This window comes from Paractinoplanes atraurantiacus (assembly GCF_900215205.1).
Taxonomy (GTDB): Bacteria; Actinomycetota; Actinomycetes; order Mycobacteriales; family Micromonosporaceae; genus Actinoplanes; species Actinoplanes atraurantiacus.
The window spans coordinates 243524-299175 of record NZ_OBDY01000001.1 but is presented as its reverse complement, the minus strand read 5'-3'; the positions used below and the strand labels follow the sequence as shown (position 1 = coordinate 299175).

At 70.8% G+C, this 55652-nt stretch carries 58 protein-coding genes (2 of these 58 running past the window's edge); 14 read left to right on the top strand and 44 right to left on the bottom strand.

Going from position 1 to position 55652, the window contains the following annotated elements:
- On the top strand, positions 1-709 hold the final stretch of the coding sequence (locus CRP55_RS01345) for a fumarate hydratase (RefSeq protein WP_097318670.1). The gene continues 962 nt to the left of window position 1, outside the view; only the last 709 of its 1671 coding nucleotides appear in the window; its start codon lies beyond the left edge, outside the window; its stop codon occupies positions 707-709.
- A gap of 419 nt (positions 710-1128) precedes the next feature.
- On the opposite strand, the gene CRP55_RS01340 is transcribed toward CRP55_RS01345, so the two are convergent.
- From CRP55_RS01340 to CRP55_RS01320, 5 genes are read right to left on the bottom strand one after another with little or no spacing between them, the layout of a single operon-like run.
- Positions 1129-2268 carry an acyltransferase family protein gene (locus CRP55_RS01340; RefSeq protein WP_097317599.1) on the bottom strand — a complete coding sequence of 380 codons (1140 nt, stop codon included), beginning with the start codon at positions 2266-2268 and terminating at the stop codon, positions 1129-1131.
- A gap of 37 nt (positions 2269-2305) precedes the next feature.
- Positions 2306-3379 (bottom strand): outer membrane protein assembly factor BamB family protein, encoded by a 1074-nt coding sequence (locus CRP55_RS01335; RefSeq protein WP_245922726.1) that lies wholly within the window; start codon positions 3377-3379, stop codon positions 2306-2308.
- Positions 3380-3393: 14 nt separating this feature from the next.
- Positions 3394-3852 carry an SRPBCC family protein gene (locus CRP55_RS01330; protein ID WP_097317598.1) on the bottom strand — a complete coding sequence of 153 codons (459 nt, stop codon included), beginning with the start codon at positions 3850-3852 and terminating at the stop codon, positions 3394-3396.
- A gap of 30 nt (positions 3853-3882) precedes the next feature.
- On the bottom strand, positions 3883-4971 hold the full coding sequence (locus tag CRP55_RS01325) for a fumarylacetoacetate hydrolase family protein (protein ID WP_097317597.1): 1089 nt from the start codon (positions 4969-4971) through the stop codon (positions 3883-3885).
- Positions 4968-5813: a hypothetical protein gene (locus tag CRP55_RS01320; RefSeq protein WP_179854973.1), complete on the bottom strand. Its 846-nt coding sequence runs from the start codon at positions 5811-5813 to the stop codon at positions 4968-4970. The genes CRP55_RS01325 and CRP55_RS01320 overlap by 4 nt, the downstream gene beginning before the upstream one ends.
- 88 nt (positions 5814-5901) lie before the next feature.
- On the opposite strand from CRP55_RS01320, the gene CRP55_RS01315 reads away from it, so the two are divergent.
- Positions 5902-7065, top strand: a complete 1164-nt coding sequence (locus CRP55_RS01315) for a homogentisate 1,2-dioxygenase (RefSeq protein WP_097317596.1) — start codon at positions 5902-5904, stop codon at positions 7063-7065.
- Here the strand turns inward: CRP55_RS01315 and CRP55_RS01310 are convergent.
- On the bottom strand, positions 7059-7715 hold the full coding sequence (locus tag CRP55_RS01310) for a hypothetical protein (protein ID WP_097317595.1): 657 nt from the start codon (positions 7713-7715) through the stop codon (positions 7059-7061). The two genes, CRP55_RS01315 and CRP55_RS01310, sit on opposite strands and share 7 nt — an antisense overlap.
- A 54-nt stretch (positions 7716-7769) precedes the next feature.
- The gene (locus CRP55_RS55520; protein WP_097317594.1) at positions 7770-8978 is read right to left on the bottom strand and encodes a chitosanase; all 1209 of its coding nucleotides are present in this window, start codon (positions 8976-8978) and stop codon (positions 7770-7772) included.
- A 128-nt stretch (positions 8979-9106) separates the two neighbouring features.
- Between CRP55_RS55520 and CRP55_RS01300 the strand changes: the two genes are divergently transcribed.
- Positions 9107-10294: an ROK family transcriptional regulator gene (locus CRP55_RS01300; protein ID WP_097317593.1), complete on the top strand. Its 1188-nt coding sequence runs from the start codon at positions 9107-9109 to the stop codon at positions 10292-10294.
- Here the strand turns inward: CRP55_RS01300 and CRP55_RS01295 are convergent.
- From CRP55_RS01295 to CRP55_RS01275, 6 genes are all read right to left on the bottom strand, one after another.
- Complete coding sequence (locus CRP55_RS01295; RefSeq protein WP_097317592.1) at positions 10280-11371, bottom strand: tyrosine-protein phosphatase; 1092 nt, start codon at positions 11369-11371, stop codon at positions 10280-10282. The two genes, CRP55_RS01300 and CRP55_RS01295, sit on opposite strands and share 15 nt — an antisense overlap.
- A 45-nt stretch (positions 11372-11416) precedes the next feature.
- On the bottom strand, positions 11417-12565 hold the full coding sequence (locus CRP55_RS01290; RefSeq protein ID WP_097317591.1) for a tetratricopeptide repeat protein: 1149 nt from the start codon (positions 12563-12565) through the stop codon (positions 11417-11419).
- A gap of 57 nt (positions 12566-12622) precedes the next feature.
- Entirely contained in the window at positions 12623-13099 is a 477-nt protein-coding gene (gene ispF / locus CRP55_RS01285; protein WP_218853992.1) for a 2-C-methyl-D-erythritol 2,4-cyclodiphosphate synthase, read from the bottom strand.
- 643 nt (positions 13100-13742) lie between these two features.
- Complete coding sequence (locus tag CRP55_RS52720; protein ID WP_179854972.1) at positions 13743-13880, bottom strand: hypothetical protein; 138 nt, start codon at positions 13878-13880, stop codon at positions 13743-13745.
- A 41-nt stretch (positions 13881-13921) separates the two neighbouring features.
- A complete protein-coding gene (gene ispD / locus CRP55_RS01280; RefSeq protein ID WP_097317590.1) occupies positions 13922-14614 on the bottom strand; it encodes a 2-C-methyl-D-erythritol 4-phosphate cytidylyltransferase in 693 nt (230 codons plus the stop codon).
- A 47-nt stretch (positions 14615-14661) separates the two neighbouring features.
- Positions 14662-15147, bottom strand: a complete 486-nt coding sequence (locus CRP55_RS01275) for a CarD family transcriptional regulator (protein WP_026206027.1) — start codon at positions 15145-15147, stop codon at positions 14662-14664.
- A gap of 352 nt (positions 15148-15499) precedes the next feature.
- Here CRP55_RS01275 and CRP55_RS01270 point away from each other — a divergent pair, with 352 nt between their 5' ends.
- Positions 15500-16270, top strand: a complete 771-nt coding sequence (locus tag CRP55_RS01270; RefSeq protein ID WP_097317589.1) for a hypothetical protein — start codon at positions 15500-15502, stop codon at positions 16268-16270.
- Between the two features lie 7 nt (positions 16271-16277).
- Here the strand turns inward: CRP55_RS01270 and CRP55_RS01265 are convergent, their stop codons facing one another.
- Genes CRP55_RS01265 through CRP55_RS01250 form a run of 4 tightly spaced genes read right to left on the bottom strand, consistent with a single transcriptional unit; the run spans position 16278 to position 19715 of the window.
- Entirely contained in the window at positions 16278-16760 is a 483-nt protein-coding gene (locus CRP55_RS01265) for a DUF6023 family protein (protein WP_097317588.1), read from the bottom strand.
- Entirely contained in the window at positions 16757-17818 is a 1062-nt protein-coding gene (locus CRP55_RS01260) for a type III polyketide synthase (protein WP_097317587.1), read from the bottom strand. The genes CRP55_RS01265 and CRP55_RS01260 overlap by 4 nt, the downstream gene beginning before the upstream one ends.
- Before the next feature lie 38 nt (positions 17819-17856).
- Positions 17857-19011, bottom strand: a complete 1155-nt coding sequence (locus CRP55_RS01255) for an acyl-CoA dehydrogenase family protein (RefSeq protein WP_097317586.1) — start codon at positions 19009-19011, stop codon at positions 17857-17859.
- Positions 19008-19715: a class I SAM-dependent methyltransferase gene (locus CRP55_RS01250; protein ID WP_097318665.1), complete on the bottom strand. Its 708-nt coding sequence runs from the start codon at positions 19713-19715 to the stop codon at positions 19008-19010. Before CRP55_RS01250 ends, CRP55_RS01255 begins: the two co-directional genes overlap by 4 nt.
- Positions 19716-19761: 46 nt before the next feature.
- On the opposite strand from CRP55_RS01250, the gene CRP55_RS01245 reads away from it, so the two are divergent.
- From CRP55_RS01245 to disA, 4 genes are all read left to right on the top strand, one after another.
- Entirely contained in the window at positions 19762-20589 is an 828-nt protein-coding gene (locus CRP55_RS01245; protein WP_097318666.1) for a UbiA family prenyltransferase, read from the top strand.
- 84 nt (positions 20590-20673) lie between these two features.
- Positions 20674-21414, top strand: coding sequence for a hypothetical protein (locus tag CRP55_RS01240; protein ID WP_097317585.1), 741 nt, complete (start codon positions 20674-20676; stop codon positions 21412-21414).
- A gap of 29 nt (positions 21415-21443) precedes the next feature.
- Positions 21444-22874 (top strand): DNA repair protein RadA, encoded by a 1431-nt coding sequence (gene radA / locus CRP55_RS01235; protein WP_097317584.1) that lies wholly within the window; start codon positions 21444-21446, stop codon positions 22872-22874.
- A gap of 51 nt (positions 22875-22925) precedes the next feature.
- Complete coding sequence (gene disA, locus CRP55_RS01230; protein ID WP_097317583.1) at positions 22926-24113, top strand: DNA integrity scanning diadenylate cyclase DisA; 1188 nt, start codon at positions 22926-22928, stop codon at positions 24111-24113.
- A 62-nt stretch (positions 24114-24175) separates the two neighbouring features.
- Here the strand turns inward: disA and CRP55_RS01225 are convergent, their stop codons facing one another.
- The 4 genes from CRP55_RS01225 to CRP55_RS01210 all read right to left on the bottom strand — a co-directional run bounded on the left by CRP55_RS01225 (position 24176) and on the right by CRP55_RS01210 (position 26587).
- On the bottom strand, positions 24176-24691 hold the full coding sequence (locus CRP55_RS01225) for a 2'-5' RNA ligase family protein (RefSeq protein WP_097317582.1): 516 nt from the start codon (positions 24689-24691) through the stop codon (positions 24176-24178).
- Entirely contained in the window at positions 24692-25477 is a 786-nt protein-coding gene (locus tag CRP55_RS01220; protein ID WP_097317581.1) for an adhesin, read from the bottom strand.
- Positions 25478-25559: 82 nt separating this feature from the next.
- A complete protein-coding gene (locus tag CRP55_RS01215) occupies positions 25560-26087 on the bottom strand; it encodes a peptide deformylase (RefSeq protein ID WP_097317580.1) in 528 nt (175 codons plus the stop codon).
- Positions 26084-26587, bottom strand: coding sequence for a glycine cleavage system transcriptional repressor (locus CRP55_RS01210; protein ID WP_097317579.1), 504 nt, complete (start codon positions 26585-26587; stop codon positions 26084-26086). The genes CRP55_RS01215 and CRP55_RS01210 overlap by 4 nt, the downstream gene beginning before the upstream one ends.
- Before the next feature lie 21 nt (positions 26588-26608).
- On the opposite strand from CRP55_RS01210, the gene CRP55_RS01205 reads away from it, so the two are divergent.
- On the top strand, positions 26609-27499 hold the full coding sequence (locus CRP55_RS01205) for an HhH-GPD family protein (protein ID WP_097317578.1): 891 nt from the start codon (positions 26609-26611) through the stop codon (positions 27497-27499).
- Positions 27500-27618: 119 nt separating this feature from the next.
- Here CRP55_RS01205 and CRP55_RS01200 read toward each other — a convergent pair whose 3' ends face one another.
- Entirely contained in the window at positions 27619-28581 is a 963-nt protein-coding gene (locus CRP55_RS01200; protein ID WP_097317577.1) for an arabinan endo-1,5-alpha-L-arabinosidase, read from the bottom strand.
- Between the two features lie 113 nt (positions 28582-28694).
- Here CRP55_RS01200 and CRP55_RS01195 point away from each other — a divergent pair, with 113 nt between their 5' ends.
- Together CRP55_RS01195 and CRP55_RS01190 are read left to right on the top strand one after the other, a co-directional pair.
- The gene (locus CRP55_RS01195) at positions 28695-31133 is read left to right on the top strand and encodes an alpha-L-arabinofuranosidase family protein (protein ID WP_097317576.1); all 2439 of its coding nucleotides are present in this window, start codon (positions 28695-28697) and stop codon (positions 31131-31133) included.
- Positions 31130-32164 carry a glycoside hydrolase family 43 protein gene (locus CRP55_RS01190; RefSeq protein ID WP_097317575.1) on the top strand — a complete coding sequence of 345 codons (1035 nt, stop codon included), beginning with the start codon at positions 31130-31132 and terminating at the stop codon, positions 32162-32164. Before CRP55_RS01195 ends, CRP55_RS01190 begins: the two co-directional genes overlap by 4 nt.
- Positions 32165-32437: 273 nt before the next feature.
- On the opposite strand, the gene CRP55_RS01185 is transcribed toward CRP55_RS01190, so the two are convergent.
- The 11 genes from CRP55_RS01185 to CRP55_RS01135 form a co-directional block, all read right to left on the bottom strand.
- On the bottom strand, positions 32438-33037 hold the full coding sequence (locus CRP55_RS01185) for a DUF4291 domain-containing protein (protein WP_097317574.1): 600 nt from the start codon (positions 33035-33037) through the stop codon (positions 32438-32440).
- Positions 33038-33125: 88 nt separating this feature from the next.
- Positions 33126-35648 carry an ATP-dependent Clp protease ATP-binding subunit gene (locus tag CRP55_RS01180; protein WP_097317573.1) on the bottom strand — a complete coding sequence of 841 codons (2523 nt, stop codon included), beginning with the start codon at positions 35646-35648 and terminating at the stop codon, positions 33126-33128.
- 346 nt (positions 35649-35994) lie between these two features.
- A complete protein-coding gene (locus tag CRP55_RS01175) occupies positions 35995-36351 on the bottom strand; it encodes a histone-like nucleoid-structuring protein Lsr2 (protein ID WP_097317572.1) in 357 nt (118 codons plus the stop codon).
- 108 nt (positions 36352-36459) lie between these two features.
- Positions 36460-37968, bottom strand: a complete 1509-nt coding sequence (gene lysS, locus CRP55_RS01170; protein WP_097317571.1) for a lysine--tRNA ligase — start codon at positions 37966-37968, stop codon at positions 36460-36462.
- 53 nt (positions 37969-38021) lie between these two features.
- A complete protein-coding gene (locus CRP55_RS01165; RefSeq protein WP_097317570.1) occupies positions 38022-38780 on the bottom strand; it encodes a type III pantothenate kinase in 759 nt (252 codons plus the stop codon).
- A gap of 46 nt (positions 38781-38826) precedes the next feature.
- Positions 38827-39684: a carboxylating nicotinate-nucleotide diphosphorylase gene (gene nadC, locus CRP55_RS01160; RefSeq protein ID WP_097317569.1), complete on the bottom strand. Its 858-nt coding sequence runs from the start codon at positions 39682-39684 to the stop codon at positions 38827-38829.
- Between the two features lie 55 nt (positions 39685-39739).
- Positions 39740-41389: an L-aspartate oxidase gene (locus tag CRP55_RS01155; RefSeq protein WP_097317568.1), complete on the bottom strand. Its 1650-nt coding sequence runs from the start codon at positions 41387-41389 to the stop codon at positions 39740-39742.
- Between the two features lie 61 nt (positions 41390-41450).
- The gene (locus CRP55_RS01150) at positions 41451-42359 is read right to left on the bottom strand and encodes a septum formation family protein (RefSeq protein WP_179854971.1); all 909 of its coding nucleotides are present in this window, start codon (positions 42357-42359) and stop codon (positions 41451-41453) included.
- A 74-nt stretch (positions 42360-42433) separates the two neighbouring features.
- On the bottom strand, positions 42434-42859 hold the full coding sequence (panD, locus tag CRP55_RS01145) for an aspartate 1-decarboxylase (RefSeq protein WP_097317567.1): 426 nt from the start codon (positions 42857-42859) through the stop codon (positions 42434-42436).
- Positions 42859-43692, bottom strand: coding sequence for a pantoate--beta-alanine ligase (gene panC, locus CRP55_RS01140; protein WP_097317566.1), 834 nt, complete (start codon positions 43690-43692; stop codon positions 42859-42861). Before panC ends, panD begins: the two co-directional genes overlap by 1 nt.
- The gene (locus tag CRP55_RS01135; RefSeq protein ID WP_097317565.1) at positions 43689-44552 is read right to left on the bottom strand and encodes a Rossmann-like and DUF2520 domain-containing protein; all 864 of its coding nucleotides are present in this window, start codon (positions 44550-44552) and stop codon (positions 43689-43691) included. Before CRP55_RS01135 ends, panC begins: the two co-directional genes overlap by 4 nt.
- Before the next feature lie 118 nt (positions 44553-44670).
- Here CRP55_RS01135 and CRP55_RS01130 point away from each other — a divergent pair, with 118 nt between their 5' ends.
- Both CRP55_RS01130 and CRP55_RS01125 read left to right on the top strand, forming a co-directional pair.
- Positions 44671-45648 (top strand): SAM-dependent methyltransferase, encoded by a 978-nt coding sequence (locus tag CRP55_RS01130; RefSeq protein ID WP_245922725.1) that lies wholly within the window; start codon positions 44671-44673, stop codon positions 45646-45648.
- 5 nt (positions 45649-45653) lie between these two features.
- The gene (locus CRP55_RS01125) at positions 45654-46778 is read left to right on the top strand and encodes an NADH-quinone oxidoreductase subunit D (protein WP_097318662.1); all 1125 of its coding nucleotides are present in this window, start codon (positions 45654-45656) and stop codon (positions 46776-46778) included.
- Positions 46779-46782: 4 nt separating this feature from the next.
- Here the strand turns inward: CRP55_RS01125 and CRP55_RS01120 are convergent, their stop codons facing one another.
- The 4 genes from CRP55_RS01120 to CRP55_RS01105 all read right to left on the bottom strand — a co-directional run bounded on the left by CRP55_RS01120 (position 46783) and on the right by CRP55_RS01105 (position 50926).
- Entirely contained in the window at positions 46783-48270 is a 1488-nt protein-coding gene (locus CRP55_RS01120; protein ID WP_143234358.1) for a hypothetical protein, read from the bottom strand.
- 110 nt (positions 48271-48380) lie between these two features.
- On the bottom strand, positions 48381-49376 hold the full coding sequence (locus CRP55_RS01115) for a glycine betaine ABC transporter substrate-binding protein (RefSeq protein WP_097317563.1): 996 nt from the start codon (positions 49374-49376) through the stop codon (positions 48381-48383).
- Positions 49377-49493: 117 nt separating this feature from the next.
- A complete protein-coding gene (locus tag CRP55_RS01110) occupies positions 49494-50207 on the bottom strand; it encodes an ABC transporter permease (RefSeq protein ID WP_097318661.1) in 714 nt (237 codons plus the stop codon).
- Positions 50204-50926: an ABC transporter permease gene (locus CRP55_RS01105; RefSeq protein ID WP_097317562.1), complete on the bottom strand. Its 723-nt coding sequence runs from the start codon at positions 50924-50926 to the stop codon at positions 50204-50206. The genes CRP55_RS01110 and CRP55_RS01105 overlap by 4 nt, the downstream gene beginning before the upstream one ends.
- 2 nt (positions 50927-50928) lie before the next feature.
- On the opposite strand from CRP55_RS01105, the gene CRP55_RS01100 reads away from it, so the two are divergent.
- Positions 50929-51930: an ABC transporter ATP-binding protein gene (locus tag CRP55_RS01100; protein ID WP_097317561.1), complete on the top strand. Its 1002-nt coding sequence runs from the start codon at positions 50929-50931 to the stop codon at positions 51928-51930.
- Here the strand turns inward: CRP55_RS01100 and CRP55_RS01095 are convergent.
- From CRP55_RS01095 to folP, 7 genes are all read right to left on the bottom strand, one after another.
- Positions 51927-52418, bottom strand: a complete 492-nt coding sequence (locus tag CRP55_RS01095) for a hypothetical protein (protein WP_097317560.1) — start codon at positions 52416-52418, stop codon at positions 51927-51929. The two genes, CRP55_RS01100 and CRP55_RS01095, sit on opposite strands and share 4 nt — an antisense overlap.
- A gap of 63 nt (positions 52419-52481) precedes the next feature.
- The gene (locus CRP55_RS01090; RefSeq protein WP_245922724.1) at positions 52482-52808 is read right to left on the bottom strand and encodes a hypothetical protein; all 327 of its coding nucleotides are present in this window, start codon (positions 52806-52808) and stop codon (positions 52482-52484) included.
- 19 nt (positions 52809-52827) lie between these two features.
- A complete protein-coding gene (locus CRP55_RS01085; protein ID WP_097317558.1) occupies positions 52828-54069 on the bottom strand; it encodes an ABC transporter permease in 1242 nt (413 codons plus the stop codon).
- A 135-nt stretch (positions 54070-54204) separates the two neighbouring features.
- Positions 54205-54672: a DUF3180 domain-containing protein gene (locus CRP55_RS01080; RefSeq protein WP_097318660.1), complete on the bottom strand. Its 468-nt coding sequence runs from the start codon at positions 54670-54672 to the stop codon at positions 54205-54207.
- Between the two features lie 35 nt (positions 54673-54707).
- Positions 54708-55235 (bottom strand): 2-amino-4-hydroxy-6-hydroxymethyldihydropteridine diphosphokinase, encoded by a 528-nt coding sequence (gene folK / locus CRP55_RS01075; protein ID WP_097317557.1) that lies wholly within the window; start codon positions 55233-55235, stop codon positions 54708-54710.
- On the bottom strand, positions 55232-55603 hold the full coding sequence (folB, locus tag CRP55_RS01070) for a dihydroneopterin aldolase (RefSeq protein WP_097317556.1): 372 nt from the start codon (positions 55601-55603) through the stop codon (positions 55232-55234). Before folB ends, folK begins: the two co-directional genes overlap by 4 nt.
- 5 nt (positions 55604-55608) lie before the next feature.
- Positions 55609-55652: the 3' end of a dihydropteroate synthase gene (folP, locus tag CRP55_RS01065; protein ID WP_097318659.1), read on the bottom strand. It continues 793 nt past the right edge of the window; 44 of the gene's 837 nt are visible here — the last part of the coding sequence; its start codon lies beyond the right edge, outside the window — the gene reads right to left on this strand; it ends in the stop codon at positions 55609-55611.

Below are 55652 nucleotides of genomic sequence, written 5' to 3'. Positions count from 1 at the left end.
CGTCTCCTGCTCGGCCGACCGCCAGGCCCTGGCCAAGATCACGCCGTCCGGCGTCTGGCTGGAACGCCTCGAAACCGACCCGGCGCGCTTCCTGCCCGACGTCGACGTCAGCAACGAGCCGGTGGTCAAGGTCGACCTGAACCGCCCGATGGCCGAGATCAGGGCCGAGTTGTCCCGCTACCCGGTCAAGACCCGCCTCTCGCTGACCGGCCCGCTGGTCGTGGCCCGCGACATCGCCCACGCCAAGATCGCCGAACGCCTCGACGCCGGCGAGCCCATGCCGCAATACCTGCGCGACCACGCGGTCTACTACGCCGGACCGGCCAAGACCCCCGAGGGGTACGCGTCGGGCTCGTTCGGCCCGACAACGGCCGGCCGCATGGACTCGTACGTGGAGAAGTTCCAGGCCGCCGGCGGCTCCCTGGTCATGCTGGCCAAGGGCAACCGCTCGGGCCAGGTGACAAAGGCCTGCCAGTCCTACGGCGGCTTCTACCTGGGCTCGATCGGCGGCCCGGCCGCCCGCCTGGCCCAGGACTGCATCCGCCACGTCGAGGTCCTCGAATACCCCGAGCTGGGCATGGAGGCCGTCTGGCGCATCGAGGTCGAGGACTTCCCCGCCTTCATCGTCGTCGACGACAAGGGCAACGACTTCTTCGCCGACGTCACCCGCCCCAACCCCGTCCTCCGCATCGGCTCCGGCCCTTCCTAGGCGGCGCACGGCAACGCTCGTCGCGCTCGGCCTGTTCGTCCCGTACCTCGCCCGCGCGGGCCGCTCGGCAGCCGGCGGGCGAGCCAAGTCGGCCGCGCGGCTTCGACGTTCTTTCGCCGGCCGTCAGTCTCAGCAGCATGGTCGCGGGCTGGCTGGCCTTGTGGATCGGCCCGTAGCGGCGCGCCTGAGGCCGCATTGGGCGGGTTCTGCGGTTCGACCGAGGCTTACACGTCGTCCGCGCCTTTGAGGGACGAGGCCTCCCCTAGCCGCTAGCCGCTGGAAGCACGAATGTTCCGCGGCCCGGGATCGTGACAACCAGACCTCGCTCGCGGAGTCATGCCCTCCGGATCGATCACCACGTGGCCGAGGCGAACGCACCGCAGATTGGCAGTGCGTGGGCGTTCGCTTGTTTTCCGAGGTCAGCGCCGGCCGGGAGTTCGGATGCGGTTCTCTTCGGCCCACTGGCGGCGCGGCGCAGGGCGGGCGGTTGTGAGGATCGGGAGTTCCTGCGTCGCGTCCGCGAGGCGGGGCGGTTGGAGGCGGCGGCGGAGATATGCCGCCAGCGGGCGTTCGATCCAGCGATGGACCAGCCAGGCCACCGACAGCATGATGGTGATCGTGCCGGCCAGGACCAGCCAGTGCGGGGCGTGGTCGTGGGTCGCCCGGATGATCAGCCAGCCGATGTTCTGGTGTAGCAGGTAGAACGGGTAGGTCAGCAGGCCCGCTGTGGTCAGGGCGCGCCACCGCACCCGCGCCGTCCAGCCCAGGGCGATCACCGCCATCACCGCGAAGAACGCTGTGACGATCAGGATGGCGACCGTGTCCGAGAGCGGCGCCTTGATGTTTGCCTTCTCCGTCTCGGCCACGCGGGCGATCACGTTGTGCTGTGCCATCAGGTAGGACGCCGCGACCAGGCCCCACAGCCTCAGGTCGTGGCCGAACCGGTGGATCAGGTAGAACGCCACGCCCGCCACGAACAGCGGCGCGTAGTCCGGCTGCAGCGCGACGATCAGCAGCTTCTCGCGGCTCGTGTGGGCGATGACCGCGGCCAGCAGCCAGCCGTAGCCGAACCACATGGCGCTCTGCCGGTTCAGGCCGCGCCACAGCAGCAGGGCGAAGAGCAGGTAGAACCTCGCTTCGGCCCACAGCGTCCAGTAGACGCCCTCGACGCCGTGGACGCCGAGCGGCCACTGGAGCATCGTCAGGTTGAGCAGCACGTCGCTGACCCGCAGCGGCTGGGCCACGACCGGCCACAGGGCCACCACCGTGGCCGTGATCAGCACGGCCGGCCAGTAGGCGGGGAACAGGCGGATGAAGCGGGAGCGGATGAACGCGCCGATGTCGCGGCCCCAGGCGCTCATGCAGATCACGAAGCCGCTGATCATGAAGAACAGTTCGACGCCGAGCCAGCCGTACTGGGCGGCCTCGTGGACGCGGGAGACCGCCACGGCCGGTGTGGTGCCCCAGGCGCCGGTGACGTCGTTGCGGCCGGCGAAGTGGTAGAAGGCCACCATGACGGCGGCGAACAGCCGGAGGCCGTCCAGGACCACGATGCGCATCTGTGGTTCAACGCCGGCGGCCGGCGTTCGGTAGCGGTCAGATGGCGGCGATGATGACCGTGTCGACCGTGAAGTAATAGCCGGGTTTGTCCGGGTCGAAGCCGCTGTCGGCGGCGAGGCGCTCGATGGCCACCCAGTGGTCGGTGACCTGCCACAGGCCCGGCTTCCAGGTCAGCTTCTCGGTGCCGACGGCAAGGGGGAAGTCGGTGTCGCCGACCTTGAGGTGGCGGTCGTCGGTGAGCAGCACCAAGCGGCCCTGAGAGGCACCCAGCACTTGGGCGCCGGGCTGCGGTGGGATCGCGCGGCCACCGGCCACCGTGCTGCCCTGCTGGTCGAGCACGGTCGAGCGCCGGGGCTGGGCACCTGTGACCAGCCAGCCCTGTCCGGACGAGTCGCGCAGGCCGCCACAAGCGGAGAAAGCGACATCGCAGCCCAGCGGGGTGTGCGGGCCGGCCGGCCAGCCGGCCACGGCTTGTCCGGTGGCCAGCGAGAAGGCCTGCTCGGTGCAGACGAACTGGCCGCCCACGGTGGTGAACGCGTCCTGGCACGAGATCGGCGCCGACCAGCGCTGGGCGCCCGTGGCGGCGTCGTAGGCGCTCACCCGGCTGCTTCCGCTGACGAAGACCGCCCCGGCGCCGGTGTGAAGACCGGACGGCGCCCACACGGTGGCCGCCCCGGTCCGATGCCCATCGAACGACAGCCCGGGGATGCCGGTGGAGACCCGCCAGATGATCTTGCCGCTGAGAGCCGAGATACCCACCAACTCACCGTCGGCCCATCGGCTGATCACCGTGTCGCCGACGGCCACGACGCCGGAGAGCTGCGACGGCCAGCGCCGCAGCGACCAGATGGCCGTCATCACGCTCTTGGCGTCGACCGGCGCGTCGGCCCGGATCTGGCGCTTCGACGCGTACGCCCGGACGGCGCCGGCGACGATCAGCGGCGCCTGATTGGTCCGGCCGGTGACCTGCGGCGGCCGGGTTACGGCCACCGGGTAGGGCGCGGCCGCGGCCGACGACACCTCGGCCGGCGCCAGGACGCGCCAGCCGATCACGGCGGCCACCAGGGCTATGACGAGCGCCAACGACGTACGGATCAGCACTCGGAGCACCAGAAGAGGTTATGTCAGGCGGCCGCCGCCAGGTCGTCCAGGTCGCGCCGGAGCGCTCCCTCGGCGGTCTCGGCGGCCAGGCCACCGAAGATCAGCGCCAGGATCCGCCCGGCCGGGGCGGTCGGGCTGCCGTCCTGCACCACTGTCACCATCGTGCCGCCGCGGTGGCGGCCGGAGACCACCGGCTGGAACGAATAGGTCATCCGATAGTCGGCGCCGATGCCGGGCGACGTGACCACGAACCGGTCCGGCACCACGCACTCGAGCACCCGGAACTCCTCGGTGACCTCGCCCCCATCGGCCATTTGCCGGGTTTCGCGCCATACGGTGCCCGCGCCGAAATCGCCGTGGCTGCGCACCTCGACCCGGGTCACCGCGGAGAGCCACTCGCGGCGCCGGCTCAGATCGGTGAAGACCTGCCAGACCACCGCGACGGGCGCGTCGATCGGACGGGTCACCACAACCGTCGACATAGCGTCACCTCCCACGCAATCAGACAGTAACTATCCGACCACGATCCCGCTGACCGATCCGAGACCGATCTTGCCGTCGGCCGAGGTTGCACTGATCACGACCTCGTCGCCGTCGAGCAGAAAACCGCGCTGCGAGCCGTCGGCCAGTGTCACCGGAGAGGCGCCGTTGGCGGTCAGTTCGAGGAACGAGCCGACCTGGTCCGGCGACGGCCCGGAGACGGTGCCCGACGCGTACAGATCGCCGGTCCGGACCGAGGCGCCGTTGCTGGTCAGATGGGCCAGCTGCTGCGCGGCCGTCCAATACATCGAGGCGAACGGCGGCGAGCTCACCACGGTGCCGTTCCAGGAGATCGAGAGCTTGAGGTCGTACGCCGGACCGGCCGGCCGCAGATAGTCGAGCGGCTCGGGATCTTGAGCGGGCGCCGGCACCGGGGCGAGCACGGAGAGCGGCACGACCCACGGCGAGACCGAGGTGGCGAACGATTTGGCCAGGAACGGGCCGAGTGGCCGATATTCCCAAGCTTGCAGATCGCGCGCCGACCAGTCGTTGACGAGCACGACCCCGAACACATGATCTTCGAAGGCGCCGGTGGTGACCCGGCGGCCGGGCACGCCGACGACGAACCCGACCTCGGCCTCGATGTCGAGGCGCCGCGTGGCGCCATATGAACCAGCACCGAGCTGGCCGTAAGGTCGCCGGATCGGCGTGCCCGAGACGACGACCGTCGATGACCGGCCGTGATAGCCGATCGGCAGGTGACGCCACTGCGGCGGCAAGCCGGGCGACGACGGCCGCAGGATCCGCCCGACGTTGAGCGCGTGCGCCTCGGACGAGTAGAAGTCGGTGTAGTCGGCCACGTCGAACGGCAGATGCAGCGTCACCGCGTGCAACGGGGTCGTCGGCGGCCCCGACGCTACGTAGTCGAGGACGGCCTCCCGCGCCGCCGTCCACTCCGGACGCCCGGCCGCCATCAGCGGGTTGAGCGACGGCGCCGCGAAGTACCCACCAAGACCCGAAAGATCAACTACTTCATTACCCAGCCGTACGCCGAGACGCCGCTCCCCCTGGGGAACGCTGAACACTCCGTACGGCAAATTGTCCAGGCCGTAGCCCGTCATGAATAACCCCCGTTGATCAGGCCGAGCCGGACGAGCTCGGTCAGTGGCTCGACCACATTGGCCACCCCGAAGCCGGCGAACAGCGGCCGCGGCCCGTCGCGCTGGGCCCGGCACGCCTCGACCAGCGGCACCGGATGGGTCGCGGCCAGCACCTCGGCCACCTCGGCGACCTCGGCGCCCCGGTCGGCGGTGATCGAGGCGGTCAGCACGTTCAGGAAGCCGTGGTGGGTGAATCCGGTCTCCGGATCGGTGTGCCGGATGGCGTGCCGCAGGCCGGCCGCGAGCCGGAACGGCAGCCGGCGGTCGCGGCAGGCGCAGAGCACCGCGGCCAGCTCGACCGGTGTCGGGAAGAGCTCGGCGGCCAGGCCGCCGACCCGGAATTTCGGTGCGATCCGCAGTCCGGCCGCTCGCGCCTCGGCGACCGAGTCCAGTGCGGCCAGCAGACCCCAGCTGAGCGGGATCTCGGCGTACACCTCAATGTTCTGATCCTCGCCGGCGAGAGCCCGCAGGTTGGCCAGGCCCGGCTGCGGATCCTCACCGCGACGGGCCACCGCGGCCTCGAGATGAAGGACCACGGCACCGGCCGCGCGCAGTTTCTCGACGGCTACCGGCACGGCGCTGAACGGAACGTCGCCGACCAGGGCGACCGGCAGCTTCCCGGCACTGAGGTCGGCGCCGATCAGCGAGGCGGGTACGAGCAGCGGCCCGAGCAGACCGGCGAACCAGCCGTCGCGATGTTCGGCGTGCTTGGCGACGGCGTCGGTCACGCTGACCGGGCTCGGCGGCATCAGGGACGCGTCGTCCACCAGTCCGGCGAAGAGCGGAGGTACCAGCGTTGACACGAATCCGAACCTAATAGACGCTTCGAGAAGCGGACAACCACGTCCGCTATGTCGGTTTTGCCAATCAGGCGAACTCTGGGGGGCAGCGATGCCGTACTACCGCAGCGTCGGCGAGGTGCCACACAAAAGGCACACTCAGTTCCGGCGTCCCGACGGCGGGCTTTACGCCGAGGAGCTGATGGGCCAGGAGGGCTTCTCCTCCGACTCGTCGCTGCTCTATCACCGGCACGCGCCCACCGCGATCGTCTCGGCCGAGACGTACGAACCACCGGTGGGCACGCAGTCGCCCAACCTGCCCCTGAAACCGCGCCATCTGCGAACCCACAAGCTCGACGCCGGCCCGGCCGACGCGATCCTCGGCCGCCGGCCGCTGCTGGCCAACGGCGACGTCCGGATCGGGTACGTCGTGGCCGACCGCCCGTCGCCGCTCTACCGCGACGCGGTCGGCGACGAGTGCCTCTACGTCGAGCAGGGCCGCGCGGTCGTCGAGACCACCTTCGGCGCGCTGGAGGTCGGCACCGGCGACTACGTGATCATCCCGACCTCGGTGGTGCACCGGATCGTGCCGCAGGACGGTCCCGTACGGCTGCTGACCATCGAGGCGACCGGCCACATCGGACCACCGAAGCGCTACCTGTCGGTGCGCGGCCAGTTCCTCGAGCACGCCCCGTACTGCGAGCGCGACCAGCGCGGTCCTGGCGAGCCGCTGCAGGTCGAGGGCACCGACGTCGAGGTCTACGTGAAACACCGCGCCGGCTGGACCCGGCACGTGTACGCGCACCACCCGTTCGACGTGGTCGGCTGGGACGGCTGCCTCTACCCGTGGGCGTTCTCGATCCACGACTTCGAGCCGATCACCGGGCGCGTGCACCAGCCGCCGCCGGTGCACCAGACCTTCGAGGGGCCCAACTTCGTGGTCTGCTCGTTCGTGCCGCGCAAGGTCGACTACCACCCGCTGGCCATCCCGGTGCCCTACAACCACCACAACGTCGACTCGGACGAGATGATGTTCTACACCGGCGGCAACTACGAGGCCCGCCGCGGCTCCGGCATCGAGCAGGGGTCGATCTCGCTGCACCCCTCGGGCTTCACCCACGGGCCGCAGCCGGGCGCGGTCGAGCGTGCCCTGGGGGCCGAGGCGTTCGACGAGCTCGCCGTCATGGTCGACACGTTCCGCCCCCTCGATCTGTGCGAGGCGGGCCTGGCGGTGGAGGACACCGCGTACGCCTGGACCTGGAACCGCCCTCAGTGAAGAACCGAGACCTCGACCGCGATCGACTCCGGGAGCGGCTGAGCTGACGGGAAGGCCGGGACGCGCATCGCCATGACGTTGTCGCCGCGGCGCAGGCAGTAGCCCTTGCCCGCGGCGAGCTCGACGTAGCCGGGGCCGTAGGTCACGCCGTTGTCCTCGTCGCAGGCGTTCGGGTCGGTGAACGGATCACCGGTCGCCGGCCCGATCGTCGCCCGCTTCTCCAGCGGCTCGGCGCTCCAGACCCGCTTGTCGGCGCCGGTGCAGTTCTGCACCTTGTCGTCCTTGCCGGGCGTCGAGCAGAGCAGCGAGATGTCACCGGTGTACGCGTTCGTGCCGGCCCGCGGCGGCGAGAGCCACAGGGCGCCCTGGGGGTATTTGTCGCCCGAGCCCATCGGCACGGTGACCGGCAGGACCGCCGCGCCGAAGGCCTGCCGCGGAGGCGTCGAGGCGACCACCACCGACGTGCCCAGGTCTTCGGCCGGACCCGTCTGGCTCCGGTAGAGGGTCACCGCGAACGTGCCGGCGGCCAGGACCGCCACCGCCAGGGCGGTCGCGAGCCGCCCGCGGGTGAGGCGCTCGCTGCGTACCACCGCGACGGTGACCGCGATCAGCAGCAGGACCGCCACACCGGCGATGACGAGATCGACCATGCCGACAAACTAGTGGGGCCGGCGCTGTAGATCAGCCCCGGCCCCGCGGAGACGTCAGCCGATGCGGAAGTTCTGGCCGTAGACGGCGAAGTCCAGCGGCGTGTTCAGGTCGAAGTTGCCGTTGGTGAGGAAGCGCCGCTGAGCGGTGTCGACCCGGGTCGTGTCGTCGTGCGCGGCCTCCTTCTTCATCTCGATGACACGCTCGTCGAGGAAGACGTTCAGCCAGGTGCGCTCGTCACCGCCCTGCGCCGGCGGCTTGGCCCGCTTCAGGGCGGCGCTGCGGATCTGGCGCATGCCCTCGTAGCCGTGCATGACGGCCGCGTCGTAGTAGGCGAACTGCCCCAGAGCCCGTACGCCATCGGACTTGCCGTCGCGCACCGAGGGGTTGAAGTAGACCCGGTCGCGCTCGGCTTCCTGTGCGGCCTGGAAGGCCGGGTCGGCCGCGGCCGTACGCCAGTCGCGGGTGAAGTTGGGGTCGAGGCCGGCGTGCGAGGCGGTGCCGTTCACCGAGCGCAGGGCGGGCAGATATTTGGCCAGCACGTTGCCGGGCACGGCGTTCGTGTACGCCTGGACGAGCTCCAGCATGTCGCCGGTGCCCGAGCAGAAGCCGATGATGCCGGCGGTGTAGCCGCGGCCGTCCTTGATGTCCTCGATGTAGGAGAACTGGGCCCGCCAGTCGAGCGACGAGTTCTCCGCCGCCGAGACGAGCTGCATCGCGACGTCTTTCTTGGCGGGATTGTCCAAATTGACCCCCGTGGCCGGTGGCGTGGTCGGCGGCGTGGTGGAGCCGCCGGGCGTCACCCAAGTCTGGTTGGCCGTGCCGGTGCACGTCCAGATCTGCAGGCGGGTGCCGTTGGCCGAGCTCTGCCCGGTGGCGTCCAGGCACTTGCCGGAACCGCTGTTGACCAGGGCGCCGCCGCTGACCGACCACTTCTGGGCGCCGCTGGCGTTGCAGTCCCAGAGCTGGATCTTCGCCCCGTTCGTGGTCGACGCGCTGGTCACGTCGAGGCACTTGCCGAGCGCGCGGACGGTGCCGTCGCTGTTGCCGACGGTCCAGTTCTGGGCGCCGGTGCCGTTGCAGTCGTAGAGCTGCACGGCGGCGCCGTTGGCCGAGCTCGCGTTGGCGACATCGACGCATTTGCCGCCGATGCCGGTGATCGGGCCGGCGGTCGCGGCGCTGGCCGGAAGCAGCCCGTAGATCACGGCCGCGGCGGGGACAGCCACGGTGACACCGGCGTAGACGACTCTTCTTGCGCGGATCATGGCGCTCCTCGAGAGGGGGGATGAGGGGGTGGCGCGCGCCGCTGAGACGTTAGAACAGTTAACCAACTTTATCAATAAGGCTCGATGAACCTTGACATGCGTAGACGCCCCCGCTTAACGTCCGGCGGGTGACCCGTCTGGCCGGCTCCTCGAAGCTGCTCCGAGCCATGAACGAGAGCGCGGCCCTGGCCCATCTGCTCGACCCCGGCCGGCTGACGCGCTCCGACCTCCGCAAACTCACCGCGCTGTCGACTCCGACGATCTCCGAGGTGCTCCGCCGGCTCACCGAGGCCGGACTGGTCACAGTGGTCGGTCACAACAGCGGGCGCCCCGGCCCGAACGCCGAGATCTACGCGGCCAACCCCGGCGCGGCGTACGCGGCGGCGGTCTCCGTGCGCGACATCGGCCCCAGCGGAGCCCCGTCGGTGGTGGCCGCGCTCTGCGACCTCACCGGCGAGATCCGCGGCCGCGTCGAGTCGCGTGTGGACTTTCTCACCAGCGACCCGATGCAGGCGCTGGTCGACGTGGTGGCCCGCCTGCGCGACGAGGCCGGCGTCCCGGCCGAGCGGGTGCGTCATGTGCGCATCGGTGTCGCCGGCTCCTACGACGCCCGGGCCGCGACGATCCGGCACGTGCATCTTCCGGGCTTCGGCCGTACGGGGTTGGTGCCACGCATCGCGGAAGCACTCGGCACCGAGGTCGGCGTCGACAACGACGTCAACCTGGCCGCCGTGGCCGAGCGCAAGCGCGGCATCGGCCGCGACGCCGAGGGCTTCGCCCTGCTCTGGCTCGGCCAGGAAGGCCTGGGCCTGGCCATCGACATGGCCGGCACGCTGATGCGCGGCGCCCGGGGCGGGGCCGGCGAGATCGGCTACATGCCGCTCTACTCGCCCGACTCGGCCGACCGCAAGCTCGACCTGCAACACCTCTTCGGCGGCGAGGCCATCCTGGAGTTGGCCCGGGACAACGGTGTCCCGGGCCGCACACCGGCCGAGGTGGTGACAGCGGCGGCGGACGACCCGGCCGCCTCCGGCGACTTCCTGGCCGGGCTGGCCGACCGCATCGTGGTCGGCCTGGCCGCGGTCGTCGCCGTTCTCGACCCCTACCTGGTCGTGCTGGCCGGCCCGATCGCCCAGGCCGGCGGCGAGGTCCTGCTCTCCGCGGTGACTGGGGCGATGCGCCGGGCGGCGCCGCTGGAGAGCCCCATCGCGCTGACCGCCATCGACGACGACGCGGTGCTGCTCGGTGCGCTCGACGCCGGGCTCACCGCCGTACGCGAAGGATTGATCTCCTCGATCCGGTCAGCCCACCAGTAGGCGAGCCCGCAGCTGCCGGGCGCTCACGCCGAGTCCGTCGCGCAGGTAGCGGTCGAACGTCCCGAACTTCGCGGCGACCTCGTCGAAGCCGGACTGGAGATATTCGGACCGAACGTCCAGGACGGCTTTGTAGCCGGGGCGGATCGACTCCGGCACGGCGGCCAGCGCGGCGGCGTTGGAGGCGGCGAGATAGGTGTTGCTGAGCAGGTAGTCCTCGAAGACCGTCGCGCGGGGCACGCCGAGGGCGGTGAGCAGCGCGGCGCTGGCCCAGCCGGTGCGGTCCTTGCCGGCCGTGCAGTGGTAGAGCACGTTGGCCGCCCGAGGATCGGCCACCGCGGTGAGGAAGGTGCGGTAGGCCTTGCGGGCGGAGTCCGACGACACCATGCCCTTCTCACCGGCGACCATCATGGCGACGCCATTGGCCTCGGTGTCGAGCGAGTAGCCGCCGGTGCCCGGAGTCGTCGTGCCGGCCACGTTGGCGAAGACGTACTTCGTGCCGGCCGGCAGCCGGTCGGGCCCGGCCGCGGCCTCGGAGTCGGTGCGGAAGTCGATGCCGGTGCGGATGCCGAGCCGCTTCAGCTTGGCCACGTCGGCGTCGGTCAGGGTGGCCAGGCTGTTCGAGCGGTAGAAGACGCCCATCCGGACCCAGTGGCCGTCGGCCGTGCGATAGCCGCCGCCGTCGCGGAAGTTCGGGGCGGCCGCGAGGTGCAGCGACCGGTCGGCCAGGGTCAGCGACCGGCCGCGGTCGGGCACGAGCTCGAACCACCAGCGGTCGGCGTCGCCCAGCCCGCGCACGGTGACGGTGGCGGTTCCGCCCGCGTGGGCGACGGCCCGGTGGCGTGCGACCCGGTTCTGGTCCTTGCTCGCGTAGACCTCGACCCGCCGTACCCCCGCGCTTTTCCAGCTGATCGTGAAATCACCGGCGGCGGTCCGTTCCACCGTGGCCGCAAGGAAAGGAATCTGGCGCGAGGTCGCGTGGGCGGGCGACGCCCCCGTCGCCAGGCCGCCACCGACGGCCAGGACTCCCGCGCCGGCCGTCATCAGGAACCGGCGACGCTCTTCGTTGAAATTGCGCATCGGGAAAGAATCTGCGGCAGAGGTAGCCTCCTCACCGCTCCCGGGTTAACGCCTGGTCAAAATCAAGAGTTCGGCCACTGCGGCAAGCACCATCGCGGACACCAGCGCCACAATGCCACCAGCCAGGGCATAAACGAACAAAAGAAGAGGAGCGACAAAGCCGACGTACGCCGCCGCGGCCAACCGCCGATCGTGGGCCCGCAGCCGGGTCAACGCCACAGCGAGCGGCTCCGGAACGTTCCGGTTCAGCGCGACGATGATCCCCACGAAGATCAGCAGGCCGATCAGCCCGGCCCACATCCGCGAGATGCCGTCACTGGCCAGCGTCATCAGCCCCGCCAGCACCGCGGCGACCTGGGTGGCGTTCGCACCGTAGAGAGCGAACCGCCGCACCTGCTCGGCCGAACTCCCCGACACGTCGAGCACCGGCCCCGACGGCCGGCTCACCGCGGGCACCTCGGTCCAGTGCGCCGTCACCGGCTCCGGCTCATCAGGCCGGTCCGGCGCCGGATAGGCCCGCGGAAACGGCGACGGATACTCACCCTCGGCGTCCGGCGCCACCGGCAGCGTCGCCTCATCGGCCAGCTCCTCCAGCGCCCGCGCCCAGCGCCGCCGCTCGAACCGCACGATGCCCATGTCACGCTGCGCGTCGCCGATGGCCGGATCGAGATCCAAGGCTTGGGCGTACGCCCTCTGCGCCAGATCGAAAAGCCGCAGCCGCGCGGCCACCACGGCCAGCACCAGGTGGGCCTCCGCCTCGGCCGGGGCGACCCGGACGGCATTCCACGCGGCGTTCAGCGCCTCCTGGCCGTTGCGCGACTCACTGAGCAGGGCGGCCCCGGTTCTTTGCGCGTACGCGTCGGCGGGCCACTGCCGCAGAATGTCCCCCGCGACCCGGGCGGCCTCCCCGAACTTCCGGCTGTCGGCCAGCGCCATGGCCCGCACGACAAGAGCCGTGATCTCGGCCGGCGCCACCGCCGTGGCCCGCTCCGCCGCCACCAGCGCCTCGGCCGGTTGCTCGGCTGCCAGGTGAATGCGGGCCAGGGTCGCCAGCAGGCTGGCCTCCTCAGGGGCCACGCTCAGCCCAGCCGCGATCTCCCCGGCCGCTTCGTCATAGCGGCCGAGGTCAGCAAGAAGCAGAGCCCGCTGCCGATACTCCTCGGGCGTGGTCTCGGGATCCAGAGGCGCGGCCACGAGTCGAGGGTAGGCGCTCGCACCTAACGCACCCTGCGGGGGTGCGAATCGGCCCGCTCAGACGGAGGCGATCAAAGCGACGGCCATGGCCGCCAGCCCTTCACCGCGGCCGGTCAGGCCCAAGCCGTCGGTGGTGGTGCCCGAGACAGTCACCGGGGCACCGACCGCCGCCGAGAGGGCCTCCTGGGCCTCCGCGCGGCGCTTGCCGATCTTGGGGTGGTTGCCGATGACCTGAATCGAGACGTTCACCACCTCGAACGACGCCGCCCGAACCAGGCGGGCCGTCTCGGCGAGCAGGGCCGCCCCGGACGCACCGGCCCACTCCGGCCGTGACGTGCCGAAGTTGCTGCCCAGGTCACCCAGCCCGGCCGCCCCGAAGAGCGCGTCACAGGCGGCGTGCGCGGCCACGTCGGCATCGGAGTGCCCGGCCAGCCCGATCACGTCCGGCCAGAACAGGCCGGCCACCCAGCAGGGCCGCCCCGCCTCGAAGGCATGCACATCCGTCCCGACACCGACCCGCTGATTGATCACCAACCCAGGCTACCGACGCCCACCCACCTCCCACTCGTCCCACCTTGCACCCCACCCGCCTCGCACCCCACCCACGTCGCACCCGGCCCTCCTTGTACCCGGCCCTCCTCGCATCCCACCCACGTCGCACCCGGCCCACGTCGCACCCGGCCCACCTCGCACCCGGCCCACGTCGCACCCGGCCCACGTCGCACCCGGCCCACCTCGCACCCGGCCCGCCTTGCGCACGCCGACCACAAGCCGCGCGCACTTGCGCCCGCCGCCCCAATACGAGCGGCGCCCTCTTGCGCTCTGCCCAGCACAAGCCGCGCCCACCTCGCGCCGCCCCGCCCACTCGCGCCGCCCCGCCCACTCGCGCCGCCCCGCCCACTCGCGCCGCGCCGCCCCACCACAAGCGGCGCCCTCTTGCGCCCCGCCCACCTCGCGCCCCGCCGCCCCACCACAAGCGGCGCCTCTTGCGCCGCATCCAACGCAAGCCGCGCCCCGTCTTCGTCCCGCGCCGGATGACATGGCTGCGAGGGAAGGAACCCCGAGGCAAGGAGGCCGCGAGAGAAGAGACCCCGAGGCAACGAGGCCGCAGGGGAAGCGACCCCGAGGCAACGAGGCCATAAGGAACAAGACCGCGAAGAACGAGACCCCGAGGCACTCAGACCGCGAAGAACGAGACCGCGAGAAACGAGACCGCGAAGAACGAGACCGCGAGGAACAAGACCGCGAAGAACGAGACCGCGAAGAACGAGACCGCGAACAACGAGACCGCGAACAACGAGACCGCGAGGAACAAGACCGCGAGGCAGTCAGACCGCGAAGAACGAGATCCTGAGGTCAGGGGAGGTTGAGGAGGGCCTCGGCCAGAATCAGGTCCAGGGGGCGGGTGATCTTCATGGCCAGCTCGGAGCCGGGGACGCAGATCACCGGAAGGCCGGCCTTTTCGACCAGGCCGGCGTCGTCGGTCAGCTGGTCGGCGGCGGCTGCGTGGGCGGCGGCCAGGACGTCGTGGCGGAAGCCCTGCGGGGTCTGGACGCTGCGGAGCACCGAGCGGTCGACCGTGCCGAGGACTATTTCGCCGGGGGCGACTTCCTTGATCGTGTCGACCACGGGGAGGGCGGGGATCACCGCGGGATGGCCGTCGCGGACGGCCGCCGCCACCGACTCGATCAGGTCGGGTGGGGTGAGGGCGCGGGCCGCGTCGTGCACGAGCACGATGGCGATGTCGGGTGGGACCTGGGCCAGCGCGAGGGCCACCGACTCCTGCCGCTCGGCCCCGCCGGCCACCACGGTGACCGGCGCGACCGGCGCCAGTAACTCTTGAACCGCCTCGACCTCGGCCGCTGGAGCGGCGACCACGATGAGGCGCACCGACGGCGCCGCCGCGACGCGGCGGACCGCGTGCACGAGCAGCGGCTCGCCGGCGAGCAGGCGCAGAGCCTTGGGCCCGCCCGGGCCGAGCCGCAGGCCGGCACCCGCTGCCGGAACCAGGACCGCGACGTCACCCCGAGCACTAAGCTGCGCGGTCACGTCGCGGTCCTGAGAACACAAGTTTTGATGTTGTGTCTGTGGGTAGATCAGGCCTCGGTGAGGACCTTGTCGAGGAGAACCTCGGCCTCGTCCTTGGTGCTCTTCTCCGCAAGAGCGACCTCACCGACCAGAATGTCACGAGCTTTCGCGAGCATGCGCTTCTCGCCGGCCGACAGGCCGCGCTCACGCTCACGACGCCAGAGGTCGCGAACGACCTCGGCAACCTTCAGGGGGTTACCGGAGGCAAGCTTCTCGAGATTGGCCTTGTAACGCCGCGACCAGTTGGTCGGCTCCTCGGTGTGCGGAGCGCGGAGGACGTCGAAGACCTTACCCAGGCCCTCCTCGCCAACCACTTCGCGCACGCCGACGATCTCGGCGTTCTCAGCGGGCACCCGAACAGTCAGGTCGCCCTGAGCGACACGCAGGACCAAGTACTGCTTTGGTTCGCCCTTGATGACCCTAGTTTCGATTGCCTCGATGAGTGCGGCCCCGTGGTGGGGGTAAACAACGGTCTCGCCGACACTGAAAACCATAGGTTCGAAGCCCCTTTCGCTGTGTCTAGGGTAACACGCTCAGGCAGCGATGTCCCACCCTGCCGGTGACTGTTAGTGCAGCTCAGAGGCCCTGTGACGGGCCTTTCTACGGCTTGACAGAAGCGCCGGGAGCTGCCTTCGTAACGCAAAGTGACGAAAGGGTGACCGCTTTGACCCCTGGGTCGGATATTTCGTACCTAGGGCGTTTGTGAGGTCAAGCTTATCGCTAAGGTCCGGAAGCACGCACTACTGGCGGCGGAGCGCCGCGTGAGGAAGGCTGGGAGGCAAGGTCCCCGACCGAGGAAATGCCGAAGTAGGAGAGGGCAGGGTCGGCTTGGGGGGAGGGTGAGTCATGGCTGGTGCGAGCGACAACGGCGGATGGTCGTCGGATGGCGGTTCGCCGGACGACCTGCCCGACCTGCCCGAGGAGTGGGGCGTCATCGTCATCCCCGACGACCTCTCCGAGCTGTCCGACGAGGTCGAGGCCGTCCGCGAGGAGCTGCGGCTCACCGGTCCGCCCACGCGCTGGCAGCGGTTCGCCCGCCGCCCCGCGATCCGCCGGGTGCGCCGGCTCGCCGGCAAGGCCATGCGGGCCCCGGTCCTGATCATCTCGATGGCCGTGCTGGTCACCGTGGCCAGCCTGTTCGCCTCGGCCTGGCCCGGTCCGCCGCGCCAGCCCGCCGCTCAGCGCACGGCCGCCACCACGAACGAGAGCGCCACCATGCTGCCCGCGCTGGAGCTTTTCGGCGACGACGGCCGCACGGTCCCGCTCAACCGGGAACTACCCGCTGTCATCCTGCTCGTCGACGGCTGCGCCTGTGCGAAGCTGGTATCCGACACTGTCGCCGCCGTCCGTCCCGACATCGCCGTGGTCACGGTGACGTCGGCCGCCACGGCCAGTGCCGCGATCACCCCGCCGACCAACACGACGCCTCAGGCCCTGGGCAAGACCGTGCGCTCCCTGCACGATCCGACCGGCACCCTGCGCAGCCATCTGAAGCTGGGCGCGCCGGACGGTACCGCCACGGCCCTGCTCGTCAGCGACGACCACGCCAAGATCGTGAAGACGTTCCCGCGGATCGCCTCGATCGAGGACATGCGGCCGTACCTCGCCCAAATTTAAGAAAGCATCAGCCGATGCGGACCAGGGAGTAGCGGAAGACGACCTCGCTGTCCTGGCCGGCGGACACCGTCATACGCAGGGCGTCGGAGAGCTGGACGGGGAAGGTCTCCGGCGAGCGCTCCTGCTCGCAACTCATGCCCAGGCCCGAGTCGCCGCCGATGCCGCTGAAGTCGGGGGTTTCGGGGTTGTCGAGCGAGACCCGCACCGTGCTGCCCGCGCCGCCCACACAGACCATCGCCACCGAGTACTGGCCGAACGACACCTCGGTGGAGATCGCTTGCTCCGCGCCCGGATTCAGGGTCAACGTCGCGCCGTCCTCCTGGGTGCCGACGTCGGGCAGCAGCCGCTCGGCGGCCTGCCGCCACTGCTGGGCCTGGCTCGTCGGCTTCGTGTCGTCGGGCGCGGTCACCAGCCACCACGCGGCGCCGCCGGCGAGCAGCACCGCCGCCATCGAGTACAGCACCACGCCCCGCTGCCGATCGGTCGTCACCCTGTGACTGTAGAGGTCTCCAGCAGGGTTCCGTAGAGCGTGAGACCCGGCCCGAAGGCCAGCATCACCACCCGTCGCGGCGGCGCCGGACGGCGCCGGAGGGCATCCAGCACGAGAAGGACGGTCGGAGAGGAACAGTTTCCGTACGCGGCCAGCACCTCCCGCGAGGGGGCCATGGCCGCGTCGTCGAGCCCCAGCTGTTCCTGCACCACGTTCAGGATCTTGGGACCGCCGGGGTGCACCGCCCAGCCGTCCACCTCGGCGATGGTCAGCCCGTGCCGGGCCAGCAGGTTGTCGACCAGCTCGCGGACGTGCAGTTTCAGGACCGCCGGCACCCGCGGCGACAGCCCCATCCGGAACCCGAGGTCGGTCACCTCCCACGTCATGTGGTCGGCCGTCGTGGTGTCCGTGACGGCGGCGACCTCCCGTACGGCGTACCCCTGGGAACCCGGAGTGACCACGACGGCGGCCGCCGCATCCGCGAAAAGCGCATGCGACACGATCTGCTGCATGTCCACCCGCGCGGCCGCCGGCTGCAGGTGAAGGCTGGTCAGCTCCGCGCAGAGCAGCAGGGCCGGTTTGCCCTGGGCCACCACGTAGTCGGCCACCGAGCCCAGGCCGGGCAGCGCCGCGTAGCAGCCCATGTGCCCGACGAAGAGCCGCCGCACGCTCGGCGACATGCCCAGGTCACGGGCGAGCAGGATGTCCAGCCCGGGCGTCGCGTATCCGGTGCAGGAGCAGACCGCGAAGAGCCCGAGCTCGTCCGCGGCCAGCCCGGCGTCGGTCAGCGCCCGCCCCACCGCCTCCTTGCCGAGCGGGATCGCCTCGACCTGGTAGCGGCGCATCCGCCGCTCGGTCGACCAGTCCGAGACGTCCTCGAGCAGCGGGCTCACCGCGGCCTGCCGGGTACGCACCCCGGAGTTCGCGAAGATCCGCTGGACCAGCGCCCGCCGCTCGGGCGGATAGTGCCGCGCGAAGTAGCCGTCCCACAGTTCGTCCTGCACCACGGACGGCGGCAGAGAGATTCCTACCCCGGCGATGGTCGCGTCGTTATTCACTTACGCCTCCCCAGGCCCCTCTTACCCCGTCCGCGTCGCTACCAACGTGGCGCTGATCCCTCCGAGTCGGGATCGCCGCCGAGCGCGTCCACGCCGAGCCAGTCGGCGCACACGTCGCTGGTGGCCGGTTGCAGCGACCCGGCCCGGGCGTCGCGGTAGAGGCGCTCCAGCGGATGCCCACGGCGCATGGCCGACGTGCCGGCCGCCTCGAGCATCGACGCCGCCACCTCGGCCGCGGTCGTGCCGGCCAGCAGCTTGGCCCGCCACACCCAGCGGGTGGTCTCGGCCTCGCCGGGCTGCTCGTCGACCCGGCGCGCGGCCTCCATCACCGCCAGGTGGGCGGCGGCGACCGCGGCGTCGGCCCGGCCGATCCGAGCCCGGATGGCCGGCAGGTGGCCCAGCTTGCGCTGGTTGACGTGCTCGACCGCGGCGTCGACGGCGGCGCGGGCCACGCCCACGTAGACGGCGGCGTAGCTGGCCACCATCCAGTGCGGGGCCAGCTGGGCGATCACCAGCGCCAGGCCCTCGACGCCGCCGAGCAGCGCACCGGGCGGCACGGTCACGTCGATTTGCAGGTCGTGGGAGCCGGTCGCGCGCATGCCGAGGGCGTCCCAGGTCGGCTCGACGCGCAGGCCGTCGCCGGCCGGCACCAGGAACTGCGAGACCTGGTCGGGGTCGTCGGCGCTGCGGGCGGCGACCAGATAGGCGTCGGCGTGGCCGGCGCCGGAGCAGAAGGTCTTGGCACCCTTGATCCGATATCCGCCGTCCATGTGCTCGTACGACGTCGTGATCTTCGAGAGGCGGGAGCCGGCGCCGCGCTCGCTCATCGCCACCGCGTACCAGGAGCCGGTGGCGGCCGCCCGCAGGTGATCGTCGCGGGCCCGCAGCGCCTCGTCGGCCAGACCCAGAGCCTCGGCCAGCTCGTCACTCACCCCGGCCAGGGCACCGGTGACCGAGGCGTGCATGTTGAAGATCAGAGCGGTCGCGCCGTTGCCGCGGGCCAGCTCGTAGGCGACCGCCGCGTAGTCGGCGAAGCTCGCCCCGGCGCCGCCCAGCCGCTTCGGCGTCATCAGGCCGAAGAAGCCGGCGTCGCGCAGGTCGGCGAAGTCGGCGGCGGGGAAGGAGCCGTCACGGTCGTGCTCGGCCGCGCGGGCCGCGAACCGGGGCGCCAGCCGCCGGGCCTCGTCAATCACGGGGTGGCCTCCTTACGGCCGCGCCCCTGATAGAGCACGGCGGTGGATCGGGTGGGAACGATGCGGCCCGCGCCCCGGCCGAGGGCCAGCCAGCGGAACAACCCGGCGGCGCTGGGCCGCAGGCCGCGCACCTCGAGACGTACGCCATGAAGGGCGAACTCGGCGGTGAGCCGGCCCGGATCGACGAAGAGGGCGGGATCGTGCAGCCCGATCGGGGCCACGCCGATCCACTCGCCCAGGGTGACCGTCACGAAGCGGCTGAGCGCCCCCGAGTTGACCGTGTCGAGCACCAGCAGCCCGCCCGGCCGCAGCACCCGGGACAGCTCGGCCACGGCGGCCGGCAGGTCGGTGACGTGCTCGAGGATCTCGCCGGCGGCCACCACGTCGGCCGAGCCGGTGGCCAGCGGCAGGGCCAGCACGTCGCCGCGCACCGGCGTCACGCCGCGCTGGGCGGCGAGGCTCAGCCCGGAGACGCGCAGGTCGACGCCGACGTGGCGATAGCCCTTGCCGGCCAGGTGAGGGGCGAGCAGCCCGCCGCCGCAGCCGGCGTCCACCAGGATCGCACCGGGTGACACAGCCGGCGGGATCAGAGACGCCCGAGCCTCCGCCAGCCAGTGCAGGAGCTCGAAGCCGCCGCCGGGGCGCCACCACTCGCCGGCGAGGTCGTCGTACTGACGCGGATCGTTACGCGGCATCGACGGCATGTGATCGAGCGTGGCACGCATCCGGCCCAACCACCACACTGCTTTCATGTCCCGCGCTCTCGCGTTGATCAAATCGTCACATCCGGAACCCGGCGGGGCGGTGACGGTGGCCATGACCCTGCTGGCGATCGGCGCTGGTCATCGCGGCTGGGCCATCCTCGGCGTCTTCCTCGCGGTGGGCGCCACCCAGCTGTCCGTCGGATGGGTCAACGACTGGCTCGACGCCGACCGCGACCGCCGCGCGGGCCGGCGGGACAAGCCCGTCGCGTCGGGTGCGGTCAGTCGCCGTACAGTCGGAACCGCGGGTTTGATCGCCTCTTTGGCCATACCCTTCCTGGGCCTTCCGTTCGGACTGTGGCCGGCGATTCTCATCTCGCTGGTCGGCATTTTCGCTCTGCTTTACGACTGGCCGCTGAAGTCCACGGTGTTCTCGGTGGTGCCCTATCTGGTGGCGTTCGGGCTGCTGCCGGCCTTCGTGGTGGTCGCGCTGCCGGGCCATCCGGCGCCACCCGTCTGGCTCGTCGCGGCCGGAGCGTTGCTGGGTGGCGGCGCGCATTTCGCCAATGTGCTGCCCGATCTGGCCGACGATGCCGAAACCGGGGTGCGAGGACTGCCACATGTGCTAGGCGCCACCGGATCTTCCATCGCGGCCGCGGTGCTCCTTCTCGCCGCGACCCTCACGCTGGTCTTCGGGCCCGCCGGGCCTCCGTCGTGGGCGGGCTGGGCGGCGGCCTGCGCCTCCGTCGTGGTCCTGCCGCTTGGGTGGTACGCCATGACGCGCGCCTCGGGACGGGCGGTGGCCATGTTCCGGGCGGTCATCGTGGTCGCCCTGATCGACGTTCTGCTGCTGATCTTCAGCGGCCGGGTGGTGTGAATGGACGGGTCGGCGCACGTGGCCGATCCGCGACCTCTAGGCTGGGGCTTACGCCCTTTGGTGTTCTTTTCTTGGAGGATCGTGATGCGCTCGCTGGGAACCCGCCGCGTCGCACTGGCCGCGGGTGTCGCCACGGTCGCCGTGATGGCGCTGACCGGCTGCTCGGCCGGCCAGGTCGCCGAGACCGCCATTCTGAAGACGCCCATCTCGGGCCTCAACACGCAGAGCCCCGACGGGCGCCTCGAGATCCGCAATCTCCAGGTGGTCTACAACAGCCCCGAGGGTTATGCGGCCGGTGAGAGCGCGCAGCTCGAGCTGAGCCTGTACAACACGACCACGTCGTCGATCCAGGTCTCGATCAGCAGCACGCCGCCGCAGGACTCGACGAACAACGTCGTCTCGGCGCAGCAGATCGGCCTGACCGGCGGCGCCGCCGCGGCCTCGCCCGCGCCCAACCCGGAGCCCTCCGGCAGCCGCGCGTCGCAGGACGAGCAGCCCGGTGGCGTGCCGTCGGCCGACGCCAGCGCGCCGTCGCCCGCCTCCGGCACCGTGCCGAGCGCGCCCAGCGAGCCCGCGCAGCCGCAGGTCGAGCCGGCCCAGATCACCATCCCGGCGCTGAGCAGCGCCACCTTCCTCCCCGAGGACGAGCAGAAGGTGCTGGCCCTCGGGCTCAGCGGCAAGCTCTCTCCGGGCACCTCGCTGGCCGTGACCTTCGAGGTCAGCGGCAACTCGCAGCCCCTGCAGGTGGAGGCGCCGTTCCAGGTGCCGCTGTCGCCGGCCTCGCGGGGCCCGGCGGTCGACGAGCACGAGAACACCGAGGAGTAAATGTCATACCCGCCAGCTAACTTGGCGGGGTGACATCTTCGACCCGCTCGGCCGCTAAAGCGTCTCGTCCCGCTTACGTCTGCGACGCCTGCGGGCACCAGCCGCCGAAATGGCTCGGCCGGTGCCCCGAGTGCGGCGAGTGGGGCTCGGTCATCGAGTCCACGGTGACCACACCGCTCGGCGCGGGCCGGGTGGTCAGCTCCCGCATGCCGGCCGAGCCGGCCCGCCCGATCGCCCAGATCAGCGCCGCCCCGGCCAAGGCCGTGCCGACAAACGTCGGCGAGCTCGACCGGGTGCTCGGCGGCGGCCTGGTGCCGGGCGCGGTGGTGCTGCTGGCCGGCGAGCCCGGTGTGGGCAAGTCCACACTGCTGCTCGACGTCGCCCAGCAGTGGGCGGCCCACTCGGGCTCCGCGTCCCTCGTGGTCAGTGGCGAGGAATCGGTCAGCCAGGTCCGCCTGCGGGCCGAGCGGCTCGGCGCCCTGCACGAAAAGCTCTACCTGGCCTCCGAGAGTGATCTCTCCGCGGTCATGGGCCACCTCGACGCGGTCAAGCCCGGCCTGCTCGTGCTCGACTCGGTGCAGACCATCTCCGCCCCCGGCACCGAGGGCGTGCCCGGCGGCGTCACCCAGGTCCGCGCGGTCACCGCCGCTCTGGTCGGCGTGGCCAAGGAGCGCGGCATCGCCACCGTCCTGGTCGGCCACGTCACCAAGGACGGCCAGGTCGCCGGCCCGCGCGTGCTGGAGCACCTGGTCGACGTGGTGCTCCACTTCGAGGGCGACAAGCATTCGTCGCTGCGCCTGGTCCGCGGCGTCAAGAACCGCTTTGGCGCGGCCGACGAGGTCGGCTGCTTCGAGATGCACGAGGGCGGCATCGCCAGCCTCCCCGACCCGTCCGGGCTGTTCCTCACGCGTTATGCCGAGCCCGTGCCCGGCACCTGCGTGACCGTGGCCATGGAGGGCCGCCGCGCCCTGGTCACCGAGGTGCAGGCGCTGATCGGGGCCGAGGTGCAGGGCTCGCCCCGGCGCACGGTGTCGGGCCTCGACAGCGCCCGGCTGGCCATGGTGCTGGCCGTGCTCGAGCGCCGCACCAAGCAGCTCAAGCTCTACAACCGCGAGGTCTTCGCCGCGACCGTCGGCGGCATCCGGCTCACCGAGCCGTCGGCCGACCTGGCGATGGCCCTGGCCGTCGCCTCCGGCGGCCTCGACCTGGCCATGGCGCCCCACCTGGTGGCGATCGGCGAGGTCGGCCTGACCGGCGAGATCAGGCGGGTCGGCGCGGTCGGCCGGCGCCTGGCCGAGGCGTCCCGGCTCGGCTTCAAGGTGGCGCTGGTGCCGCCCGGTTGCGCGCCCGAGAGCAGCGGCTCGCTCAAGGGCATGGAGGTCATCGAGGTGGCCGACCTGCGGTCCGCGCTGCAGTCCGCGGCCCGGGCTTCGGCCGCCCACGGTGGTGACCGTCGGTGATTCATCGAACCACGCCTCGTTGACCTGGAAGAGGGTCCGTAGAATGTACAGGTGCCGCTCGACCGCGATGGTTCCAAGCCCGCCGCCGCCTCTCCGTCGCCACGACCCGGCGTCAACGGTGCGGCTCATCGTGCGGCGACCACTCCCAGCACCGGCCTCACCGGCGGCGGGGTGACCGCCGACCCGCTCCGCGCCAATCTGGCGCTGATGGCGCCCGGCACGGCCCTGCGCGACGGCCTCGAGCGCATCCTGCGCGGCCGCACCGGCGCGCTCATCGTTCTCGGCTACGACGCCGTCGTCGAGACGATCTGCACCGGCGGCTTCCCGCTCGACGTCGAGTTCTCGGCCACCCGCCTGCGCGAGCTGTGCAAGATGGACGGCGCGGTGGTGCTCTCCAGCGACGGCACCCGCATCGTCCGGGCCGCCGTCCACCTCATGCCCGACCCGTCCATCCCGTCCGAGGAGTCCGGCACGAGGCACCGGACGGCCGAGCGGGTGGCCAAGCAGTCCGGCTTCCCGGTCATCTCGGTGAGCCAGTCGATGCGCATCATCGGGCTGTACGTGAACGGGCAGCGCCACGTCCTCGACGACTCGGCGGCCATCCTGTCGCGGGCCAACCAGGCCCTGGCGACCCTGGAGCGCTACAAGCTCCGCCTCGACGAGGTGTCCGGCACCCTGTCCGCGCTCGAGATCGAAGACCTGGTCACGGTGCGTGACGCCGTGGCGGTCGTGCAGCGCCTCGAGATGGTCCGCCGCATCGCCGACGAGATCTCGGGCTACGTGGTCGAGCTCGGCACCGACGGCCGCCTGCTGGCCCTCCAGCTCGACGAGCTGATGGCCGGCGTCGACTCCGACCGCACCCTGGTCATCCGCGACTACCTGCCGAGCGGCCGCAAGGCCCGCACGCTGGACGAGGCACTGGTCGAGCTCGACCTGCTCACCGCCACCGAGATGATCGACCTGGTGGCGGTGGCCAAGGCCATCGGATATCCGGGCGCCTCCGACGCGCTGGACGCGGCGGTCTCCCCCCGAGGCTTCCGCCTGCTGGCCAAGGTCCCGCGCCTGCCCACCCAGATCGTCGACCGCCTGGTCGACCACTTCGGCAGCCTCCAGCGTCTGCTGGGCGCCACGGTGGAAGACCTCCAGGCCGTCGACGGGGTGGGCGACGCCCGAGCCCGCGGCGTCCGCGAGGGCCTCTCCCGCCTGGCCGAGGCCTCAATCCTCGAACGCTACGTCTGACCGGCACGCCGGGCCCCTTCCCGACTGAGCCCATCCCGCGCGGGCCGGCCTGCGTGGTCGCGTCAGGGCAGCGGCTCGGCGATGTCGTTCGCGTGGTCGGTGACTGAGGCGCCGGTGACCGTGGCCGTCAAAGGGAGCATCTCCAGGCAGCGGCGGATGGCGGGGGCCATCACCGGGTTGGGGACGCGCATCGAGACCGTGCAGTGCGGGACCCACTTGCCGGGGCGGTAGAGGTCCCAGGTCTCCACGCCGGCCGCCGCCAGCCTCTCGTGGACCTGGCGATGGTGGTCCAGCAGCTCGGCCGTCGGGGTCACGCCCAACCACAGCACCCGGCCCACGAACTGGCCGACGAAATCCAGGTGCAAGGTGAGCGGGCGGGCGACCGTCATGTCGGACAGGGCTGACACCACGGCCGACGGGGGCAGCGTGCGCGCGGCGGCCAGGGAGACGTGCGGGCGGTGCTTGTCGTTCAGCAGCGACGCCAAAGTGGGCACGCCCTCCTCCTCGAGGGCGCGCCACAACGTCCGTACCCGTCTGGTCGCGTCGACGTCCAGGTACAGCTCGAGAGCTGCGACCACTTAGGACGTGATGGTGAGAGTCACCGGCTGGCTGACCAGGGTGCCCAGGCGGCCGCGGAGCTCGAACGTGCCGGGCGGCGGGTTCGGGCCCGAGGCGGCGCCGCCGGAGCAGCTGCTCGACTGGCGGCCGTTCCACGTCACCTTGTAGTTGAGCTCCTGGCCCGCGGTCAGCTGACGGACGTCGCTGCCCTTGGCGGTGCTGCACGTGTCCGACGACCAGTACTTCTGGGCGCCCGAGTCGATGTACAGCTCCTGCGGGTCGGCGCCGACGTCGCGCGAGCAGGTGCGGGTGCCGGTGTTCTTTATCTTGAGCTCTATCTGAACGGCGTTGCCCCGCTTGAGCTGCGTCTGCGCCGGAACGGGCGTCACCGACATCTCGGTGTCGGTGCAGGTCGCGTCGGTCGGGGCGTTGACGTTCGCGTTCTGGCCGCCGTTCGCGTTCTGGCCGCCGTTGGCCGCCGTGTTCGCCGGCAACGTCGGGCCGGTCGCCGTGGCGGTGGTGGGCTGCGGCTGTTGGCCCGGCTGCTGCGACTCGACGTCACCCGGAGCCGGCAGGGACGGGCCGCCGCCGGTGGCGCCGTCCAGGAACGACGGCTCGGTGGTCGGCGCGGACGCCGGCGCCGGTGTCGGCAGCTGCGACGACGAGGTGCCCTTGGGGTTGCCCTTGTCGTCGTTGCCGGAACAGGAAACGAACAGCACGATGATGCCGAGCAGGACAGCGCCCAGCACGACCGCACGACGCCGCCAGTAGACGGCGGAAGGAAGGGGACCAACCGTCGATCGCATAGTGGGGTCACCGTAAACCCGGACGGCACAGACGAAGGCCGCGACGCGCCGGGGTATGCGACACCGACTCACGGCTGTGTCGTTATAGATAGACCTTGCGCTGGTAGATGGCGTGCGCCCCGGCGACCCGATCGAGAAAAAGCTTTCCGTCGCAGTGGTCGATCTCGTGTTGCAGCGCCCGCGCCTCGAACGCGTCGGTCGTGACGGTCACCGGCTCGCCACTGCCCGGCAGCATCGCGGAGACGACGACCCGGCCCGCCCGCTTCACGTCGCCGGTCAGATCGGGCACCGACATGCAGCCCTCACGACCGGCCTTCCAGCGGCTGGCCTCGATGACCTTGGCGTTGCAGAGGACGAACGCGCCATGCACCGTGGACGCCTTCGGATGGCCGGTCACATCGACGCAGAAGACCTGCGCGCCGACGCCGACCTGCGGCGCGGCCAGCCCGACACAGCCCGGCGAGACCCGCATGGTGGCGACCAGATCGGCGGCCAGCCGGACCACCTCCGGCGACGTCGGGTCGACCTCGTCGCCGACGGCGCCCAGCACCGGCGCCGGGGCGGTGACGACGGGAAGCACGCGGCCGTCGGGGCCGGCCCAAGCGATCACAGGATCTCCGGCTCGGCCTGGCGCAGGGTCACGTCGACGCCCAGCTCGGCGGCGGCCACGGCCAGCTGCTGGGCCAGCTCGTCGCCGGCCGCGGGCGGGAGGTCGACCTCGGCGACCAGCACGTACAGGGTCCCGGCGAGGCGGGTCGACAGGTCGGTGATGTTCCCGCCGGCCGCGGCCACGACCCGCGTCACGGCGGCGACTATGCCGAGCCGGTCGGCACCGTGGACGCTCACCACCCACGGTTCGCCGTCCTTCACCCCGTACGACTCGGGGGAAACCGAACGCACCTGGGTGACCACGTCCTTCAGTGAGCCGAGGGCGGCCTCGGCCTCGGCCGAAGCCGGACCGGTGCAGATCAGCGTCATGGTGAAGTGACCGCGCAGGCGCGTCATGGTGGAGTCGGTCAGGTTGGCGCCGACCGCGGCCAGCGCCTCGGACACGTCGGCGACGATGCCGGGACGGTCCGGCCCGATCACTGTGATGGCCAGCTCATGCACTCACCTACAGTAAGACCTGCCATGACTCTCGCCGAAGACGCCATCGCCTGGTACGACGCCAACGCCCGCGATCTGCCCTGGCGGCAACCCGACACGACCCCGTGGGGGGTGCTGGTCAGTGAGGTGATGCTCCAGCAGACCCCGGTCGTACGGGTGGAGCCCGCCTGGCACGCCTGGATGACCCGCTGGCCGACACCGGCCGCCCTCGCCGCCGACCCGCCGTCGGAGGCGATCCGCATGTGGGGCCGGCTCGGCTACCCCCGCCGGGCGATGAGGCTGCACGCCTGCGCGGTGGCGATGGTCGAAAGGCACGGCGGGGACGTCCCGTCCGATCTCGATCAGCTGCTCGCCCTGCCCGGCGTCGGCACCTACACGGGCCGGGCGGTGGCGACGTTCGCGTACGGTCAGCGCCACCCGGTCGTCGACACGAACGTCCGCCGGGTCGTGTCCCGAGCGGTCGAGGGCAAGCCGGACGCCGGCCCGGCCACCACGGCGGCCGACCTGGCGGCGATGGAGGAGCTGCTGCCTGCTTCCCCGGCGGTCGCGGCCCGGGCGAGCATCGCGTTCATGGAGCTGGGCGCGATCGTGTGCACGGCCCGTTCCCCGCGCTGCCCGTCGTGCCCGTTCGAGAAGGTCTGCGCCTGGCGCCTGGACGGCTCCCCGCCGCTGGAGGGCCCGAGCCGCAAGAGGCAGACGTACGCGGGCACGGACCGCCAGGTGCGCGGCCTGCTCCTGGAGGTCCTGCGCCACGCGACCGGCCCGGTCCCTCAGCAACGCCTCGATCTCGTCTGGACCGACGAGGTGCAGCGGGCCCGGGCGTTGTCCGGCCTGGTCGAGGACGGCTTGGTGGAACCGTTCGGAACTGCGTCATTCGTGCTGGCCGGCGACTCGTTCGAGGTACAGACCTTGTAGGCGCCGCTTGTCCACAGCATCGGGTTGTCCACAGGCCGCCGGCACGATCTTGCCGTTTTACGGGATGATTTTGTGCAGGATGGGGGCCCCCTTTGGGAGGGCGGGGTCCGTGTCGGGGACTAATAGACGTAGGGCCAGCCCGCCGAGTCGTACGCCAGCAAGTTGATGCCGAGGCGGGCGGTGCCGTTGTCGGCGTAGTAGTGGTAGGCGAGGACGTCGGCGTCGGTGTCGGTGAAGACGGACTGGCCTCCCGGGCCGTGGATGCTGCCCTGGCCGGCCAGGATCTCGGTGCCGCCGCCGCTGGTCATGGCGGTGCCGTTGCGGTCGGTGAACGGGCCGGTCGGGCTCGTCGAACGGCCGACCATGATGCGGTAGGTGCTCGAGGCGCCCCGGCAGCAGAGGTCGAACGAGACGGCCAGGTAGTAGTACGAGCCGTGCCGGAAGAGGAACGGGGCCTCGATCGCGCCGCCGCCGCGGCCGGCCAGGGAGCGGATCGTGCTGTCGAGGCGCTTGCCGGTGGAGGCGTTCAGCTGCACCTGTTTGATGCCGCTCCAGAACGAGCCGAACGACAGCCACCAGCGGCCGGACGAGTCGACGTACAGGTTGGGGTCGATCGCGTTGAAGTTGTCGGTGGTGCGTGACTCGATGACCAGGCCCTGGTTGGTCCAGGAGCCGGCGGCGCCGGTCGTGCTGGTGGCCAGGAAGATCGCCGAGCGGTTCGAGCCGAAGGTCGAGGCCGAGTAGTACATGTAATAGCGGCCGTTGCGGTACGACACGTCCGGCGCCCACAGGTTGGCGCTGCCGCCGGTGTACGACGTGGTCCACGACGCGCCGTTGGGGAACGCGACCCCGGCGTCGCGGAACGCGGCGCGGTCGGTCGACGTCTTGAGCGAGATGTTGTTGCCGGTGTGGGCTATCAGGTAGGTGCCGTCCGGCTTCTTGATCATGCCGGGGTCGTGGACGTTGACGCTTCCGGTGACCACGCCGGGGCCCGGGTAGGCGAGCGCGGGCTCGGCCGCGACGAGGGAGGCGGCGAGGACCGCGGCCACGGCGGTGAGGGCGGTGAGGCTCTTGAATCTCATGCTTCGAGGCTCCTGACATTTCGGTTGTGTTACCGCTAGGGTTAACGTTCACATAGATAGTCGTCAAGGTATTACGTGTGCCGTGCTGTTTACGTGAACAGAGAGGGTCATCTATGCCGCGCCTCTTCGCCGGTGCGCTTGTCGCGCTGGTGGCTCTACCGCTAGTGGGAGCGCCGCCGGCTGCCTCACCCGACTACACGATCACCGTCGACGCCTCGACCCGGGGCGCCGAGATCAGTGACTCGATGTACGGCGTCTTCTTCGAGGACATCAACTGGGCCGCGGACGGCGGCCTCTACGCGGAGCTCATCCGGAACCGGTCGTTCGAGTTCTCCCCCGCCGACAACGCGGCCTACAACGGGCTCACCGGCTGGACCGTCACCGGCGCCGCCTCGGCCACCGACGACGAGGCGCGACTCAATGAGCGCAACCGGACATATCTCGATCTGAATGGCAGTGCGACCAGCTCGCCCTTCGCTACCGTCCTGGGCGACTTTTACGACTTCTCCGTTTGGGCGCGGGCCGACGCCGCCACACGTTTGACCATTACACTCGGCGCCGCCCGGCAAATCGTAAATGTCCGAAGTAGCGGGGCCAACGGCTGGGCCAAGTACAGCGGATCGTTCCGGGCGACGACGACCACCGACGCGGCGACGCTGAAAGTGGAGAGCAGCGGGCCGGTCAAATTGGACATGGTGTCGCTCTTTCCGCGGAAGACGTTCAAGGGGCACGGGCTGCGCACCGACCTGGCCACGAAGATCGCCGCGCTCGATCCGGGCTTCGTCCGCTTTCCGGGCGGCTGCCTGGTCAACACCGGCAGCATGTACGGATATGACGCCGCGTCCGGATATCCGCGCGCTCGCTCGTATCAGTGGAAGGACACGGTCGGGCCAGTCGAGACCCGCGCCACCAACGCCAACTTCTGGGGCTACAACCAGAGCTACGGCCTCGGCTACTACGAGTACTTCCAGTTCGCCGAAGACATCGGCGCCGCTCCCCTGCCCGTCGTGCCGGCGCTGGTCACCGGCTGCGGCCAGAACCGCGCCACCGACGACCCGGCCCTGCTCCAGCGGCACATCCAGGACACCCTCGACCTGATCGAGTTCGCCAACGGGCCGGTCACCTCGACGTGGGGCAAGCTGCGAGCGCGGATGGGCCACCCGAAGCCGTTCGGGCTGAGCATGATCGCGGTCGGCAACGAGGAGAACCTGCCCGACGCGTACTTCGCGAACTATCTGAAGTTCCGGGACGCGATCAAGGCTGCGTACCCCCAAATCACGGTTATCGGAAACTCGGGGCCCGACGACCAGGGAGCCACCTTCGACCGGTTGTGGCAGCTCAACCGGGATGCGAAATCGGACATGGTGGACGAGCACTACTACAACAGCCCGTCCTGGTTCCTGCAGAACAACGCGCGCTACAACGCGTACGACCGAAATGGACCGAAGGTCTTCCTCGGTGAGTACGCGTCGCAGGACGCCAAGTTCGCCAACTCGCTGGCCGAGGCCGCGTACATGACCGGTCTCGAGCGCAACGCCGACGTGGTCAAGATGGCGTCGTACGCGCCGCTGCTGGCCAACATCGACCATGTGCAGTGGCGGCCCGACCTGATCTGGTTCGACGCCGACGAGTCGTGGGGCACCACGAGCTACCAGACGCAGAAGCTGTTCATGAACAACGTCGGCGACCGGGTGGTGCCCTCGTCCGTCACCGGCGCGGTCGTGCAGCCCAAGCCGATCGCCGGGCGCGTCGGACTGTCCACCTGGGCCACCGCCGCCCGCTACGACGACGTCAAGGTCACCGGCACCGACGGCACGGTGCTGTTCAGCGACGACTTCGCCGACGGCGACGCGAACGGCTGGACGTCGCTGAGCAACCGCGGCACCTGGGCGGTGCAGGACGGCGCGTACGTGCAGTCGGACACCGCCGCGACCAACACGATGGTGGCCGCGGCCACCGACATCACGGCCACCGACTACGACATCACGCTGAAGGCGACCAAGACCGCCGGCGCCGAGGGCTTCCTCATCCCGTTCGGGATCAAGGACTCCGACACCTGGTACTGGTGGAACCTGGGCGGCTGGAACAACACGCAGGGCGCGGTCGAGAAGGCGTCCGGCAGCGCCGACGCCAAGGAGCAGCTGCTGACCAGGCCGGACTCGGTGGTCACGGGGCAGACCTACAACCTGACCATTCAGGTACGGGGTACGAAGGTGACCCTGATCCGCGACGGTGAGGTGTGGGGAAGCTTCGACGACAACAAGGTCACCGAGCCGTTCGCCCAGGTGATCACCCAGGACGGTCGTGATCTGATCGTCAAGGTCGTCAACGCGCAGGACAAGCCGGCGTTGACGAAGGTCGGCCTGGACGGCATCAAGGTCGCCCCGACCGGGCGGATGACCGTGCTGGCCGGCGACCCGGGCGAGCAGAACACCCGCAGCGCCGAGCCCATCCAGCCGGTCACGTCGACGGTCCGCGGGCTGGGCTCCACGTTCACCCGCGAGTTCCCGGCCAACTCGATCACGTTCCTGCGCCTGAGGAGGACCGCATGACGTCCCGCCGAGCCCTGCTCACCGGATCGCTCGGGCTGGCCACGCTGGCCGGGCTGTCGTCGGCCTCGGCGGCGTCGGCCGCCGCACCGGCCGCGCCGCTGGTCACCCAGCGGGCCGATCCGTTCATCACGCCCCGGACCGGCGGGAAGTACTACTTCACCGGATCGGTGCCGGAGTACGACCGGATCGCCCTGCGCGGAGCTTCCACTTTGACCGGTTTGTCGTCGGCGCCGGAGACCGTGATCTGGCGGCGGCCGGCCAGCGGCACGATGGCCGGGCACATCTGGGCGCCGGAGCTGCACCGGATCAACGGCCGCTGGTACATCTACTTCGCGGCCGGCGACTCCGACGACGTCTTCCGGATCCGCACTTACGTGCTGGAGTCGCCGCTGGCCGACCCGTTGGACGCGAGCGGCTGGCAGCTCAAGACGAAGCTGAAGACCGAGTGGGACGGGTTCACGCTCGACGCGACGACCTTCGCCCACCGCGGGAGCCGCTACCTGGTGTGGGCGCAGAGCGAGCCGGAGATCGCGGTCAACACGAGCCTCTACATCGCCCGGATGAGCAATCCGTGGACGCTGGCCACGAAGCCGACCCGGATCACCACGCCGACCCGCCCCTGGGAGATCCAGGGCTACCGGGTCAACGAGGGCCCGGCCGTGATCATCCGCAACGGCCGCGTCTTTCTGAGCTTCTCGGCCAGTGCCACCGACGCCCGCTATTGCATGGGGCTGCTCACCGCCCCGGCCAACGCCGACCTGCTCAACCGGGCGTCGTGGACGAAGACTCCGGATCCGGTCTTCGTCTCGAACCCGGCGACGTCGCAGTACGGCCCCGGCCACAACTCGTTCACGGTGGCCGAGGACGGCGTGACCGACGTGCTGGTCTACCACGCCCGCGACTACCGGGACATCACGGGCGATCCGCTCTACGACCCGAACCGCCACACCCGCATCCAGCGCCTGAACTGGAACGCCGACGGCACCCCGTCGTTCGGCGTCCCGTCGGGCGGAGCCGGCCCGATCACCTGATCCCGCGCGCGCCGGGCCGGACCGGCCCCCCAAATCGGCCCGGCGCGCGCCCCTTCCCGAGCGCTCCCGCAGCGACCCCAAAGCTGGCGCGAAGAACGAGCCCAAAGCCGACGCGGAGGAAGGGCTAAGGCTGGCGGAGGAAGGGGCCAAGGCTGGCGCGGAGGAAGGGCGCGGAGAACAACCCCAAGGCCGGCGCGAAGGAAGGGGACGAGGCCGGCGCGGAGGACGGGCGCCCATGGTCGGCAGGAGGGGCGGGGCAGGCCTGAGGCCGAGCTAACTCGCTCCGAGCCGCTCGGCGATGTCCGTGGGCAGTGGGTAGGTTCGCTCCTCTGGAAGCAGCGCCGCCGCAGCCGGCTCGTCGCCGTCGGTCAGGCGCTGCCGGATCTCGCGGGCGCGAGCGGTCACTTCCGTGATCCCGGCGATCCACTCGTCCACGTATCTGTCCACGGCCTCGCCGGACAGACCGACCTGCAACGACCGGTACGGCAGCTCGCCCAGGCGCAGTGATCGCTCCGGGTCCCACTGCACCCGCACCGGGCTGCGCTTGAGCTCACGGCTCCACTGCGCACTGTCGGCGTGCAGGGCGCGGTCGTAGTGGCTCAGTACGGCCCGGCGCAACGCCCACTCGAAGCCGGCCCGGTCGATCGAGACGGCGAGCACCCGCTCCTGGCCCTCCTTCTCGGCCCAGCCGCAGCGGTACATCATCCACAGGAACGACGGCTTGATCCACGTCATCCGCTCGCGCTTGAACGGCGGCACGAAGCGGCCCGCTTGGAGCGCGGCATCGGCGATCGGCGCCGCGTACGCCTGGTAGACCGTGATGGTGGTGTCGTCGTACACCGCCCTGACTTCTCGGTAGTTCACGATCGTCATGGTGATCGCCGCCGGCGCGTGTGGCCACCGAAATACGCAACGGCCCGGCTGCGAAAGCAGCCGGGCCGTTGGTCGTTGCTAGCGGGTCTTACTCCTCGGTGGCGGTGGCGCCGAGGTCGGCGGGCACCGCGTCGGGGACCGAGACGCCACGGTCGGCGCCACGGAAGACCAGCTTGGACTGCTCGATGTTCTCCGGGTCGCCTTCGCAGTCGACCACGACGATCTGGCCGGGGCGCAGCTCGTTGAACAGGATCTGCTCCGACAGCGCGTCTTCCAGGTCGCGCTGGATGGTCCGGCGCAGCGGCCGGGCACCCAGGACCGGGTCGAAGCCCTTCTTCGCCAGGTACTTCTTCGCGTTGTCGGTCAGCTCCAGACCCATGTCCTTGTTCTTGAGCTGAGACTCGATCCGCGCGGTGAAGATGTCGACGATCTCGAGGATCTCGTTCTGGCGCAGCTGGTGGAAGACGATCGTGTCGTCGATACGGTTGAGGAACTCCGGGCGGAAGTGCTGCTTCAGCTCGTCGTTGACCTTGACCTTCATCCGCTCGTAGTTGGACTCCTCGGCCTCGGAGGCCTGGAAGCCCAGCGACACCGCCTTGGCCACGTCACGCGTGCCCAGGTTGGTGGTGAGGATGATGACGGTGTTTTTGAAGTCGACGATGCGGCCCTGGCCGTCGGTCAGGCGACCGTCCTCCAGGATCTGCAGCAGCGTGTTGAAGACGTCCGGGTGGGCCTTTTCGATCTCGTCGAACAGGACCACCGAGAACGGCTTGCGGCGGACCTTCTCGGTCAGCTGGCCACCCTCGTCGTAGCCGACGTAGCCGGGAGGGGCACCGACGAGGCGGGACACCGTGTACCGGTCGTGGAACTCCGACATGTCGAGCTGGATCAGGGCGTCCTCGGAGCCGAAGAGGAACTCGGCCAGCGCCTTGGACAGCTCGGTCTTACCGACACCGGACGGGCCGGCGAAGATGAACGAGCCGGACGGGCGCTTCGGGTCCTTCAGGCCGGCGCGGGTACGCCGGATCGCCTTGGAGACCGCCTTGACCGCGTCCTCCTGGCCGATGACGCGCTTGTGGAGCTCGTCCTCCATGCGCAGCAGCCGGGAGGTCTCCTCCTCGGTGAGCTTGTAGACCGGGATGCCGGTCCAGTTGCCCAGCACCTCGGCGATCTGCTCGTCGTCGACCTCGGACACGACGTCGAGGTCGCCGGCCTTCCACTCCTTCTCCCGCTGCGCCTTCTGGCCCAGCAGCTGCTTCTCCTTGTCGCGCAGCTGGGCGGCCCGCTCGAAGTCCTGCGCGTCGATCGCGGACTCCTTGTCGCGCCGCACCTGGGCGATGCGCTCGTCGAAGTCACGCAGGTCCGGCGGCGCGGTCATCCGGCGGATGCGCATCCGGGCGCCGGCCTCGTCGATCAGGTCGATCGCCTTGTCCGGCAGGAAGCGGTCCGAGATGTACCGGTCGGCCAGCGTCGCCGCGGCCACCAGGGCGGCGTCGGTGATGCTGATCCGGTGGTGCGCCTCGTACCGGTCGCGGAGACCCTTGAGGATCTCGATGGTGTGGGCCAGGGACGGCTCGCCGACCTGGATGGGCTGGAAGCGGCGCTCGAGAGCGGCGTCCTTCTCCAGGTGCTTGCGGTACTCGTCGAGGGTGGTGGCGCCGATGGTCTGCAGCTCGCCGCGGGCCAGCATCGGCTTGAGGATGCTGGCGGCGTCGATCGCGCCCTCGGCGGCACCCGCACCCACCAGGGTGTGGATCTCGTCGATGAACAGGATGATGTCGCCGCGGGTGCGGATCTCCTTGAGCACCTTCTTGAGGCGCTCCTCGAAGTCACCGCGGTAGCGGGAACCGGCGACCAGCGCGCCGAGGTCGAGCGTGTAGAGCTGCTTGTCCTTCAGCGTCTCGGGCACCTCGCCCTTGACGATGGACTGGGACAGCCCCTCGACGACGGCGGTCTTGCCGACGCCGGGCTCGCCGATCAGCACCGGGTTGTTCTTGGTGCGGCGGGACAGCACCTGCATGACCCGCTCGATCTCTTTCTCGCGCCCGATGACCGGGTCGAGCTTGCCCTCGCGGGCGGCCTGGGTCAGGTTGCGGCCGAACTGGTCGAGCACCAGGCTGGTCGACGGCGCGGCCTCGCCCGCCGCCGCACCGGCCGCGGCCGGCTCCTTGCCCTGGTAGCCCGAGAGCAGCTGAATGACCTGCTGGCGGACCCGGTTGAGGTCGGCGCCGAGCTTGACCAGCACCTGGGCGGCGACGCCCTCGCCCTCGCGGATCAGGCCGAGCAGGATGTGCTCGGTGCCGATGTAGTTGTGGCCGAGCTGCAGCGCCTCGCGCAGCGACAGCTCGAGAACCTTCTTGGCGCGGGGCGTGAACGGGATGTGCCCGCTCGGCGCCTGCTGACCCTGGCCGATGATTTCCTCGACCTGCTGCCGCACTCCCTCCAGGGAGATGCCGAGGCTCTCCAGAGCCTTGGCGGCGACGCCCTCGCCCTCGTGGATCAGGCCGAGCAGGATGTGCTCTGTCCCGATGTAGTTGTGGTTGAGCATCCGGGCCTCTTCTTGGGCCAGGACGACAACCCGTCGCGCTCGGTCGGTGAACCGCTCGAACATGCCCTCGTGCTCCTCACGTGCCGTGCGCCAATGAACTGGCGGGGCCAGCGCACTCGGCATCGGTGATGCCCGTGCTGTTACTACTCTATCGCCGCCGGGTGGTCTTGCCGGGTCCTCGTGCTCCCTTGAAACCGTCCGCAACGTTGATTTAGCCAACTTCGCACGCTCAGCGGCTGTTCCCCCAGTGGAACGTCTACGCGGACAGCGAAATCCCCGGAAACCTCTGTCCACAGCCTGTGGACAACACCCCTGAGCCTGTGGATAACCCTACCGATCCCCACCGAAGAACGACCGAAAGACGAAGAAGGCCCGCCGCGCACCGCGCGACGGGCCCTCTCGAGACCTCTCAGGCCCTACCGGGGCCCTTGGTGTGGAACTCGTCGACGATCTCCTGGGGGATGCGGCCCCGGTCGGAGATGTCCTTGCCGGCCTTCTTGGCCCACTCCCGGATCGCCTTGTTCTGCTCCCGGTCGGCCGTCGCGCCGCCACGGCCGCGGGCGGCTCGGCCGCCGACGACCACGCCGCCCCGGGCGACCTTGGAACCGGACGTCACGTACGGCTCGAAGACCTCCCGCAATTTGGCCGCGTTCTTCTCCGAGAGATCGATCTCGTACTGAATGCCGTCGAGCGCGAACTTCACGGTCTCGTCGGCGTCACCTCCGCTGAGGTCATCGACCAGCTTGTGAATGATCTGCTTGGCCACGCGCCGCTATCCTCCCGAGCACAGGTTCTCCCCTTAAAGCAACGCACAGACAATAACGCCAGGGCGGCGCGGCGCGTCAATGGCGGTCAGAACATTTCGGTGACGGTGTTACTCGGGGCGCACGAGCGGGAACAGGATCGTTTCCCGAATGCCGAGGCCGGTGAGCGCCATCAACAGCCGGTCGATTCCCATTCCCATCCCGCCCGACGGCGGCATTCCGTACTCCATCGCCCGGAGGAAATCCTCGTCGAGCTGCATGGCCTCGGGATCGCCGCCGGCCGCGAGCAACGACTGCGCGACCAGACGATCGCGCTGGACCACCGGGTCGACGAGCTCGGAATAGGCGGTGGCCAACTCGAAGCCCATCACGTAGAGGTCCCACTTCTCCGTGAGACCGGGCGTTTCGCGGTGTGCACGGGTGAGCGGAGCGGTCTCTTCGGGATAATCCCGCACAAATGTCGGCTCCTGCAGCGTGTGCTGCACCAGGTGCTCGAACAGCTCCTCGACGAGCTTGCCCGGGCCCCACTTCGGGTCGACGGAAAGGTCGTGCTTTTCCGCGTACCGCTGAAGTTGCGCGAGATCGGTCTCCGGCGTGACTTCTTCGCCGAGCGCGGCCGAGAGGGAACCGTAGAGGGTGACCGTCGCCCACTCGCCGCCGAGATCCAACTCGCGGCCGTCGAAGTGGGTCACCACATGCGATCCGGAGACCGCGGTCGCGGCTTCCTGAATCCACTCGCGCACCTGCGACTGCATGACGTTGTAGTCGGCGTACGCCTGGTACGCCTCGAGCATCGCGAACTCCGGCGAGTGGGTGGAGTCCATACCCTCATTGCGGAAGTTGCGGTTGATCTCGAAGACGCGGTCGATGCCGCCGACGACGGCCCGCTTCAAAAACAGTTCCGGCGCGATCCGCAGATAGAGATCGGTGTCGAGAGCGTTGCTGTGCGTCACAAATGGGCGGGCTGCGGCGCCGCCGTGCAGCAACTGCAACATCGGCGTTTCCACCTCGAGGAAATCGCGGCGGAACAGCGACTCGCGAAGGCTGCGAACGACCGTCGCGCGGGTACGCACGGTCTCGCGCGCCTGCGGCCGCACGATGAGATCGACATACCGCTGGCGCACGCGCGTCTCCTCGGAGAGCGGCTTGTGCGCGACCGGGAGCGGGCGCAGCGCCTTGGCGTTCATCTGCCAGGTGTCGGCCAGCACGGACAGCTCACCGCGCCGGCTGGTGATCACCTCGCCGGTGACGCCGACCAGGTCGCCCAGGTCGACCAGCTGCTTCCAGCTGGTCAGGGCGGCCTCGCCGACCTTGTCGAGGGACAGCATGGCCTGCAGCTCGGTCCCGTCGCCGTCGCGCAGGGTGACGAAGCAGAGCTTGCCGCCATTGCGGATGAAGATGATCCGGCCGGTGATCGAGACCTGGTCGCCGGTGGCGTGGTCGATCGGCAGATCGGTGTACTTCTCGCGGAGCTCCTTGAGCGTCGCCGTCCGAGGCACGGTCACGGGGTAGGGCGCGATCCCCTCGGCGAGCAGCCGGTCCCGCTTCGACCGGCGGACCCGCATCTGCTCGGGTAGGTCCTCGGCGGGGTCAGTTGCGGGCACATTCTGCTCGGTCACGGCACGACTCTCTGTACGGGCTGCATGGGCCCTGAAAGCCTACTCAGCCGCGCTCAGACGTTCCGCTCATATACCATCCGCAGCCCGATCAGCGTGATCATCGGCTCATACGCGGTGATCGTCCGGCACTCGTCCTTGACCAGTCCGGCCAGGCCACCGGTGGCGATGACGGCCGAGACCGGCCCGATCTCCTCGATCATCTTGGACACGATGCCGTCGACCTGGCCGGCGAAGCCGAAGTACATGCCGGACTGCAGGCACTCGACCGTGTTCTTGCCGATCACCGATTTCGGCTTGGCCGGCTCGACCTTGCGCAGCTGGGCGGCCCGGGCGGCCAGGGCGTCGAAGGAGATCTCGATGCCGGGGGCGAAGGCGCCGCCCAGGAACTCGCCCTTGGCGCTGATCACGTCGAAGTTGGTGGTGGTGCCGAAGTCGACCACGATCGACGGTCCGCCGTAGAGGGCGTGCGCGGCCAGCGTGTTGACCACGCGGTCGGCGCCGACCTCCTTGGGGTTGTCGATGGCCAGCTGGACGCCGGTCTTCACCCCCGGCTCGACGATCACGTTGGGCAGGTCGCCGTAGTAGCGGGCCAGCATGGTGCGCAGGCTGCGCAGGGCGGCCGGCACGGTCGAGCAGGCCGCCACCCCGGTGATCTCCACGGCGTCGCCGGCCAGCAGCCCGCGGAACATCAGGCCGAGCTCGTCCGCGGTGGAGCGGGCGTCGGTCTTGATCCGCCAGTTGTGCACGAGCTTGTCGCCGTCGAAGGTCGCCAGCACCGTGTTCGTGTTACCGATGTCAATACAGAGCAGCACGGTGCGGTCCCTTCCACATTCGGCTATTGAGATACATGGTCGCAGGTCAGCGCGGGCGGAGGTCCAGGGCGATGTCCAGGATGGGCGACGAGTGGGTCAGGGCGCCCACCGAGAGGTAGTCGACGCCGGTGGCCGCGTACGCCTCGGCGGTCCGCAGGGTCAGGTTGCCGGTGGCCTCGAGCTCGGCCCGGTCGCCGACCGCCTCGACGACCTCGCGCAGGGCCTCGGTGGTCATGTTGTCGCAGAGCAGGAAGGTGGCGCCGGCCTCGACCGCCTCCCGGGCCTCGGCCAGCGTGGTGACCTCGACCTGGACGGGGACATCGGGGAAGGACTCACGGACTTTCCGGTACGCGGCGGTGATGCTCCCGGCCGCCAGCTTGTGGTTGTCCTTGATCATCGCGACGTCGTAGAGGCCCATGCGCTTGTTGGTGCCGCCGCCGGCCCGTACGGCGTACTTCTCCAGAGCTCGCAGGCCCGGAGTGGTCTTGCGGGTGTCGAGGACGGTGGCCTTGGTGCCCTCGAGGAGGTCGGCCCAGCGGCGGGTGTGTGTGGCCACGCCGGACATGCGGCTGATCAGGTTGAGCGCGGTGCGCTCGGCGGTCAGCAGCGACCGGGTGGGCCCGGTGATCACGGCCAGGACGTCGCCGCGGGTGACCCGGGCGCCCTCCTCGACCAGCTGCTCGAAGGTGGCCGTGCCGCCGGAGGTGACCGCGAAGACCTGGGCCGCCACCGGCAGGCCGGCGACGACGCCGTCGGCCCGGGCGACGAGCTCGGCGGTGTCCACCTGGCCGCCGGGGATGGTGGCCTCGCTGGTGACGTCGCGCGGCGGGTCACCGAGGTCCTCGGCCAGCGCGGTGTAGACGATCCGCTCGACTTCGGCCAGGTCGAGTCCCTTGTCGGTCATGCCGTGGTCTCCTTGCGCTCCCGTGTGAGTCCGAGGCCGAAGGCGGACGGGAGCGTCATGCCATCTCCTCGAAGGTCTGTGTCAGCTGGGCCTTGCGGTCGAGAGTGTGCAGGAGGTGGCCGCGCCACTCGTCCTCGGCCACCGGGAAGTCCTCGCGCCAGTGGCAGCCGCGCGTCTCGCGGCGGGTGCGGGCGGCGGCGACCAGCACCGTGGCCACCGTCAGGAGGTTGGTGGCCTCCCAGGCCGCGTTGTGCGGGGTGGCCCGCTGCTCGGCCAGCCGGGACAGCTCCTTGGCGGTGGCCGTCAGGGAGTCGGCCGAGCGCAGGACGCCGGCGCCGCGGGTCATGGCCCGCTGGAGCTCGGAGCGGATCGCGGGGTCGGCCACCCAGCCGGCGGGAGCTGAGCCGACCGTGACCGGGTCGGCCTGCTCGGGCAGGTCGCGGGCGATGTCGTCGGCGATGCGGCGGGCGAAGACCAGGCCCTCCAGCAGGGAGTTGCTGGCCAGGCGGTTGGCGCCGTGCACGCCGGTGCAGGCGACCTCGCCGCACGCGTAGAGGCCGGGGATGCTCGTGCGGCCGGCGAGGTCGGTGCGGACGCCGCCCGAGGCGTAGTGGGCGGCCGGGGCGACCGGGATCAGCTCGGTCGCCGGGTCGACGCCGGCGGCCCGGGTGGAGGCCACGATGGTCGGGAAGCGCTGCTCCAGGAAGTCGTTGCCGAGGTGGCGGGCGTCCAGGTAGACGTGGTCGGCGCCGGTGGACCGCAGCACCCGGTGGATGCCCTTGGCCACCACGTCGCGCGGGGCCAGCTCGGCCAGCTCGTGCTGGCCGACCATGAAGCGCTTGCCGGACTCGTCGACCAGGTGAGCGCCCTCGCCGCGCAGCGCCTCGGAGATCAGCGGGCGCTGCACCGAGCTGAGGTCGGCCGTGACGAACGAGGTCGGGTGGAACTGGACGAACTCGACGTCGGTGACGACCGCGCCCGCTCGCAGGGCCAGGGCCACGCCGTCGCCGGTGGAGACCGACGGGTTGGTGGTGGACGAGTAGATCTGGCCCATGCCACCGGTGGCCAGCACGACCGCGCGGGCCAGGATGGCGCCGACGCCGTCCTCGCTGCCCTCGCCGAGCACGTGCAGGGTGATGCCGCAGGCGCGGCCGTCGGCCGCGCGCAGCAGGTCGAGGACCAGCGCGTGCTCGACCAGCCGGATCCACGGGTCGCGGCGGACGGCCTCGTGCAGCGCCCGCTGCACCTCGGCCCCGGTGGCGTCGCCGCCGGCGTGCACGATGCGGTCGGCGCGGTGGCCGCCCTCGCGGGTCAGCATGAGCGAGCCGTCGGCGTTGCGGTCGAAGGCGGCGCCCAGGCGCATCAGCTCGCGGACCCGCAGCGGGCCCTCCTCGACCAGCACCCGCACGGCGGCCGGGTCGCAGAGGCCGACGCCGGCGATCTCGGTGTCGTTGGCGTGGGCGGCCGGGGTGTCGAGCGGGTCGAGGACCGCGGCGATGCCGCCCTGGGCCCAGCGGGTGGAGCCGTCATCGATGTTGACCTTGGTGACGACGGTGACGTGCAGGCCCTGCTCGCGCAGGTGGAGAGCGGCGGTCAGGCCGGCGACGCCGGAGCCGACGACCAGCACGTCGGTGGTCTCGCTCCATCCTGGGTCGGCGGCGGCGAGCCGGCGCGGCAGCTCCGGGAGGTCCGCGAGAGGTGACATCTGCTCAGTACACCCCGCCGGTACGACGGTTTCGCGGCGGGGGCGGCATCAGTGGCAACGGTTACTTGTACTGGATCGGCAGGCTCTTGACGCCCTTGCCGCGCAGCGACGTGGTCAGCTCGGATCCCTCGAGCCAGAGGTAGCAGCGCACGCCGCGGTCGCCGAGCGCCCAGACGTCGGCGCCGCCGGGGAGCGAGACCACGCCCGTACGGTATTGAAGGTCGTTGTCGTTGGGCACGCCGGCGTAGTCGGCGATGGTCTGCCGGCAGCCCTCGTGGAACTTCGCCCAGCTTTTCGTGTCCTTGGGATATTCGAGGTCCTTGGCGATCCACAGGCCGGCGAACTCGCCGTTGTGCTTGGCCGTGCAATCGACGCCGGGCATGGTGGCGATCGCGCCGTTGCCGTCGAGCTGAATCGCGTAACAGCCGAGCAGCAGGCTGGAGGTGCCGTCGGCGAGCTCGTCGCGCAGGCTGGTGTCGCGCTGCACGAGGCTGCCGTCGTCCTCGACCGAGCTGAGCTCGAGCACCTCGCAGCGATACCAGCGGGCGCCGCCGGACCAGGCGGCGGCGGTGGGGCGGGTGACGCCGATCCAGAGCCGGGCGTTGCGCCACGGTCCGCCGACATAGGTCGTCGTCTTCTGATCACAGACGGAATAGGCGGTGCGGGCTCCGGCCGAGCCGTCGGCCGGCGGCTCGTCGGCGTCGGCGGCCGGCGACTCGTACGTGCCCACGTAGACGGTCTCGGTGCGATGCCGCAAAGAGCAGTCGATTTCCTCGTACGTGCTCCGGGCGCCCACGGCGTTGAAGTTGGCGCCGTGGCAGGCGCCCGCGGTGGGCTCGAATCCGGTGGCCGGCGCCATCGCGCCCCAGCCGTTGGTCAGGTCGCCGTCGACGCCGCTGGGACGCCCGCAGCCCGCGGTCAGCAGGATCGTGGCGACGACGGCGAGCACGACGCCCAGCCGGTGTCGCATCTACCTCCGCCTTCCGAAAGCCTCCCCATGCCCGGACCCGATCATATGGTGATCAACCGGGCATGGGGGGCGTTTCAGTGGAGGAGCGTGAGGTCACCCCGTACGAGATCGTCAGCCATGCCGGGCACCGCCTCGGCCGGGTCAGCCCCGAGCTCGATGATCCGGTTGTCGGCGTCCACGTGCACCACGCGAGGCTGGTAGGCGCGCGCCTCGGCGTCGTCCATCTGCCCGTACGAGATGAGGATGACCAGATCGCCCGGGTGCACGAGGTGGGCCGCGGCGCCGTTGATGCCGATCACGCCGCTGCCGCGCTCACCCGGGATGACGTACGTCTCGAGCCGGGCCCCGTTGGTGACGTCGACGATCGCGACCTGCTCGCCGGGGATCAGGTCGGCCGCCTCGAGCAGGTCGAGGTCGACCGTGACCGAGCCGACGTAGTGCAGGTCGGCCTGGGTCACCGTGGCCCGGTGGATCTTGGACTTGAGCATGGTGCGGTACATCAGGCGGCCCTTCCCAGGGTCAGCGGAACGTTGTCGATCAGGCGGGTCGCGCCGACCCGGGCCGCCACGAGCAGGCGGGCCGGGCCGTCGGCGGGCGCGGGGCCCAGGTCGGCGCCGGTCAGGGACAGGTAGTCGACCCGTACACCCGGCTCGTCCTCGAGAATTTTCGTGGCGGCGGCCAGCGCGGACTCGGCGTCGGCATGCGCGGCGCCCTCACGCAGGGCCTGGGAGAGCACCAGCGCGGCCCGGCGCTCACCGGCCGACAGGTAGCGGTTGCGGCTGGACATGGCCAGGCCGTCCGGCTCGCGCACGGTCGGCACGCCGACGATCTCGACGCCCAGCTCGAGGTCGCGGACCATCCGGCGGATCAGCGCGAGCTGCTGGAAGTCCTTTTCGCCGAAGAACGCCACGTCGGCCCGGGTGAGCATGAGCAGCTTCTGGACCACGGTGAGCATGCCGGAGAAGTGGCCGGGCCGGCTGGCGCCCTCGAGGATCTCGCCGAGCGGACCGGCGTTCATCGTGATCGAGGGCGCGCCGCCCGGGTACATCTCGTCGCGGCTCGGCGCGAAGACGACGTCGACGCCCTCGGCCCGGCAGGCCTCGACGTCGGCCTCCAGCGTGCGCGGATATTTGTCGAAGTCCTCGTTCGGCCCGAATTGCAGCGGGTTGACGAAGATGGTGACGATGACGAACTTCGCGCGCTTGCGCGCTTCGCGCATGAGCTGCCGGTGTCCCTCGTGCAGCGCGCCCATGGTCATCACGACGGCGACCTCGCCGTTGGCGTGCGAGACGTCCTCGGCCAGCTCGGCCCGAGTGTGGATCACGTAGGTCATGCCGGGCTCCCTACTCGAACGCGGGAAAGAACATCAAGCAAGGCCGCGGCGTCCTGCGGCCTCAGACGACCGGCGGCGATGGCACGGTCGGCGGTCCTCCGGGCCAGGGTGAGGTACGCGGGAACAGCCTCCGCCGGAAGGTGATCGAGGTGCTTGCCGACGGTCCCCGCGTCACCGCGCGACACCGGCCCGGTGAGGGCGGCGTCGCCGAGGAGCAGGGCGTTGTCGAGCGCGGCGTGCAGCAGCGGCGAGAGGATCCGGTCCGGGTGCTCGACGCCGGCCGCCTTCAGGACGTCGGAAGCCTCGTTCACCAGCGTGACCAGGTGGTTCGCCCCGTGCGCGAGGGCCGCGTGGTAGAGCGGGCGGGCGTCCTCGGCGATCCACTCGGGCACGCCGCCGAGGTCGGCCACGAGCCGGGTCGCGAACGCGCGGTCGGCCGTGGTCACGCCCCAGGCGATGCCGGGGAGGCGGTCGAGGTCGGAGTCGGCGCCGGTGAAGGTCATCGCCGGGTGCAGGGCCATGCCCTGTACATCGCCCAGGACGGCGACGCCATGAGCGCCGGAGGTGTGCGCCACTATCTGGCCCCGGCGCAGCGCGCCGGTCGCGGCCAGGCCGGAGACGACGCCGGACAGGGCGTCGTCGGGGACGGCGAGCAGGAGAAGGTCGTCGGCGGCGTGGGCGACCTCGTCGGCCGGGAGGATCGCGGCGCCGGGCAGAAGGCGGGCGGCACGCTCGCGGGAAGCCGCGGAGACGGCCGCCGCGGCGACGACGTGATGCCCGGCGGCGAGGAGCGCGGCACCGAGGACGGCACCCACCCGTCCCGCGCCGACCACACCGACGGTCAATCGATGGCTATTCATATTCGCAAGATCCAGTCCACTCGTGCGGGTACCGGTCGTGGCGCCAGTATGCGCCGCCGTAACACGCACGTGACAAGACGATGTGAAGAACACCATCGGCCGCCCTACGCTGGCCTTCATGACCGGGTGGCGCGAGGCGATGACGACCGGGCTCTACGGGCCGGGCGGGTTCTTCGTGCGGGAGGACGACGGGCCGGCCGGGCACTTCCGGACCAGCGTGCACGCGTCGCCGCTGTTCGCGGGGGCGCTGCTGCGGCTGGTCGAGCGGGCCGACGAGGCGCTCGGCCGCCCGAAGGTCCTCGACCTGGTCGACGTGGGGGCCGGGCGGGGCGAGCTGCTGGCCACGCTGGCGGCGATGCTTCCGGCGGAGCTGTCCCGGCGCGTACGGCTGACCGGGGTTGAAGTGGCACCCCGGCCGTCCGGGCTTCCGGAGCGGATCGCCTGGCGGGCGGACGTGCCGGACGGGATCGTGGGGCTGCTGATCGCGACCGAGTGGCTCGACAACGTGCCGCTCGACGTGGCCGACGTCGACGACGCCGGGCGGCTGCGCAAGGTGCTGGTCGACCCGGCCACCGGCGACGAGTCGCTGGGGGCGGCGGTCGACGCGGCCGACCTGTTCTGGTTGCGGCGCTGGTGGCCCGGCGCCGGGCGGGCCGAGATCGGCTGGACCAGGGACGCGGCCTGGGCCTCGGCGGTCGAGCGGGTGCGCGAGGGCTGGGCCCTCGCCGTCGACTACGGGCACGTGCGCGACGAGCGGCCGGCCTTCGGGACGCTGACCGGATTCCGCGGCGGGCGGCAGGTGGCACCCGTACCGGATGGGACCTGCGATGTGACAGCGCACGTGGCGATGGACGCTGTGGCGTGGGCGGCTGGTACGCCGTACACCATGATCCGCCAGCGGGAGGCGCTGAAAGCGCTGGGAATCGACGGCGCCCGGCCACCGATGGACCTGGCCCGGACGGACCCGGCGGCGTACGTCCGCGGTCTCGCCGCCGCCGGAGCCGCGGCCGAGCTGATCGAGCCGGCGGGGCTCGGGGGGCACTGGTGGCTGCTGCACAGCATCGGGGCTCGAGCGCGTGGGAGCATGCTCTGGTGACCGAGATGATCGTAGGGACCGGGGCCGGCCTCGAGACCGCCGACATGGTGCTCAACATCGGGCCACAGCATCCTTCGACCCACGGCGTGCTGCGGCTCAAGCTCACCCTCGACGGCGAGCGCGTGATCTCCTGCGAGCCGATCGTCGGCTACATGCACCGCGGCGCCGAGAAGCTGTTCGAGGTGCGTGACTACCGGCAGATCCTCGTCCTGGCCAACCGGCACGACTGGCTGTCGGCGTTCTCCAACGAGCTCGGCGTCGCCCTCGCCGTCGAACGGCTCATGGGCATCGAGGTGCCCGAGCGCGCGACCTGGCTGCGGATGGCCCTGGCCGAGCTCAACCGGGTGCTCAACCACCTGATGTTCCTCGGGTCCTACCCGCTGGAGATCGGCGCCATCACGCCGATGTTCTACGCGTTCCGCGAGCGCGAGACGCTCCAGGCGGTCATGGAGGAGGTCTCCGGCGGCCGCATGCACTACATGTTCAACCGGGTCGGCGGCCTCAAGGAAGAGGTGCCGGCGGGCTGGACCGGCCGGGCCCGCGAGGCGATCGCCACGGTCCGCAAGCGCCTGCCCGACCTGGACAACATCATCCGGCGCAACGACATCTTCCTGGCCCGCACGGTCGGCGTCGGGGTGCTCAGCGCCGAGCAGGCGGCCGCGTACGGCGCGTCCGGTCCGGTGGCGCGGGCCAGCGGGCTCGACCTCGACCTGCGGCGCGACGAGCCGTACCTGGCCTACGACCAGCTCGAGGTCCCGGTCGTCACCCGGACGGCCGGTGACTGCCACTCACGCTTCGAGGTGCTTCTCGACCAGGTGTACGTCTCGCTCGACCTCGCCGAGGAATGCCTCGACCGGGTCGACCGGATCTCCGGCCCGGTCAACGTGCGGCTGCCGAAGGTGGTCAAGGCGCCCGAGGGGCACACGTACGCGTGGACCGAGAACCCGCTCGGCATCAACGGCTACTACCTGGTGTCGCGCGGCGAGAAGACGCCGTGGCGGATGAAGCTGCGCACGGCCTCCTACGCGAACGTGCAGGCGCTGGCCACGCTGATCCCGGGCTGTCTGGTGCCCGACCTGATCGCCATCCTGGGCTCGATGTTCTTCGTCGTGGGCGACATCGACAAATAGCCGCTCAGTAACGCGGGCCGTAATTCTCGTCGCCGCCGGCCGGGTACGAGGCGAAGTCGGCGAGGGTGCCGATGTTCGTGTCGTTGGCGGACGGGCGGTGACGCTTGGCCTTGTACGCGGGGTCGCTCGGAGCCTCGTCGTATTCGGCGGGCTGGCCGTACGTGGCGGGCTGACCGTAGGTGGCCCCGTAGGTGTTGGAGGTGCCGTACTCGCCGCTGTGGTCGTAGCCGGCGGCCTCCTCGTAGTCGGCCGGGCCCCCGTACGGCGCGGGCCGGCCGAAGCCGGTCGCCTCCGGGTAGTCGTCGTAGTAGCCCTGGTCGCCCTGGTAGTTGTAGCCATACCCGTCGTCCTGGGCCGCGGGGGCGCCGTAGCTGGCGCCGGCCGCCTGCGAGCCGTAAACCGCGGGGGCCGGGGCGTCGGGGGTGTCGAGGTAGCCGTTGCTCGCGCCGAAGTCGTCTTCGATGAACTCGGGCGCCGCCCCGCCGTACTGCGTGCCGCGCGCGGGCGGGCCGCCCGGCACTGAGGCCGCTCCCCGCTGTCGCGGAAGAGGGCCGCTGCCGGGAACCTGAGCGGCGCCGGACGGCACCTGGGCCGCGCCCATCGGGACCGGCCCCGCACCGGAAGGAATCGGCGCCGCGCCGGCCGGGACTTGGGCCGCACCGGTCGGGACGGAGGCCGCACCCATCGGGACCGACGCCGCGCCGGCCGGGACTTGGGCCGCACCCATCGGGACCGACGCCGCGCCCGCCGGGACTGGCGCCGCGCTCGAGGGGATTGAGGCCGCACCTGTCGGGACCGAGGCCGCGCCTGTCGGGACCGAGGCCGCGCCGGACGGGACCTGGGCCGAGGCGGCGGGAACCCGCACGGCCGCCGCGGCGGCCGGAGCGGGCATCGGGCGGCCGGCGGGCGGAGCCGGGTTGCGGCCGCCCGTGCTCATGCCGGGGCCGGTGCGGGCCGGTGGCCGCACCGCACCGGACGCGGCCGCAACACCCGCGCGGCCGGGCGCCGGTGGAGGCGCGGGGTACGGCTCGTCAGCGGGCGTCATCGGGTCGCCGTGGTCATCGGCGAAGAAGGACGACTCGTCGTACGGCGAACTGTCGAACGACGTCTCTTCGAACGGCGAACCGTCGAACGACGTCGCTTCGTACGGGGACTCCTCGTACGCCGGGTCGGCCATCGGCGGCGGCGCCGCGCGGACCGGGGCGGCGGGGCGGCTGAACTCGGCTCGCAGCTCGCGGCGGAGGACGGCCACCTCCTCGGCGACGCGGTCCTCGACGTGGGCGCGCTGGAGCACCGTGTCGCCGCGGATCAGCACCGAGGCGCCGATCAGCGCGACGCTGGCCGCGATGAGCAGCACGGCGAAGCGCACCGAGCCCGAGTTGTCGCCGAGCAGCACGATCACCGCGGCCAGCGGGGCGAGCAGGACGCCCGCCCACACGAGTCCGCGGAGCAGGCGCGCGCTGTGACCCGCGACAGGTTCCTCTTCCGGCATGGGCGCCGATATTACCCACGGCTCGCGGGAGGGCAAATGGCGAGCGCCGGGCTTCAGGTTACCGAAACCCGGCGCTCACCTTCTAAACGGTGTCTAAACAGTGAAAACGGTCAGCCCGCGGCCAGCGACCCGTCCGAGCTGAAGACCAGGCCGACGCTGATCTGGCCCTGCTTGAGCGCGGTCTTGGTGAGCGGGCCACCGGCGTCCAGGCTGGAGAACTTGCCGGCCTGGAAGTTGTAGACCTCGGTCAGGCCGAGCTGGCACTTGGGCCGCTGCGGGCACTCGGCCGGGCCGCCGAGCACGGTGGCCGCCCCCGAGCACTTCGCGGCCAGGTCGGACAGCGTCTTGAGGCCGTTCTTGTCGGCGAAGGCCGTGGTCACGGCGAACGCGTTCTGGTCCTGGGCGGCGGCGGGCTTGCCGAAGACCAGGCCGACCTTTTCGCCGAGGGCGGTCAGGTTTTTCACCGTGGTGTCGAGGTCGTTGGAGGACGGGTCGGCGCCGTTCTTGTCGACCTTGCCCTGCAGGAACGTGGCCAGGGTGGCCGCGTACTCCGGGACCACGGCGACGCTGCCCTTTTCGAGCGCGGGCTCGTAGAGCTCGCGGTTGCCGATCTGCTGGACCGTGACCGTGTAGCCGGCCGCGGTCAGGGCCAGGCCGTAGATCTCGCCGAGGGTGGCGCTCTCGGTGAAGTTGCCCGCGCCGACGGTGATCTTGCCGCCCGGGCCCTTGGCCAGGCCGGCCGTGATGTTGTTGGCGGTCACGAACTCCTGGGCGGCCGCCTTGGACGACTTGCGGTCGATGTCGACCGCCTTGTTGAGCGCGATCAGCTTGGTCGTGTCGAGCGCGGCCGACACCTTGTCGAGGGCCGCGATCAGCTCGGGCGACGACGCCTTCTTGTTGATCGCCGGGATCACGTTGTCGGTGTTCTGGAGCTTCTTGTCGTCCTCGAGGACGACCAGCGCGTCACCGGCGACCGGAGCGCACCCGGCGCCCGCGGCGGCGGACGGCGGCGCCTCGGTGCCGGAGGAGCCCGCGTCGCCGCAAGCGGCGAGCGAGACGACGGCCACGGTGGCCGCGGCGGCCGCCAGGAAGATGTTTCGACGCATACTGCCGCCTTCTGTGTCCCGGCGCGGCCTGGTGGGCCGCGCCGCGTGTCCGGAGTTTCCCTGCCCTAGAAGGTCTACCCGGTGGGTGTGACAACTTTCGGCGATGTTGCGGGTCCGTTACCCGGCCGGGTCGGCCGCGGCCACCTTGCGGCGGCGCACGGACCTCAGTGGACGGGGCGTGACCAGGCGTTCCACGAGAGCGAAGATGCCTTCGACGAGAAGTGCGAGGACCACCACAGCTATGCCGCCCGCCACAATCTGACCCCCGCCGACGCTGATGCCGAGCCCGAAACCGGCCGTGATGATCTGGCCGAGGCCGCCGCCGTTCACAAATGTTGCGAGGGTGGCCGTGGCCACCACCTGCACCGCGGCCGTCCGCAGGCCCGCCGCCAGGTACGGGACCGAGAGCGGGAGCTCCACCCGGCGCAACAATTGGCCGCCGGAGAGCCCCATCCCCTTGGCCGCGTCCTTGGTCTCCGGGTCGACCGCCTGCAGACCGGTGTAGGCGTTGGCCAGCAGCGGCGGCACCGCGAACACGGCCAGCGCGACGATGACCGGCAGCTTGCCGAAGCCGAGCGCGGTCAGCGGCAGGATCGTGAGCAGGGCGAGCGTGGGGATGGCCCGGGTCAGGTTGGCCACCGTGATCACCAGGCCGCCGCCCCGGCCCCGGTGACCCAGCCAGATGCCGAGCGGCAGGGCGACCACGCAGCCGATCAGGACCGCCCAGAAGCTGATCACCAGGTGCTCCCGCAGGCGGTCGAGCAGGCCGCCGGGGTTGGTCCAGTTCAGCGGGTCGTTCAGCCAGGTGATGCCGTCCGAGAAGTAGCTCACGAGGCCCTCCGGCGGCTCCACGGCGTCAGCAGCCGGCCGAAGCCGGCCAGCGCCAGGTCGAGGACCAGGGCCAGGGCGACGCACAGCACCGTGCCGGTCAGGATCTCTGCCTTGTAGAAGTTGTTCGCGAAGCCGCCCAGGATCAGATCGCCCAGGCCGCCGTTGCCGATGATCGAGCCGATCGTGACCAACGCCACGGTCGACACCGTGGCCAGCCGCAGGCCGGTGACGATGCCGGGCAGGGCCAGCGGCAGCTCGACCCGCCAGAGCCGGCCGTAGCGGCCGTAGCCCATGCCGGCCGCCGCGTCCCTGACCTCGTCGGGCACCTGGGTGAGCCCGGTCAGCGCGTTACGCACCACGATGAGCAGCGCGTACAGCACCAGGGCGATCAGCACCGGCACCCGGCTGGTCGCGCCGAGCAGCGGGGCGAGCAGGGCCAGCAGCGCCAGGGACGGAATCGTGTAGAGGATGCCCGACAGTGCGAGAATCGGCCCGGTCAGCGGTTTGATCCAGTACGCGAGGACGGCGAGCGGGACGGCCACCAGCAGGGCGATGATCACAGTCTCGATCGTGATGCCGACGTGAAATCCTAGCTTGTCGAGGATGATGTCGGAGTTGTCTCGGACGTACTGCCAGGAGAACCACGGATTCCCCGGCCCGTCGTCGGCGGGTGCGGCCAGCGGCGGGGCGCCCGCCGGGGCCCACGACAGGAAGGACATACGTGGACGCTACCGCGATCACCGACAGCGGAACCTCCCGGAGCGCTGCCTCGATCACACTGCAGGACGTCGGCAAGACCTACCCGGACGGCACGGTGGCGGTCGGCGACTTCAGCCTCGAGGTCCGTGCCGGTGAGCTGACCGTGCTGATCGGGCCGTCGGGGTGCGGCAAGTCGACGATCCTTCGCATGATCAACAGGCTCATCGAGCCGACCAGGGGCACGATCCTGCTCGACGGCCAGGACATCCTCAAGCGCAACCCGGTCGAGCTGCGCCGCCACATCGGCTACGTGATCCAGAACGTCGGCCTCTTCCCGCACCAGAAGATCGGCGCGAACATCGGCACCGTGCCCAAGCTGCTCGGCTGGGACAGCGCCCGGGTCAAGGCCCGCACCGAGGAACTGCTCGAGCTGGTCGGCCTCGACCCGGCGAAATATCGCGACCGCTACCCGCACGAACTCTCCGGCGGCCAGCGCCAGCGCGTCGGTGTGGCTCGGGCGCTCGCCGCCGACCCGCTGGTCCTGCTGATGGACGAGCCGTTCTCGGCGGTCGACCCGATCGCCCGCGGCCGCCTCCAGGAGGAGTTCCTCAAGCTCCAGGCCGAGGTCCGCAAGACGATCGTCATGGTCACCCACGACATCGACGAGGCGGTGCGGCTCGGCGACCGGATCGCGGTGCTGGCCGAGGGCGGCAAGCTTCAGCAGTTCGCCCCGCCGGCCGAGCTGCTCAGCCGGCCGAGCTCGGCCGGGGTCGCCAGTTTCGTCGGCGCCGACCGGGGCATCCGCCGGCTGGCGGTCACCCCGGTGCGCGACGCGCTGCAGCCGTCCGACGGCCTTCAGGCCGGTGACCGGCCCACCGTGGACATCACGGGCACGCTGCACGACGCGCTCGCCGCGATGCTCACGGTGGACTCGGCCGAGGTGATCGTGGTCGAGGACGGCCGGCCGGTGGGAACTGTCTCCCGCTCGGCCATCTTCGACACCCCCGCGCCGGCGGAGGCCTAGCGGGTGCCTCGATAGCCGCCGAGCGTGGCCAGGCCGATGATCCAGCCCACGAACAGGCCGTACGAGGCGCCGTTGCCGGCGGCCCGGAAGGCGGCGATCAACGACGGGTTGGCCAGGAAGAGGGTGGTGAACAGGGCGGCGAAACCGCCCGCGAAGATGTACGCCGACCAGCCGGAGAAGAACTGGCTGATCGTGCCGCGGGCCCGGGCCAGCTGGGAGCCGGGCAGCAGGTAGAGGAAGAGCGCGGTCAGCACGACCAGCAGGATCGCCTTGAGGTCGGTGACCAGGATGTCGCGCAGCGAGTCGCTGGTGTCGAACGACCAGCGCGGCCAGGCCAGCAGGTTGAGGAACCACCCACCGGCGGTCTCCGGGTCGGCGTTCTTGCTCGCCCAGTCGGCGTACCAGGGGCTGCCGAAGACGAGCACGAGTATGAGCGCGGCAAGGGTGCCCGCACCAGGCACAGACTTGTATCGGTTACCGAGAGCCATGCGCGGGCTAATTCCCAGCGCGGCTCACGTTTCAAACGACGCCGGTGAATGCCCTGGTAAGGCTCAGTCTTCAGTCCGGTTCAGGGCGGCGGGCGGGGTGGTTGGATGGTTCGTCAGGTAATCGATGAACGCGGCGCGCAGCAGGGGCTCCTGCTCTCCGTACGCGATGTGGCCCTCGAACTCACGCCAGAGAGCGACCGCCTCGTCGATGATCGGGCCGATCGAGTTCGGCGCCCCGTCGAGCTCGGCCGCCTCGTCGGCGTCGGGCAGGTTGCGGAAGACCGTCCAGAAGAACTTGATGTCGTGCCGCTCCCGGGCCAGGGCGAAGGCGCGCTCGCGCAGCTCCTCGGTGGGCAGGGCGTCCAGCTCGGCGAAGCTTGCAGAGGTCATGACGGCAAGCATAAAGCGATCATCGGGTGGTGCCCCACGGACCCGCGTCCCAGCGGTCGGTGCGCCCGGTCGAGGTGGTCGTGGACCAGGTCTCGGGCAGGTCGGGCGACCAGTTGGCGCTCGTCGTGGCCGGCGCCGCGTTCCACTCCGGCTCGCCGGCGGCCGGCAGGGGTTTCCCGTACGTCTCCACGAGCCGGGTGACGATCAGCCCGCCACCGAAAACGGCGGCCGCGATCGCGAACAGCGCGATGTCGAATTTCTCCCGCGCCTGGTAGTCGAGGAACAGCGTCAGCGCGCTGACCGCGAACAGCGTCCCGAAGATGCCGCCGCGACGGCCGTAGGCGCTGGTGCCGGCGAGCATGGCCAGGCCGAGCGCGATGCCCGTCCACTCCAGGCCGGTGCCGGGAACGATCGGGGTGCTCGACTGGGCGGCGAACAGCACGCCGGCCGCCACCGCGAAGACCGAGGAGATCACCAGGGTGCCGATCACCGGCACCGCGACGACCGCGCCCCGGCGGGCGGCCGGGTCGCCGGCCGGCCGCAGGCGGCCCAGCCAGCGGCGGACCGGCCCGACCGTGCCGAGGGCACCACCGAGCACGGCCAGCAGCGCGAACCCGCCGAAGAGGAAGAAGGCCTGCTCGGTCGGGTCGTAGTCGCCCTGCACCACGACCGGGGTCACCCGGAGCTGGTCGTAGACGATCACGCCGAGGCCCGCGGCGAGCGTGGCCGCCCAGCCCGGCACGTGCAGCACGAGGATCAGCAGGGCGATCAGCACGGCACCCGCGGCGGCGATCACCAGTGCCGGGACGACCGCCTTGACCAAGCCCTGGTCGCCCTGCTCGGCGTATTGCAGGGCGGCCGCGAGCGCGATCGGGCCCAGCGCCAGGTTGGGCACGCCGGCCCGCAGGGTCAGCCCGGCGCCGAGCGTGAGCAGGCCGATGGCCGCGCCGGTGACGAGAAGGTTGTCGAGGCCGGGGCGCTGGAGCGCCTCCGAGTCGGCCCGCCAGAGCATGTAGCCGATCGCCACCGCGGCGACCAGCAGCACGACCTCCCAGCCGAGGTGGATGCCGAGCCGGTCACGGCCGTCCTCGTCGGCGTCGACCCGGCGCAGCACGTCGGTCGTCGTGGTGTCGCCCTGATCGTCGAGCTGCTCGGCCCGGCGCCGCTGCTCGGCCGCGGCCAGGGTGTTCGCGCGATAGGCGGCGGGGTCGGACGGCTGCTCCTCGGCCGGCCGGCGGTAGGTCGCCTCGTCGTACGCCATAGCCGTGCCTCCCTCCTCTGCGTCTCCGCGCGTCGGCACGCCGAGATCCGCCGGGTCGCAAGGCCCGCGCCCAGAGCATACGGATAGGAGTCGGTCTCAGTTCAAGGCCGAAAAACAGGGGTTCCGCGTACGGAATCAGCGCAGTCCGGAATCTTCCTCGTCCTTGGAGTCGGGACGCTCCGGTACGCGGCACGAGCGCTCGAGCCAGAGAGCCGCCCCGACCAGGGCCAGCGCTCCCACGACGCCGCCGACCGCCTTGGGGATGTCGTCGTGCGCGGCCTGGGTCGGCTCCATCGCGAGCCAGGCCAGCAGGCCCGCCGAGAAACCGGCCGAGATGGCGCCGACCAGCGAGGACGCCTTGGCAAGAGCGACATATCGCGCGACCGCCAGCGGGTCGACCGGCATGGTGCCGGGTTTGCGTTGGATGCGGGCGCTGGTGTTCTGCGCCAGCAGGCCCTCGGCCACGGCCAGCACGGCCAGCACGATCACCGGCGACCACGGCAGCTCGGGCAGCGACGAATAGGAGAAGCTGAGCAGCAGCCAGCCGACGGCGGCCGAGGCCAGCCCGGCGACGATCAGCACCGAGATGCTGGTCGGGCGCATCGACGGGTCCGACTTGGGCGCCTGCGGGTTGCTGCTCACGCGTTCGACTCTAGTGGGAGGTCGGGCCTCGGGGTCAGCCCCGCGATGTCGCCCGCGAGAGTGGGGTCGTTCAGCAGGTCGGTGAGCCAGCCGTGCCCGGGCAACCGCCCGTACGGCTCGATGTCGATCCACGGCCGCAGCACGAACGCCCGCAGGTGCGCCCTCGGGTGCGGCAGGGTGAGCTCGGGTTCGTCGCTGGTCACCGGCTGGTCGTCGGCGTCCCAGACGGCGATGACGTCGACGTCGAGGGTGCGCGGGCCGAAGCGGCGTTCGGGGTCACGGACCCGGCCGGCGGCGGCCTCGGCGGCCCGGGCGCGGGCGAGCCAGTCGTGCGGCGCCGCCTTCGGGTCGACGGCCAGAACCACCGCGTTGAGGTACGAAGGCTGGTCGGCGTCGCCCCACGGCGGTGTCTCGTAGATGCCGGACATGGCCACGACACTGTCGCCGAGGAGGCGTACGGCCTGCTGTAAATGCTTTTGCCGGTCGCCCAGGTTGCTGCCCAGAGAGAGGACGGCACGCGTCATGACCGGCTCCGGCGCACGGTGACCGCGACATCGGTGAAGTCGAGCGGGATCGGCGCCTGCGGCTTGTGGACGGTGACCTCGGCAATGGCGACCCGGCGGTCCTGAAGGCAGGCGGTCACCAGGCGGTCGGCCAGCGTCTCGATCAGGTTGACCGGCTCGCCGCCGACGATCGCGGCCAGACGCTCGGCCAGCTCGCCGTAGTGCACCGTGTCGGTGACGTCGTCGCTGGCCGCGGCCGGGCGCAGGTCGAGGTCGAGCCGCACGTCGATCACGAAGTCCTGGCCCTGCTCACGCTCGAAGTCGAACACGCCGTGCCGGCCACGCACACGCAGCCCACTGAGCGAGATCCGCCCCTGCTCCTCGTTCATGATCTCTAGCTTGCCGTACGCAGCCGGGGTGCACCCGTGGCACGCCAGA

What these genes read in the sequence shown, in the direction of transcription:
- CRP55_RS01340 (WP_097317599.1), bottom strand. Translation starts at nt 2,268, where the DNA reads ATGCGCATCGTGGTCCTGGACGGCCTCCGGCTGTTCGCCGCCGTCATG.
- CRP55_RS01330 (WP_097317598.1), bottom strand. Translation starts at nt 3,852, where the DNA reads ATGTCGACGGTTGTGGTGACCCGTCCGATCGACGCGCCCGTCGCGGTG.
- CRP55_RS01325 (WP_097317597.1), bottom strand. Translation starts at nt 4,971, where the DNA reads ATGACGGGCTACGGCCTGGACAATTTGCCGTACGGAGTGTTCAGCGTT.
- CRP55_RS01315 (WP_097317596.1), top strand. Translation starts at nt 5,902, where the DNA reads ATGCCGTACTACCGCAGCGTCGGCGAGGTGCCACACAAAAGGCACACT.
- CRP55_RS01310 (WP_097317595.1), bottom strand. Translation starts at nt 7,715, where the DNA reads ATGGTCGATCTCGTCATCGCCGGTGTGGCGGTCCTGCTGCTGATCGCG.
- CRP55_RS55520 (WP_097317594.1), bottom strand. Translation starts at nt 8,978, where the DNA reads ATGATCCGCGCAAGAAGAGTCGTCTACGCCGGTGTCACCGTGGCTGTC.
- CRP55_RS01295 (WP_097317592.1), bottom strand. Translation starts at nt 11,371, where the DNA reads ATGCGCAATTTCAACGAAGAGCGTCGCCGGTTCCTGATGACGGCCGGC.
- CRP55_RS01275 (WP_026206027.1), bottom strand. Translation starts at nt 15,147, where the DNA reads ATGGTTTTCAGTGTCGGCGAGACCGTTGTTTACCCCCACCACGGGGCC.
- CRP55_RS01270 (WP_097317589.1), top strand. Translation starts at nt 15,500, where the DNA reads ATGGCTGGTGCGAGCGACAACGGCGGATGGTCGTCGGATGGCGGTTCG.
- CRP55_RS01250 (WP_097318665.1), bottom strand. Translation starts at nt 19,715, where the DNA reads ATGCCGTCGATGCCGCGTAACGATCCGCGTCAGTACGACGACCTCGCC.
- CRP55_RS01245 (WP_097318666.1), top strand. Translation starts at nt 19,762, where the DNA reads ATGTCCCGCGCTCTCGCGTTGATCAAATCGTCACATCCGGAACCCGGC.
- CRP55_RS01240 (WP_097317585.1), top strand. Translation starts at nt 20,674, where the DNA reads ATGCGCTCGCTGGGAACCCGCCGCGTCGCACTGGCCGCGGGTGTCGCC.
- CRP55_RS01220 (WP_097317581.1), bottom strand. Translation starts at nt 25,477, where the DNA reads ATGCGATCGACGGTTGGTCCCCTTCCTTCCGCCGTCTACTGGCGGCGT.
- CRP55_RS01205 (WP_097317578.1), top strand. Translation starts at nt 26,609, where the DNA reads ATGACTCTCGCCGAAGACGCCATCGCCTGGTACGACGCCAACGCCCGC.
- CRP55_RS01200 (WP_097317577.1), bottom strand. Translation starts at nt 28,581, where the DNA reads ATGAGATTCAAGAGCCTCACCGCCCTCACCGCCGTGGCCGCGGTCCTC.
- CRP55_RS01195 (WP_097317576.1), top strand. Translation starts at nt 28,695, where the DNA reads ATGCCGCGCCTCTTCGCCGGTGCGCTTGTCGCGCTGGTGGCTCTACCG.
- CRP55_RS01190 (WP_097317575.1), top strand. Translation starts at nt 31,130, where the DNA reads ATGACGTCCCGCCGAGCCCTGCTCACCGGATCGCTCGGGCTGGCCACG.
- CRP55_RS01185 (WP_097317574.1), bottom strand. Translation starts at nt 33,037, where the DNA reads ATGACGATCGTGAACTACCGAGAAGTCAGGGCGGTGTACGACGACACC.
- CRP55_RS01180 (WP_097317573.1), bottom strand. Translation starts at nt 35,648, where the DNA reads ATGTTCGAGCGGTTCACCGACCGAGCGCGACGGGTTGTCGTCCTGGCC.
- nadC (WP_097317569.1), bottom strand. Translation starts at nt 39,684, where the DNA reads ATGACCGACAAGGGACTCGACCTGGCCGAAGTCGAGCGGATCGTCTAC.
- CRP55_RS01155 (WP_097317568.1), bottom strand. Translation starts at nt 41,389, where the DNA reads ATGTCACCTCTCGCGGACCTCCCGGAGCTGCCGCGCCGGCTCGCCGCC.
- CRP55_RS01150 (WP_179854971.1), bottom strand. Translation starts at nt 42,359, where the DNA reads ATGCGACACCGGCTGGGCGTCGTGCTCGCCGTCGTCGCCACGATCCTG.
- panD (WP_097317567.1), bottom strand. Translation starts at nt 42,859, where the DNA reads ATGTACCGCACCATGCTCAAGTCCAAGATCCACCGGGCCACGGTGACC.
- panC (WP_097317566.1), bottom strand. Translation starts at nt 43,692, where the DNA reads ATGACCTACGTGATCCACACTCGGGCCGAGCTGGCCGAGGACGTCTCG.
- CRP55_RS01135 (WP_097317565.1), bottom strand. Translation starts at nt 44,552, where the DNA reads ATGAATAGCCATCGATTGACCGTCGGTGTGGTCGGCGCGGGACGGGTG.
- CRP55_RS01130 (WP_245922725.1), top strand. Translation starts at nt 44,671, where the DNA reads ATGACCGGGTGGCGCGAGGCGATGACGACCGGGCTCTACGGGCCGGGC.
- CRP55_RS01125 (WP_097318662.1), top strand. Translation starts at nt 45,654, where the DNA reads ATGATCGTAGGGACCGGGGCCGGCCTCGAGACCGCCGACATGGTGCTC.
- CRP55_RS01120 (WP_143234358.1), bottom strand. Translation starts at nt 48,270, where the DNA reads ATGCCGGAAGAGGAACCTGTCGCGGGTCACAGCGCGCGCCTGCTCCGC.
- CRP55_RS01115 (WP_097317563.1), bottom strand. Translation starts at nt 49,376, where the DNA reads ATGCGTCGAAACATCTTCCTGGCGGCCGCCGCGGCCACCGTGGCCGTC.
- CRP55_RS01105 (WP_097317562.1), bottom strand. Translation starts at nt 50,926, where the DNA reads ATGTCCTTCCTGTCGTGGGCCCCGGCGGGCGCCCCGCCGCTGGCCGCA.
- CRP55_RS01095 (WP_097317560.1), bottom strand. Translation starts at nt 52,418, where the DNA reads ATGGCTCTCGGTAACCGATACAAGTCTGTGCCTGGTGCGGGCACCCTT.
- CRP55_RS01090 (WP_245922724.1), bottom strand. Translation starts at nt 52,808, where the DNA reads ATGACCTCTGCAAGCTTCGCCGAGCTGGACGCCCTGCCCACCGAGGAG.
- CRP55_RS01085 (WP_097317558.1), bottom strand. Translation starts at nt 54,069, where the DNA reads ATGGCGTACGACGAGGCGACCTACCGCCGGCCGGCCGAGGAGCAGCCG.
- CRP55_RS01080 (WP_097318660.1), bottom strand. Translation starts at nt 54,672, where the DNA reads ATGCGCCCGACCAGCATCTCGGTGCTGATCGTCGCCGGGCTGGCCTCG.
- folK (WP_097317557.1), bottom strand. Translation starts at nt 55,235, where the DNA reads ATGACGCGTGCCGTCCTCTCTCTGGGCAGCAACCTGGGCGACCGGCAA.
- folB (WP_097317556.1), bottom strand. Translation starts at nt 55,603, where the DNA reads ATGAACGAGGAGCAGGGGCGGATCTCGCTCAGTGGGCTGCGTGTGCGT.